General features: G+C 38.1%; 53 protein-coding genes and 3 pseudogenes (1 of these 56 cut by a window edge). 35 read left to right on the top strand and 21 right to left on the bottom strand.

What is annotated here, in order from left to right:
* Window positions 1-643, top strand: partial view of a pyrimidine-nucleoside phosphorylase gene (locus LMF32_RS02480; protein WP_230523742.1) — the final stretch only. It extends 662 nt beyond the left edge of the window; the window shows 643 of its 1,305 coding nt (coding positions 663-1,305); the start codon falls outside the window, past its left edge; the stop codon is at window positions 641-643.
* Between the two features lie 60 nt (window positions 644-703).
* On the opposite strand, the gene LMF32_RS02475 is transcribed toward LMF32_RS02480, so the two are convergent.
* The gene (locus LMF32_RS02475) at window positions 704-1,303 is read right to left on the bottom strand and encodes a TraX family protein (protein ID WP_230523741.1); all 600 of its coding nucleotides are present in this window, start codon (window positions 1,301-1,303) and stop codon (window positions 704-706) included.
* A gap of 171 nt (window positions 1,304-1,474) precedes the next feature.
* Here LMF32_RS02475 and LMF32_RS02470 point away from each other — a divergent pair, with 171 nt between their 5' ends.
* Both LMF32_RS02470 and LMF32_RS02465 read left to right on the top strand, forming a co-directional pair.
* On the top strand, window positions 1,475-2,194 hold the full coding sequence (locus LMF32_RS02470) for an AzlC family ABC transporter permease (protein ID WP_230523740.1): 720 nt from the start codon (window positions 1,475-1,477) through the stop codon (window positions 2,192-2,194).
* Window positions 2,187-2,516, top strand: coding sequence for an AzlD domain-containing protein (locus LMF32_RS02465; protein WP_188203886.1), 330 nt, complete (start codon window positions 2,187-2,189; stop codon window positions 2,514-2,516). Before LMF32_RS02470 ends, LMF32_RS02465 begins: the two co-directional genes overlap by 8 nt.
* A gap of 54 nt (window positions 2,517-2,570) precedes the next feature.
* On the opposite strand, the gene LMF32_RS02460 is transcribed toward LMF32_RS02465, so the two are convergent.
* A complete protein-coding gene (locus LMF32_RS02460) occupies window positions 2,571-2,918 on the bottom strand; it encodes a hypothetical protein (RefSeq protein ID WP_230523739.1) in 348 nt (115 codons plus the stop codon).
* A gap of 184 nt (window positions 2,919-3,102) precedes the next feature.
* Between LMF32_RS02460 and LMF32_RS02455 the strand changes: the two genes are divergently transcribed.
* Window positions 3,103-3,636, top strand: a complete 534-nt coding sequence (locus LMF32_RS02455; RefSeq protein WP_230523738.1) for an acyl-CoA thioesterase — start codon at window positions 3,103-3,105, stop codon at window positions 3,634-3,636.
* Between the two features lie 45 nt (window positions 3,637-3,681).
* Here LMF32_RS02455 and LMF32_RS02450 read toward each other — a convergent pair whose 3' ends face one another.
* From LMF32_RS02450 to LMF32_RS02420, 7 genes are all read right to left on the bottom strand, one after another.
* Complete coding sequence (locus LMF32_RS02450; RefSeq protein WP_230523737.1) at window positions 3,682-4,677, bottom strand: YhdH/YhfP family quinone oxidoreductase; 996 nt, start codon at window positions 4,675-4,677, stop codon at window positions 3,682-3,684.
* Window positions 4,678-4,996: 319 nt separating this feature from the next.
* On the bottom strand, window positions 4,997-6,067 hold the full coding sequence (gene fni, locus LMF32_RS02445) for a type 2 isopentenyl-diphosphate Delta-isomerase (RefSeq protein WP_230523736.1): 1,071 nt from the start codon (window positions 6,065-6,067) through the stop codon (window positions 4,997-4,999).
* A gap of 35 nt (window positions 6,068-6,102) precedes the next feature.
* Window positions 6,103-7,179 (bottom strand): phosphomevalonate kinase, encoded by a 1,077-nt coding sequence (locus tag LMF32_RS02440; RefSeq protein ID WP_230523735.1) that lies wholly within the window; start codon window positions 7,177-7,179, stop codon window positions 6,103-6,105.
* 56 nt (window positions 7,180-7,235) lie between these two features.
* Window positions 7,236-8,222: a diphosphomevalonate decarboxylase gene (gene mvaD, locus LMF32_RS02435; RefSeq protein WP_230523734.1), complete on the bottom strand. Its 987-nt coding sequence runs from the start codon at window positions 8,220-8,222 to the stop codon at window positions 7,236-7,238.
* Entirely contained in the window at window positions 8,206-9,159 is a 954-nt protein-coding gene (mvk, locus tag LMF32_RS02430; protein ID WP_230523733.1) for a mevalonate kinase, read from the bottom strand. The genes mvaD and mvk overlap by 17 nt, the downstream gene beginning before the upstream one ends.
* Before the next feature lie 30 nt (window positions 9,160-9,189).
* Window positions 9,190-10,548: a tripartite tricarboxylate transporter permease gene (locus tag LMF32_RS02425; RefSeq protein ID WP_230523732.1), complete on the bottom strand. Its 1,359-nt coding sequence runs from the start codon at window positions 10,546-10,548 to the stop codon at window positions 9,190-9,192.
* Window positions 10,549-10,559: 11 nt separating this feature from the next.
* Complete coding sequence (locus LMF32_RS02420; RefSeq protein ID WP_230523731.1) at window positions 10,560-10,808, bottom strand: hypothetical protein; 249 nt, start codon at window positions 10,806-10,808, stop codon at window positions 10,560-10,562.
* Window positions 10,809-11,057: 249 nt separating this feature from the next.
* On the opposite strand from LMF32_RS02420, the gene coaA reads away from it, so the two are divergent.
* Together coaA and guaA are read left to right on the top strand one after the other, a co-directional pair.
* Complete coding sequence (coaA, locus tag LMF32_RS02415; protein ID WP_188203876.1) at window positions 11,058-11,981, top strand: type I pantothenate kinase; 924 nt, start codon at window positions 11,058-11,060, stop codon at window positions 11,979-11,981.
* 172 nt (window positions 11,982-12,153) lie between these two features.
* Window positions 12,154-13,668: a glutamine-hydrolyzing GMP synthase gene (guaA, locus tag LMF32_RS02410; protein ID WP_230525062.1), complete on the top strand. Its 1,515-nt coding sequence runs from the start codon at window positions 12,154-12,156 to the stop codon at window positions 13,666-13,668.
* A gap of 75 nt (window positions 13,669-13,743) precedes the next feature.
* Here guaA and istB (LMF32_RS02405) read toward each other — a convergent pair whose 3' ends face one another.
* The 4 genes from istB (LMF32_RS02405) to LMF32_RS02390 all read right to left on the bottom strand — a co-directional run bounded on the left by istB (LMF32_RS02405) (window position 13,744) and on the right by LMF32_RS02390 (window position 18,510).
* The gene (gene istB, locus LMF32_RS02405; RefSeq protein ID WP_230523475.1) at window positions 13,744-14,493 is read right to left on the bottom strand and encodes an IS21-like element helper ATPase IstB; all 750 of its coding nucleotides are present in this window, start codon (window positions 14,491-14,493) and stop codon (window positions 13,744-13,746) included.
* Complete coding sequence (istA, locus tag LMF32_RS02400; RefSeq protein ID WP_242597301.1) at window positions 14,490-16,040, bottom strand: IS21 family transposase; 1,551 nt, start codon at window positions 16,038-16,040, stop codon at window positions 14,490-14,492. Before istA (LMF32_RS02400) ends, istB (LMF32_RS02405) begins: the two co-directional genes overlap by 4 nt.
* Window positions 16,041-16,248: 208 nt before the next feature.
* Entirely contained in the window at window positions 16,249-17,754 is a 1,506-nt protein-coding gene (locus tag LMF32_RS02395) for a GIY-YIG nuclease family protein (protein WP_230523730.1), read from the bottom strand.
* A 435-nt stretch (window positions 17,755-18,189) separates the two neighbouring features.
* A complete protein-coding gene (locus tag LMF32_RS02390) occupies window positions 18,190-18,510 on the bottom strand; it encodes a DUF898 domain-containing protein (protein WP_230523729.1) in 321 nt (106 codons plus the stop codon).
* A gap of 200 nt (window positions 18,511-18,710) precedes the next feature.
* Between LMF32_RS02390 and LMF32_RS02385 the strand changes: the two genes are divergently transcribed.
* The 3 genes from LMF32_RS02385 (at window position 18,711) to LMF32_RS02375 (ending at window position 20,475) form a co-directional block, all read left to right on the top strand.
* On the top strand, window positions 18,711-19,109 hold the full coding sequence (locus LMF32_RS02385) for a VOC family protein (protein WP_230523728.1): 399 nt from the start codon (window positions 18,711-18,713) through the stop codon (window positions 19,107-19,109).
* Window positions 19,110-19,175: 66 nt separating this feature from the next.
* Window positions 19,176-19,667 (top strand): GNAT family N-acetyltransferase, encoded by a 492-nt coding sequence (locus LMF32_RS02380; protein WP_230523727.1) that lies wholly within the window; start codon window positions 19,176-19,178, stop codon window positions 19,665-19,667.
* 43 nt (window positions 19,668-19,710) lie between these two features.
* Window positions 19,711-20,475, top strand: a complete 765-nt coding sequence (locus LMF32_RS02375; RefSeq protein ID WP_230523726.1) for an SDR family oxidoreductase — start codon at window positions 19,711-19,713, stop codon at window positions 20,473-20,475.
* 185 nt (window positions 20,476-20,660) lie between these two features.
* On the opposite strand, the gene LMF32_RS02370 is transcribed toward LMF32_RS02375, so the two are convergent.
* The 3 genes from LMF32_RS02370 to ndk (LMF32_RS02360) all read right to left on the bottom strand — a co-directional run bounded on the left by LMF32_RS02370 (window position 20,661) and on the right by ndk (LMF32_RS02360) (window position 23,241).
* Complete coding sequence (locus LMF32_RS02370; protein ID WP_230523725.1) at window positions 20,661-21,518, bottom strand: nucleotidyl transferase AbiEii/AbiGii toxin family protein; 858 nt, start codon at window positions 21,516-21,518, stop codon at window positions 20,661-20,663.
* Window positions 21,519-21,534: 16 nt separating this feature from the next.
* Complete coding sequence (locus LMF32_RS02365) at window positions 21,535-22,368, bottom strand: hypothetical protein (RefSeq protein ID WP_230523724.1); 834 nt, start codon at window positions 22,366-22,368, stop codon at window positions 21,535-21,537.
* Between the two features lie 471 nt (window positions 22,369-22,839).
* Complete coding sequence (gene ndk, locus LMF32_RS02360) at window positions 22,840-23,241, bottom strand: nucleoside-diphosphate kinase (protein WP_230523723.1); 402 nt, start codon at window positions 23,239-23,241, stop codon at window positions 22,840-22,842.
* 333 nt (window positions 23,242-23,574) lie between these two features.
* Between ndk (LMF32_RS02360) and LMF32_RS02355 the strand changes: the two genes are divergently transcribed.
* From LMF32_RS02355 to LMF32_RS02330, 6 genes are all read left to right on the top strand, one after another.
* Window positions 23,575-24,828, top strand: coding sequence for a sugar ABC transporter substrate-binding protein (locus LMF32_RS02355; RefSeq protein WP_230523722.1), 1,254 nt, complete (start codon window positions 23,575-23,577; stop codon window positions 24,826-24,828).
* A 140-nt stretch (window positions 24,829-24,968) separates the two neighbouring features.
* Window positions 24,969-25,859 carry a sugar ABC transporter permease gene (locus tag LMF32_RS02350; RefSeq protein ID WP_230523721.1) on the top strand — a complete coding sequence of 297 codons (891 nt, stop codon included), beginning with the start codon at window positions 24,969-24,971 and terminating at the stop codon, window positions 25,857-25,859.
* 20 nt (window positions 25,860-25,879) lie between these two features.
* Window positions 25,880-26,701 (top strand): carbohydrate ABC transporter permease, encoded by an 822-nt coding sequence (locus LMF32_RS02345; RefSeq protein WP_230523720.1) that lies wholly within the window; start codon window positions 25,880-25,882, stop codon window positions 26,699-26,701.
* 29 nt (window positions 26,702-26,730) lie between these two features.
* Entirely contained in the window at window positions 26,731-28,881 is a 2,151-nt protein-coding gene (locus tag LMF32_RS02340; protein WP_230523719.1) for a glycoside hydrolase family 3 N-terminal domain-containing protein, read from the top strand.
* A gap of 71 nt (window positions 28,882-28,952) precedes the next feature.
* The gene (locus LMF32_RS02335; protein WP_230523718.1) at window positions 28,953-32,309 is read left to right on the top strand and encodes a cellobiose phosphorylase; all 3,357 of its coding nucleotides are present in this window, start codon (window positions 28,953-28,955) and stop codon (window positions 32,307-32,309) included.
* A gap of 100 nt (window positions 32,310-32,409) precedes the next feature.
* Window positions 32,410-33,369, top strand: coding sequence for a LacI family DNA-binding transcriptional regulator (locus tag LMF32_RS02330; RefSeq protein ID WP_230523717.1), 960 nt, complete (start codon window positions 32,410-32,412; stop codon window positions 33,367-33,369).
* Window positions 33,370-33,489: 120 nt separating this feature from the next.
* Here the strand turns inward: LMF32_RS02330 and LMF32_RS02325 are convergent, their stop codons facing one another.
* Window positions 33,490-34,188 carry a Crp/Fnr family transcriptional regulator gene (locus tag LMF32_RS02325; protein WP_230523716.1) on the bottom strand — a complete coding sequence of 233 codons (699 nt, stop codon included), beginning with the start codon at window positions 34,186-34,188 and terminating at the stop codon, window positions 33,490-33,492.
* A 239-nt stretch (window positions 34,189-34,427) separates the two neighbouring features.
* On the opposite strand from LMF32_RS02325, the gene LMF32_RS02320 reads away from it, so the two are divergent.
* From LMF32_RS02320 to LMF32_RS02310, 3 genes are all read left to right on the top strand, one after another.
* Complete coding sequence (locus LMF32_RS02320; protein ID WP_230523715.1) at window positions 34,428-36,122, top strand: IS1182 family transposase; 1,695 nt, start codon at window positions 34,428-34,430, stop codon at window positions 36,120-36,122.
* A gap of 70 nt (window positions 36,123-36,192) precedes the next feature.
* Window positions 36,193-36,735 carry an acyl-CoA dehydrogenase family protein gene (locus LMF32_RS02315; RefSeq protein WP_230523714.1) on the top strand — a complete coding sequence of 181 codons (543 nt, stop codon included), beginning with the start codon at window positions 36,193-36,195 and terminating at the stop codon, window positions 36,733-36,735.
* Between the two features lie 3 nt (window positions 36,736-36,738).
* Complete coding sequence (locus LMF32_RS02310; RefSeq protein WP_230523713.1) at window positions 36,739-37,146, top strand: acyl-CoA dehydrogenase family protein; 408 nt, start codon at window positions 36,739-36,741, stop codon at window positions 37,144-37,146.
* 114 nt (window positions 37,147-37,260) lie between these two features.
* Here LMF32_RS02310 and LMF32_RS02305 read toward each other — a convergent pair whose 3' ends face one another.
* A complete protein-coding gene (locus LMF32_RS02305; RefSeq protein WP_230523712.1) occupies window positions 37,261-38,670 on the bottom strand; it encodes an ISLre2 family transposase in 1,410 nt (469 codons plus the stop codon).
* 122 nt (window positions 38,671-38,792) lie between these two features.
* Here LMF32_RS02305 and LMF32_RS02300 point away from each other — a divergent pair.
* The 3 genes and pseudogenes from LMF32_RS02300 to LMF32_RS02290 all read left to right on the top strand — a co-directional run.
* Window positions 38,793-39,011: pseudogene (locus LMF32_RS02300) on the top strand (acyl-CoA dehydrogenase family protein); the annotation flags it as partial.
* 5 nt (window positions 39,012-39,016) lie between these two features.
* Window positions 39,017-39,811 carry an electron transfer flavoprotein subunit beta/FixA family protein gene (locus LMF32_RS02295; protein WP_188204353.1) on the top strand — a complete coding sequence of 265 codons (795 nt, stop codon included), beginning with the start codon at window positions 39,017-39,019 and terminating at the stop codon, window positions 39,809-39,811.
* A 15-nt stretch (window positions 39,812-39,826) separates the two neighbouring features.
* Complete coding sequence (locus LMF32_RS02290) at window positions 39,827-40,636, top strand: electron transfer flavoprotein subunit alpha/FixB family protein (protein ID WP_230523711.1); 810 nt, start codon at window positions 39,827-39,829, stop codon at window positions 40,634-40,636.
* 481 nt (window positions 40,637-41,117) lie between these two features.
* Here LMF32_RS02290 and ndk (LMF32_RS02285) read toward each other — a convergent pair whose 3' ends face one another.
* Together ndk (LMF32_RS02285) and LMF32_RS02280 are read right to left on the bottom strand one after the other, a co-directional pair.
* Entirely contained in the window at window positions 41,118-41,522 is a 405-nt protein-coding gene (gene ndk, locus LMF32_RS02285; protein ID WP_230523710.1) for a nucleoside-diphosphate kinase, read from the bottom strand.
* Window positions 41,523-41,603: 81 nt separating this feature from the next.
* Window positions 41,604-42,107 carry an AAA family ATPase gene (locus LMF32_RS02280; protein WP_230523709.1) on the bottom strand — a complete coding sequence of 168 codons (504 nt, stop codon included), beginning with the start codon at window positions 42,105-42,107 and terminating at the stop codon, window positions 41,604-41,606.
* Between the two features lie 240 nt (window positions 42,108-42,347).
* Here LMF32_RS02280 and LMF32_RS02275 point away from each other — a divergent pair, with 240 nt between their 5' ends.
* Window positions 42,348-43,934, top strand: coding sequence for a Mur ligase family protein (locus LMF32_RS02275; RefSeq protein WP_230523708.1), 1,587 nt, complete (start codon window positions 42,348-42,350; stop codon window positions 43,932-43,934).
* 129 nt (window positions 43,935-44,063) lie between these two features.
* Here LMF32_RS02275 and LMF32_RS02270 read toward each other — a convergent pair.
* Window positions 44,064-45,168: pseudogene (locus LMF32_RS02270) on the bottom strand (NADH-dependent flavin oxidoreductase).
* A gap of 245 nt (window positions 45,169-45,413) precedes the next feature.
* Here LMF32_RS02270 and LMF32_RS02265 point away from each other — a divergent pair.
* The 13 genes and pseudogenes from LMF32_RS02265 to LMF32_RS02205 all read left to right on the top strand — a co-directional run bounded on the left by LMF32_RS02265 (window position 45,414) and on the right by LMF32_RS02205 (window position 57,627).
* Entirely contained in the window at window positions 45,414-46,211 is a 798-nt protein-coding gene (locus LMF32_RS02265; protein WP_092479295.1) for an SDR family oxidoreductase, read from the top strand.
* Window positions 46,212-46,250: 39 nt separating this feature from the next.
* The gene (locus LMF32_RS02260) at window positions 46,251-47,480 is read left to right on the top strand and encodes an FAD-dependent oxidoreductase (protein ID WP_230523707.1); all 1,230 of its coding nucleotides are present in this window, start codon (window positions 46,251-46,253) and stop codon (window positions 47,478-47,480) included.
* A gap of 133 nt (window positions 47,481-47,613) precedes the next feature.
* Window positions 47,614-48,654 (top strand): site-specific integrase, encoded by a 1,041-nt coding sequence (locus LMF32_RS02255; protein WP_230523706.1) that lies wholly within the window; start codon window positions 47,614-47,616, stop codon window positions 48,652-48,654.
* Window positions 48,655-48,726: 72 nt separating this feature from the next.
* Window positions 48,727-49,107 (top strand): VOC family protein, encoded by a 381-nt coding sequence (locus LMF32_RS02250; RefSeq protein WP_230523705.1) that lies wholly within the window; start codon window positions 48,727-48,729, stop codon window positions 49,105-49,107.
* A gap of 162 nt (window positions 49,108-49,269) precedes the next feature.
* A complete protein-coding gene (locus tag LMF32_RS02245; RefSeq protein ID WP_230523704.1) occupies window positions 49,270-50,787 on the top strand; it encodes a glycoside hydrolase family 43 protein in 1,518 nt (505 codons plus the stop codon).
* A 325-nt stretch (window positions 50,788-51,112) separates the two neighbouring features.
* Window positions 51,113-51,808, top strand: a complete 696-nt coding sequence (locus LMF32_RS02240; protein WP_230523703.1) for a DUF969 domain-containing protein — start codon at window positions 51,113-51,115, stop codon at window positions 51,806-51,808.
* A 3-nt stretch (window positions 51,809-51,811) separates the two neighbouring features.
* Window positions 51,812-52,735 (top strand): DUF979 domain-containing protein, encoded by a 924-nt coding sequence (locus LMF32_RS02235; protein ID WP_230523702.1) that lies wholly within the window; start codon window positions 51,812-51,814, stop codon window positions 52,733-52,735.
* A 458-nt stretch (window positions 52,736-53,193) separates the two neighbouring features.
* Window positions 53,194-53,841, top strand: coding sequence for a pyroglutamyl-peptidase I (pcp, locus tag LMF32_RS02230; protein WP_230523701.1), 648 nt, complete (start codon window positions 53,194-53,196; stop codon window positions 53,839-53,841).
* 244 nt (window positions 53,842-54,085) lie between these two features.
* Entirely contained in the window at window positions 54,086-54,292 is a 207-nt protein-coding gene (locus LMF32_RS02225) for a hypothetical protein (RefSeq protein WP_188204337.1), read from the top strand.
* A gap of 246 nt (window positions 54,293-54,538) precedes the next feature.
* Window positions 54,539-55,777, top strand: a complete 1,239-nt coding sequence (gene istA, locus LMF32_RS02220) for an IS21 family transposase (protein WP_230523700.1) — start codon at window positions 54,539-54,541, stop codon at window positions 55,775-55,777.
* Window positions 55,767-56,504: an IS21-like element helper ATPase IstB gene (gene istB / locus LMF32_RS02215; RefSeq protein ID WP_047927680.1), complete on the top strand. Its 738-nt coding sequence runs from the start codon at window positions 55,767-55,769 to the stop codon at window positions 56,502-56,504. Before istA (LMF32_RS02220) ends, istB (LMF32_RS02215) begins: the two co-directional genes overlap by 11 nt.
* Window positions 56,505-56,615: 111 nt before the next feature.
* Entirely contained in the window at window positions 56,616-56,774 is a 159-nt protein-coding gene (locus tag LMF32_RS02210) for a hypothetical protein (RefSeq protein WP_230523699.1), read from the top strand.
* Window positions 56,775-56,959: 185 nt separating this feature from the next.
* Window positions 56,960-57,627 (top strand): annotated as a pseudogene (locus LMF32_RS02205) (YetF domain-containing protein).
* Window positions 57,628-57,671: the final 44 nt, after the last annotated feature.

Below are 57,671 nucleotides of genomic sequence, written 5' to 3'. Positions count from 1 at the left end.
GGTGAAAATCGGTAACCATGTAGGTCGTAATACAATGGCTGTTATTTCTGACATGAGTCAACCTCTAGGATTTGCTATCGGAAATGCTCTAGAAGTCCAAGAAGCGATCGATACGTTGAAAGGTCATGGACCAGCTGACGTTGTGGATCTATGTTTGACATTAGGAAGCCAAATGGCTCACCTTGCAGGTGTTGGTAAAGATCTTGATGAAGCAAGAGACTTGTTAGAAGTTAATTTGCACAATGGAAAAGCTTTAGAAGTCTTCAAAACATTTGTTGCAGCACAAGGCGGAAATCCTGATGTAGCAGATGATCCAGACTTAATGCCTAAAGCTGCTTATCAAACAGAAGTTTTAGCACATAAAGACGGTTACGTAGCTGAATTAGTGGCGGATCAACTTGGTGTAGCGTCTATGATGTTAGGTGCCGGACGTGCAACAAAAGAGAGCGAGATTGATCTAGCTGTCGGATTAGTTTTACACAAAAAAGTTGGGGACAAAGTGGCTAAAGGCGAAGCATTGTTAACTATCCACAGCAACCAACAAGAAATCCCTGATGTAGAAGAAAAAATCTGGGAATGCATCACAATCGCAGATGAAGCTAAACCATTGCCGTTGATTTACGACATTTTAGCTGGCAAATAAACAATTAATTAAAAACCTTCCACAGTTTTCATGACTGTGGAAGGTTTTTAATTTTATCCTTCATAGTGAAGCGATCAAATGAATCACTGCCAAGTGAAGCGGGTAGTAGGCATAACCTAAATATTTAGGGAAACGCACTATATGAGGATAACTATTGAATAGTATCAACACTAACGATAGCAAGGCGTATATTTGAATAGATGAGAAAACAGCCAAATGTATAACAAGATAAGCGATGATTCCAAGAGTACGGTCTTTTGAAACCAGCCAATAGATTGCCCATCCTAAAAGAAAACCGTAAATTCCGTATTCCACAAAATAACTGGCGATCAAGCAAGGAATAAAGAAACGCTTATCTTTTATAGATAAAGCTAATAAAGAAAGAGCGAATAAGATATTGATCCTGCCTAAAGTGACAGGGATAGAAATAATTCCAAATACGACCAATTGAAAAAGGTACTTTTTAAAGTTCCGTGTTCTTTGGGTCCCAAGGACAGTTGTGTATAAAAATAGTGGAAAAGAAATTCTGCCGATGATTCTCAAAATACCGTATTGAGGTAAAAGATAAGCACCAATATGATCGATCGTCATCGTCAAAATCGCCAGCCATTTAATAAAATTCGTTTTCTCGTCATACGTTGTTTGTGGATAATTCTCCATTGCTTCGCTCCTTTTTGATGAAATGGGTTGTCCCCATACCTTTGTGGATAGAACCAGAAATAAGCCACTAGGGACTTTTCCTTATTATACTAGAGAAAACCATTTTCTTTAACTGAAAGAGGAGTTTGTTATGCTATAATAATTCTTAATCTTTATAAGCGGGGTGAAGGAGTGGAAAAAGAAGTTTGGTCAAAAGGTTTTAAAGTCGTTTTTCCGGTCATGTTGAGTTATGTTCCATTAGGAATGGCTTGTGGGATGCTGCTGTATGAAGCAGGAATAAGTGTTTTTGGAATTGGCTTAATGAGCACATTGGTTTTCGCTGGAGCAGGTCAATTTATGGCTGCATCCATGCTGACAGCTGGAGCAACGATACCGTCGATCATCATCATGACGTTCTTTCTAAATTTGCGTCATTTATTGATGAGTTCTAGTATAGCGCCATTTTTCAAAAAGAAATCTATGCCTTTTTTGATGTTGTACAGTCATACATTGGCAGATGAATCGTATGCATTGAACTACACTCAATTCAGAACAGACAAAGAATGGACTCCAGATAGCGCGTTGACGACGAATTTGTTAGCTTACTCCAGCTGGGTATTTAGTACGATTCTTGGCGGATACATAGGCAGTACTTTCGCCTTCAATACAACGATCATGAATTACGTATTGATCGCCATGTTTATTTGCATGTTGGTGAGTCAATTCGTATCACGCATCTTTGTTATTGTTGGATTGGTAGCAGGAGTTTTATCGGTTCTATTGATGGTATTGCTGAATCACAATATTGCTTTAGTGATCGCAGCGGTCATTGCCTCATTCGTAGGGTATCTATTAGATGAGCGAAGAGAAAAGAAAAAAGCAGCGGAAGGAGAATCGGTTCAAAATGAATAGTAGCATAGTGATGTTGATTTTAGGAATGGCTGTGGTGACTTATTTGCCGAGATTCGTACCAATGCTGGTGCTGAGCAACCGAAAAGTTCCCGAAAAGCTTGTCAAATGGATGTCTTTCATTCCAGTATCGATTTTTTCAGCGTTGGTGTTTTCAGATGTCTTTTTTTGGAACAGTGAAGTGAATGTGCATCCACTAGAAAACGTGAAGCTGCTCCCGACATTGTTGGTTTTTTACATAGCTTATAAAACACAAAATTTATTGTGGTCAATGGCATTTGGGATTTTAGGAATCAGTGTAATGGTTTTATTTACAAGTATATAGATAGCTGCAAACAAAGAGGACCTGTAATCATAGACAAGTTCTCTTTATTGATATTTATAGTTCTAAGTAGTGGTATAAGCGTTTCTTGAAGAAGAAATAAGGAAGTAACCAGAAAATGATGGATACTAAAAAATATTTTAAAAGAAAGTTATCAGAAGGCCATAGGAGGAAAGCGAAACCAATGATGTCTATAACTTCGCTAACGATAACTAACTGAGTGATTTTTAAACGAGTTGATTCCGTTACATAATCTGTATTGATGGGTTCGGCAGGGAAAAAAGACAGGTGTCGAACGAAACGAGAAGAATAGTCTCCTTTACGGACTTTTAAGATAGTTATGATTCGAAGTGAAAGAAACAGTATACACAAAATAATCGTGAAAATGATTAAATAAGTGTTCATAGATTTCTCCTATTCTTAAGCATGATGAACGTTTCTGTCGAGTCAATCATACCATAATAGATATTGAAATAAATCGGTTACAAATAAAAAATCCATAAGTTTTAATAAGAAAAAAAAGCAGAAAAAGGTATGGAACTCGAATCGTGTTATAATAAGCACAGTAATAAATATGGAGGCTTTTAGAATGACAAATCAATCTCGAGAAGTAAAAAAATGCTGGGAATCAAAAGTGGTACAGACGCACCGTGTCTTTCCTGGTGACGTAAATTCCCATCGGACATTATTCGGAGGGAGATTAATGAGTTATATTGATGATACAGCATCGATTTCTGCTTCTCGTCACAGTCGCAGCGATGTGGTTACGGCATCAATGGACACATTGGATTTTTTACATCCCATACATGAAAACCATTCTGTTTGTATCGAGAGCTATGTAACAGGTGCAGGAAATACTTCCATGGAAGTGTTCTGCAAGATAATGGGAGAAGAACTGTCTTCTGGTGAGCGGTATTTGGCAGCGACAAGTTTCATTACTTTCGTGGCCGTATCGAAAGTTCCAGGCGAAAAACGAATGGTTCCTTTGGTCGAGCCTACGAGTAAAGAAGAACAATTTATCTGCAGCGGCTATGAAAGCAGAAAAGCCAGACGCATGTCCAGCCGCTCATTTCACGAAGAATTTGCCAAGACGATTGAAAATAAGATGCCATGGTCAGAGTAAAGTGAACAAAGCCCTCTGCGGATGATTCCGTAGAGGGCTTTACCTTTATTTTACTTTAACCAATGTGCGTCCAGTCATTTTTCCAGCAAGAATCTTCTCAAATGCACTCGGCAGTTCTAGAAGAGTCACTTCTTGGTCAATCAGTTGTTCTAGGTCACCAGGTTTCCATTCAGAACTCAACAACTCCCATAAACGACGTCGAAGGTCTAATGGACAGTTAACAGAATCTACTCCGATCAAACGAATGCCGCGTAAAATAAACGGCAAAACGGTAGAGTCGAATTTGATACCGCCAGCGTTCCCGCTCAATGCGATAGCCCCAAAGCTCTTGATTTGAGCAAATAAGTGCGGCAGTTGTTCTCCGCCTACAGGATCCACCACACCTGACCAACGTTGTTTAGCCAACGGTTTTAAAGGGTCTAAGCGAACTTCATCAGGATGCAAAATGGTATCTGCTCCTAGACCAGTTAAATAAGCTGTGGAAGTTTCTTTCTTGCGGCTCACGGCCTCGATGGTGTAGTTCAAATTTCTCAAAATCGCTATCGCAAAACTTCCTACGCCGCCCGTTGCGCCTTGAACCAAGACAGGTCCTTTTTCTGGAAACATTCCCGATTCTTCCAAATAATACACCGATTGAGCCGCAGTAAAACCAGCTGTTCCTATGATCATTGCTTCCTTCAACGATAAACCTTCCGGTAAAGGCACTACCCATTCGCTGGGGACACGTGCATATTCGCTAAAGCCGCCAGAATGGTTGACACCCAAGTTGTAACCTGTCACCAAAACCTCGTCTCCGGGATTGAAATCAGATGACTCTGAAGAAACCACCACTCCGCTCAAATCGATTCCTAAAACCATAGGGTAGTTGCGAATAACGCCAGTACCCGCTTTAGAAGCTAGAGCATCTTTGTAGTTCACGCAAGAATAATGCACTTCGATAACGACATCACCTTGAGACAAGTCGTCTATTCCAATAGAACGTAATTCTGTGTAAACTTCTGAATCTTTTGAATCCACAATTAAACTCTTAAAGTTTTGCATACATTTTCCTCTTTTCGATTTAGTGATAAATGATTAATATATAGTGTAAAACCAGTTTGTAAGCGGTACAATTATATACTATATCATAGAGGAGTCAATTTGATAAGAAAAGAGTATAATTATTAAAGATATGCAAAAAGTTGGTTGTGAGAAGATAGGGGGAGAGAGTGTAGATTGACGGATGAACATCTCCTATTAGTCAAGTGAACGTCCAAATCGTGCTCACTTGATTAATAGCACCTAACTCTTATCCCCTCAGATAAACAAAAAAGGTGAGACCACTCATAATAATCGAGTAGTCTCACCTTTTTAACCAAAATTACAATCTCAGTTGATTTCTACGTGCATAAGAGCGGTAATCGATGCCTCTAGCCTCGCACCATTCTTTTACAGGTCCAGAAATGATCACGTCAGCATATTGCAAATCAGCAATCGTTTCGGCTCCTAGTAAAGTCATGATTGCAACGATGTGTTCTTTCAATTGTTCAATCTCAACAATCGTTTCTTCTACGCCGTTTTTCAATACAGAATGCAAGAAGTGTCCGGACACACCCACTGCTCGAGCGCCAAGTGACAGGCTTTTCACGATATCCATTGACGTACGGATACCTCCAGAAGCCAAGATTTCTGACGAGTGGATAAAAGATTGAGCTTCCAGAAGAGAAATCGCAGTAGACTGACCCCAACCTTCTAAAAAGTCCAACTTGTTTTCTTTGCGTCGGTAGTTCTCGATTTGAGCAAAATTTGTTCCGCCCATACCGCTGACATCTATGGTTTTGACACCGATGGAAGTCAGTTGCTGAATCGTTTCATGACTCATTCCGAAGCCGACTTCTTTCACGATGACAGGTACATCAACGCCATTAACGATGCGTTCCAATTCAGACATCCAAGTTGAAAAATCCCGGTCACCTTCTGGCATGACGATTTCTTGAGGGGTATTCAAATGGATCTGCAATCCGTCTGCTTGGATCAGATCGATTGCTTTTTTAGCATTTTCCAGCGTTTGTCCGCCGCCTAAGTTGGCTAAGACAAGACCATTCGGATTCGTTTCACGAATGATGGTAAAGCTGTCGGCTACAGAAGGATCTTTCAATCCAGCACTCAATGAACCGGATGCCATCAACATGCCTGTTTCTCTAGCAACTGTGGCCAGCTTTTCGTTCACTTTTTTAGTCCACGTGCTGCCGCCAGTGATGGCATTGATATAAATCGGCTGATTCATAGATAGTCCAGCAAAAGAAGTAGAAATGTCGATTTTTTGCGTACCCGTTTCAGGCAATGAATGATGAACGAAACGAAGGTGGTCAAAGTCTGTTTGGTGCGTATCTTGATAAAAATGTTCGGCCAACGAAACATGTTCGTTCTTCCTATTGTTTTTTTTCTCCATAATAATCCTCCTGCTGGATAAGTGTAACCCGGTAATTACTTATTTTTTACGTAAACATGCAAGGGCAAGTTGGTGATGCTTTGTTCTTCCCATGCTGTGATCAAAGATAATACGCCGTCTTTGCGGTCAAATATCACGATACCGCAATCGCCGCCGCCAGCTCCTGATGATTTAGCAGCGCCATTGAAGTCCTCTGCCAATTTGCACAAATGAGTTAATGCGGGCGTTTCAATCACGACTCCGGTTGTTTGACTCATTTTTTTCAGCAGCATTCGGTTGTGACGTATTTCTTCTTGAATTTTTTTGATATCGCCTTGTTCAAATCCGCGAATCATCTCTTGTACACATGCTGAACTAGCAGCTAAGAATTCATCATACGCCAAAGCGTCTTGTGTTCGTTTGCTGGTCACTTCATCAACTAAATGAGAAGTAGAAGCGGGAGAACCCGTCCAACCAATCAATAAACGCATTTCAGCTGGGGGAGTGAGCTGTTTGAAAGACAAGTGAGGCCACTCCAGCTCGATGACTTCTCGTACAGATAAGGCTTGCTGTTGTTGCAGTACCCATTTGCGATCAAATGTCGTAAATGCCAACCAGCCGCCGAATACACTCGCCGCTACATCGCCGCAAGAACCGTTGCTCTTAACGGACAAATGAGCTAAAGCCGCCAATTTGAAAATCGTTTCATTGGATTCATTTTGCAGACCGTAAAAGCGCAGAACGCCTTTAACAGTAGCTACAGTTACAGCAGCACTGGATCCTAAACCATATTTTCGTCCATTGGAGCTGTCTAATTCGCTGTCGACAGATAAGTGGTAGAAAGAGAGTTCTTTCCCAAAAGATTTTACATAGCTTTCAGTCACTTCGATAGCCGCTAGAATGTAATGGAAAGGATTTTCTCGTTTATCCAGAACTAAACGGTCGTTTTCGCGTTTCCAAGTGACCGGCAAGTTTCCGTATTGTGTAGACTGAATGGTCCCCATATCCGTCGTTCGCTCAAGGGAAACCGTGATGAATTGATCAACAGCCACTAAAATAGCTGGATGACCAGGTTCCACCACAGCGTATTCCCCTGCGATATATAATTTTCCGGGTGCAGAAGCACTAATCATGTATGACACTCCTTAAAAATGTTTTCAGAAATAAGAAACAACGCTGCTTTAATGTTTTAAATGCTGATTTCTTCTAAATCTTTTCCAGGTCCAGAAATCACGATTTGTTCTGGGTTGAACGTTTGTACTAAGTAGCCTTTGATTTTTTGACTATCAGACAAGCGGCACAGAACTTTGACGTTCGGACCCGCATCCATCGTAAAGTAACATGGAATACCCGATTGACGCAAATTTCTGACAGCTTGCATGGCGCGAACGCTGTCCGGTTCCCAGTAAGATAGGGGAGGATTAGCTCCCAGCATAGTCGCATGCATTTTCATACCATTGCTCTCAGTGATCATACCGACTTGTTCAAAATCTTTTGCTAAGATAGCCTCTTTGATATTCGCTAAATCGACCGCTGTAGATTCCAACCAGCTCGGGTAGAAAGGAGAAGTAGCAACAGTATTTTTCATGCCTTCACGACTGGAAATCGATTTTTGTTTGTCATTGACGATGATCGTTACCATACCGATGTCCCAAGAAGCATCATCGATCTTGATGGCACGAGAATCTTCATTGTTTGTCCCTTTTTCCCACTCTACGAATCCGCCGAACATACTGCGCGTAGCAGATCCTGAACCGCGTCTAGCATAAGTAGACAAAGTCGTTTTGTCCAAATTCAATCCGCTCGCTAAGTTAGCCGCTCCAGCTAAAGCAGCCATCCCGGAAGCAGAAGAAGCTAGTCCTGCAGCAGTCGGAACAAAGTTGGTGCTTTTAACGACAGCTGCTGAAGTGATCCCAGCTTCTTGTCGGAATAAATCAAGAAAACGGCTCACTTTTTGTGTAGCTTTAGCGTCTTGCAATGCATCATTTAAATAGAAAACATCGCCTTCAGTAGAGTCTTCAAAGACCACAGACGTTTCAGTGTAGAAAGAATCTAGGGTCAGAGAAAGGCTGCTGTTCATCGGCAAGAAGAGTTTTTCATCTCGTTTGCCCCAATATTTGATCAAAGCGATATTTGTATATGCGCGTACTTTTTTTTCATTACTCAAAAGAGTCATCCCCCAATTGATAGATCCACGTGTTAGAAGTGCCCGTTTCACGTAAGGCATCTGAAATTTGTTGTGCAGTCGTTTCGCTGTCTGCTAAAGCGATCATACAGCCGCCTCTGCCGCCGCCAGTCAACTTGGCGCCTAAAGCCCCATTTGCTAGAGCCGCATCCACTAATTGGTTCAACTGCTCATTGCTGACACCTAGTTTATCCAGAAGAAGGTGAGCTTGATGCATGTAAGAACCTAAATCAATCGGACTGTTTTCTTCGATCGCTGTTTTTGCTTTGTCAGCTAACTCTCCCAATTGGTGAATGTCATTCATTGTTTCTTCAGGATGTTCTTTCATTAAAGCAGCGATACTGCCGACTGCTTCTCTGGTTTGTCCTTTGATCCCAGTATCCGCGACAACTAAGTAAGCATCTACAGACATCTCGAAAGGAACAAACGGCTTTCCTTTGGTGTAATACAACGGCTGCTCGCCGCTTGTCATTGCTGCGTCTAAGCCGCTTGGGTTTCCATGAGCGATGACTTCAGATACATTGACTAATTCGAGCAATTGCTCATGAGTTAGTTCTTGCTCAAAGTAATTGAACAGTGCACGCACAGTCGCTACAGCTACAGCTGCACTAGAACCCATGCCTCTTTCAGCAGGAATGGAACTGTCGATTTTTAAACTAAAATCTTTCAACTCTTTTTTTAAAGCCTTCAAACTGATTTCCACCACAGTCAGTAAATTGGATAAACGTTCAGGAACGTCTGTCAATAAACCTTTGTGATAAATGCAATCTACCGTAATCGGACCTGTTGATGGTGTAACAGTCGTTTGGATAGTCGCTTTTGGGAAGGGGATTGCTAGAGAAGGTTCTCCGTAAACAACTGCGTGTTCTCCCATTAAAATGATTTTTCCTCTTGCTCTCCCAATAGCTTGGTTGTTTACTGTCTGCATTGGTACGTACTCCTTAAAGGTTGATTTGTATTAGATGAGCGCCAAATATTGAACGATAAACGGCGCCGCGTATAAGGTCATGAACTGTATACCATAGTTCACTCCCATTTTATTTAACGTTCCACTAGTGATCCCAATCAATAACACTCCAAAGATATTGATCAAGCCTGCATCCATATAGGAAAGCAGAAGGATGAAAGAAATAAATAATCCTAAAATGGCTTCGTGGGGAATTTTTTCCAGAACAAATGTCGATATTTTTCCTGCATACTTGTTAATAATAACATAACTTAAAGCGGAAGCTATAGCTGCACCTAAAACGATAGCGATCGCTTTTTCTCCTGTAGATAAAATATGAAATAAGTTATTTTCTACTGTGTAAACAGGAGGGGCATTAAACAACGCGCTTCCCGGACCAATAGCAGTAGGAGACAAAGGAATACCCAGAGCCACTAAAGGAATAATAATTCCTGATATGTAAGTCGACTGGGATAATGCACTCATGGTAGTAATTGTAGTCGTCGCTTTTTCTTCAGGATCTTTGATCTTGTTGGATACTGTTTCTCCAAATAACAAAATCAATCCTACTGGACTTAAAACAAAGAATATATTAGAAAGAAGGGCTGAAAAGGATGCAGCTTTTAATTCTTTTTTAGATAAGATCTTGAAAGGATTCAATCTTTTTTCTTTATCCAAATCACTCGGGATAATGATTTTTTTGTAACTGTCAGTCAGCATTGTTTTGCGTGTTTCTTTATTCAATAATTGCATCAATGATACGATCAATGGGCCAATCGTAATTCCTAAGAAAAATGAAGTCGTGATATTTGCGTCTTTTGGAACAACTCCAGTGCTCCAATACAAGTGGCGTAAACTTTGGAACAAGATAGCTAAAGGAATAATGCTTAATAAAGAAAGCATCTTTTGCTTACTGATCAAAGACAGAAAGACAGCTCCTATGACGAACAGCAATGATGCATACGGCTGGATAGCTTCTGCAAATGGAATCAATAAGTTCGCCAATAAAAATGAGACGGGAATCGAAATCATCGTTCCGATCAAAGCTCCAGCAGCCATTTTTTTAACAACGACACTGGACTTACCCTCATTCTTTAAGTAAATAGCGTGATCGATCATTGGCGCAGATAAAACACCCCCGGGCAATCCCACTAAAGCTGTTGGCATCAAGTTGGTTAAATTCAGTGTAATAAAAGAGGCTACAAAGAATGTTAAAATGATCATCGGGTCAGCTCCTGATAGAATTAATGCCAATGATACCGGCATTAAAACAGAGGTTTCATCTGTCCCTGGAATAAATCCGATAAACGTGTATAAAACAACCGCACTTAATGCAGCGAAAAACATTTGAACAAGCAATAAAACATCCATTTCTTAATCTCCTAACTAATGTGTTGGTCTTCTTCTTGGGACGAGCTGATGATGCGTTTTGGTTTTGTCAGTAATCCTGAAATAATAAAACCAAGAACAGCTCCTCCTAGACCGAAAAATAATTGTAATGTTCTGTTTCCATCTGGTGCTAAAAAATACAAGCCCATAGTGGAGACGGCAGAGATGAAGATGGAACGCACAAGATCACGTACTTCCACTACGTCGCCCCATATTTCAATATAGTTTTTTTCTTCTTTCATTGTCGAACTCCTTCCTATACAAATTTCTTATAGTTCCTTTAATGATTCGATAACTCTATTAAAACGCATTCTCACTTACAATAGTACAGTAGATGAATAACTTGCGGTAGTTAAGCTTCGCTAAAACTCATTAAATTTTTTTAAAGATTTAGCCCGATTTTCATCTTGCACAAAAGGAAAAACTATAATTAAGACTGAATATCTGTTACAATTATGCGAAACTTTCAAAATCAGGAGGGACAAATACCCATGAATGAAACGGAAACTCATCACATTATTTCTCGTGATGACTGGAAAGAATTAGGTCATGATACATCCATCAAAATGACATTTGAAGAATTGGAAAATATTAGAGGACTGAACGATCCGATTTCTTTAGCAGACGTAAAAGAAATCTATGTACCTCTAGTTCAATTAATCAATTTATTTATCCAACAATACGAAAAACTGCAAAAAGAAAAGACCTTTTTCTTAGAGCACCAAACTGAAACAAAACCGTTCGTGATTGGGATCGCAGGAAGTGTTGCTGTTGGGAAAAGTACGACAGCACGTTTATTGACTCAAATGCTGGCCAGCTACTTCACTGATCTGAGTGTAGAAATGATCACCACAGACGGGTTTTTGTATCCAAATAAGGTCTTAAAAGAAAAAGGCATCATGAATCGAAAAGGGTTTCCTGAAAGTTACGATATGAAAAAATTGATCACATTTTTGAGCAAAGTAAAAATCGGTGAAACCAATATTACTTCTCCAGTCTATTCTCATGAAGTGTATGACATTATAGAGGGGAAAACAAACGTTTTGCACCGACCGGATATTTTGGTTGTGGAAGGCATCAACGTGCTGCAATCTCCAGCAAACGAACAGATTTACATAAGCGATTTTTTCGATTTTTCAATCTACGTGGATGCAGAACCGGAACAAATCGAAAAATGGTACATCGAACGATTCGGAGTATTGCTGGAAACAGCGTTTACGGATCCGAACAACTATTATTATGAGTTAGCGCAAAAAGGTCCAGATGCAGCATTTGCGCATGCTCATGACGTATGGAGAACAATCAACTTAGAAAACTTGAAAAACTTCATTCTTCCGACGCGTAAACGGGCGGATTTAATTTTGCACAAAAGTGAAAGGCATTACATCGATAAAATTATGCTGAAAAAATACTAAGCTGACGGATGCTCAGATAGACAAAATAAAGAAAATAAACTTTTCATTAGAAAAAGCGCTATCATTTTTTTTGAGCTAACAAATCTATATCATTCGTGATACTATGGTAAGAAAAATATAGAAGAGGTGTAAAGTTTTGACAACTATAACAGATACAAAAGAATTGGAAAAAATGATCGTACTTGATTTTGGTAGTCAATATAACCAATTGATCACGCGTCGTATTAGAGAATTTGGAGTTTATTCAGAGTTGATGCCTCATACAACAACAGCTGAAGAGTTGAAAGAATTAAACGTTAAAGGAATCATCTTTTCAGGTGGACCGATGAGTGTTTACGATGAAGGATCATTTTCAGTGGATCCTGAAATTTTTAATTTAGGTATTCCAATTTTTGGTATTTGTTATGGAATGCAATTGATGACGAAAATGATGGGTGGAGAAGTCAGCCCAAGTACAAACCGCGAATACGGGAAAGCTGAGATTCATATTGAAGACCGTACAGCACCACTTTTCACTACTTTAGATGAAGAAGAAACGGTTTGGATGAGTCATGGTGACTTGGTTACTCAAGCTCCAGAAGGTTTCGTTGTCAGTGCGACAAGCGCACACTGCCCAATCGCTTCTATGTTTAATGAACAAAAGAACTTCCATGCCGTTCAATTCCATCCAGAGGTTCGTCACTCTGTACATGGAAACGACATGTTAAGAAACTTTACGTTTAATGTCTGTGGTTTTGAAGGAAACTGGAGCATCAGCAACTTTATCGATTTAGAGATTGCTAAAATCCGCGAAACTGTAGGAGACAAAAAAGTCTTATTAGGTTTATCAGGCGGGGTAGACTCAAGTGTAGTAGGAGTTCTATTGCAAAAAGCGATCGGCGACCAATTGACATGTATCTTTGTGGATCACGGTTTATTGCGTAAAGGCGAGAGCGAACAAGTTATGGAAAGTTTAGTCGGCAAATTCGGCTTGAACATTATCCGTGTGGACGCTAAAGAACGTTTCATGGCCAAATTAAAAGGTGTCAGCGATCCAGAACAAAAACGTAAAATCATTGGAAACGAGTTTGTGTATTTATTTGATGATGAAGCGACAAAACTTGATGGTGTTGAGTTTTTAGCTCAAGGAACACTTTATACTGACATCATCGAAAGTGGAACAGCTACTGCTCAAACAATCAAATCTCACCACAACGTAGGTGGACTTCCTGAAGACATGCAATTCAAATTGATTGAACCATTGAATGCTTTATTCAAAGACGAGGTTCGTGAATTAGGAATGGAATTAGGCATGCCAGAAAGCTTAGTTTGGCGCCAACCGTTCCCAGGCCCTGGTCTAGGAATTCGTGTCATCGGTGAATTAACAGAAGAAAAATTAGAGATCGTTCGCGACAGCGACTACATCTTAAGAGAAGAAATTGCTAAAGCCGGTCTTGACCGCGATATCTGGCAATACTTCACAGTTCTTCCAGGTTTCCGCAGTGTCGGAGTCATGGGAGACGGCCGTACGTATGACTACACAGTCGGAATTCGTGCTGTAACATCTATCGACGGAATGACAGCTGACTTTGCGCGTATCCCTTGGGATGTCTTGCAAAAAATCTCAGTGCGTATCGTAAACGAAGTGAAACACGTCAACCGTATTGTGTATGACGTAACTAGTAAGCCGCCAGCTACTGTTTGTTGACGTCAAGTAGAAATCGGCAATTTATGCTAATTAATTTTCCACACATTCTGCTTGATAAGTTTCGGCACTTTTTTGTTACGTAAACATGCTTTGACGGTTCTTCATTCGATAACTCTCATCATTCATTTGAACAACCTCTACGCGATGAAGGAGACGGTCTAGTATAGCCGTCGCAATCCCCTCATCTCCCAGTAGTTCTCCCCACTGATCTGGACTTTTGTTGGAAGTGAGAATAATTGAACTTCGTTCATATAAGTGATTGATTAAGTGAAAAAATTGGTTCGCTTCTCGTTGATCCATAGCCATATACATCAAATCGTCAATAATAATTAAATCAGCTTTCTTAATTCGACCTAATGCCAATTGAGATTTTCGAGTATACTCGCTTGTTTTCAGTATTGTCATCAGTTCTCCCATTGGGAGAAACATCACTTGATATCCTTTTTCAATAGCTTCTAATCCCATTCCTATTGCCAAATGCGTTTTTCCTACACCAGGGGGACCAAGCAGGATAAGGTTATATTGCTGTTCAAGCCAATTCATTTCTTTTAGCTGTTTCATTTGGCGCTCTGTGAGGCTTGTTTGTTCACTTAATTCATAAGCCTCAAGTGTTTTATGATAAGGGAATTTAGCCCATTTTAATCGCTTTACTTTGTTTTTCTCTTCGCGTTTAGTCAATTCAAAAGTAAGTAGATGATCTAAAAATTCATGGTACGTCCAAGACTGTTGTTCTGCTTCTCGCATAAGAGTGGGAAGCTCTAGCGATACTTCAGCTAAACGAAGTTGCTTAAAGGCTAGCTGAAGAGGTTCGAGACCTGTGCTCATCTTGTTTCACCTCCTAAAAGTTTTGTGTACTCGTTAATGGAGCGAGTCGAAACTGTGATAGGTGGAGTAGAGGGATTCAGAGAAGTCAGAGGCTCTTCTAGTGTCGTTTGGCGAATAGTAGGCGGTTTTTGACTAGCTATGTATGCCGCGACATCTCGGAAGTCATTCGCACTCCATAATTTTTCTACAATACATTTTTCTAAAGTGGTTTCTCGTACTTCAGGAAAGTCTTGAATGGCTTTTTCCAAGACAAGAAACTGGTCTCGAGCGTATCTCTTATGACTGGCAATGACTTTGTCAATAAAAAAAGCGGCTCTTTGCTCATCCTCAAATAAATGAATCATAGCTTCTCGATACTTTTTGATGGTCTTTGAACGATCTCTTCCATGGTTCCTTTTCTTAATCAATTTCCCTTTCTCCAACGAAATCGAGTGTCTAGTAATTTCTTCTCCACTAAGGTCATTTAAAATCACTAATTCTTGGTCATGAACACTCAAGATAACTTCATTAGAACCAACGGTTTGATAGGTTCCTAGAGGAACTGAATAACGATTTCCTTTGAAGCGAATCGTATTGTCTTTCCCGATTTTTGCTGTTATACTGGCATCAAAAGAAATTTCTTTGCTTTTAAGAGGAGAGACTGGTTTCAAGTGTGCTTTTTCCAGAAGGAACACTGAATCGGGTCTCTTTTTTGTCGTTCCATGCACTTTGTGATTTCCTGTTCGGTCTAACCATGCCCGACATTTCTCGTTCCAATCATCCAGTCCGTTGTACCGTCTATTTTTTGCGAAGTTCGTTTTTACATAACCGACTACACGCTCAATTTTTCCTTTTGTTTCAGGATCCGCTGCTCGGCATAAGTAAACTTCAAACCCACGGGTTTGTTGGTATGACTTAAATTCATGCGTTAATAACAGATCGCCAGCATTTTCATGGACGGCAATGATGTTGTCTTGATCATACATAATTTCTTTTGTTATACCGCCAAAAAAACGAAAAGCTTGTTCATGACAACGGATCGCATCGGTTGTTTTAAATGGACGATCTAACCACTCTACATATTTGTAGCGGCTATGACCCAACACAAAACAGATAAAGTATAACTTTACTTTTTCATTAGTCACTGTTTCTTGCCATATCTCGCCCCAATCCACTTGGATTTGCTCTCCCATCTCTACTTCAGGAATAGCCTCATATTGACGGACTTGTTTCTGTTTCGGTAAAGAGTACCGGTCTCTCAAGTCGGTTACGAAGGACCGTACGGTACTGGATCCAATATTCAGTTTGGGATACTCTTCTAATAACCAGTCTTCCACTTGTGCTGCAGATAAGTCGGGGTGTTCTTTTAACCAATCCACAATAGTCGTTTCATAGTGGTCCAACTTTTTTTTCCTATTTTGAAGAGAGTGGGTCCACTGGACCATGTCTTCAAAATCCATAGTTAAGTATTTCCTGACAGTATCTCTATGAACCCCAACCTTTCTTTCAATCTGGCTTTTATTGAATCCTAATCGATTCAATCGGTGTATCTCATAGTATAAGTTCATTTTTGTTTTGTTCACCTTTCATCCTCCAATTCAAGTTATACCATTCTAGTATAATCGAACTGGGTGTTTTTCTGAATAAAAAGTGCCGAAACTAATCAAGCAATAATTGTTGATTCTAGTTTAGCATTCACACTGTTGAGTGGGAGTAATAAAAATGAAGCCTGTAAATGTATTTTTAATAATACTTACAGGCTTCTTTATTTATATTTTAAACAAGAGATTCAGTTTTTAAATTTTCTTCTAATGCCAGCGTTTGATTATATTCTTCAGCAAACATAGTAGTATTAAACTCTGCAGTTGGATCAATCTCTTCGACTAATAATTCTAGAGAAGCAATGTCTGTCTTAAAAAACTCTTTTCTTCTATAGTTAACTTTATTTACTCTATGGTTGGAAAGCTTTTTGTGCAGTTCACTTTCTAAACCTACTGCATCATCACTAAATATAAGAGCGTGCACATCAAATCTAAATGGAACAGAAGCGCTACCGAGTTCATCTACTCGTTGTTGAGGTTCCATTCTTCTGGTCATACCAATTTTAAAAGTATTATCTCCGAAAGATCCCATGTTTGAAATTATATATACGTAACCAGCTTTACCAAGAGCTAAACTAGCTATCTCTTCTTTCTTGTTTTCGACACTGTCTAGTTGCAACTCTAGTTCAAGTAAACGACTTCTTAATTGTTGTATTTTTATTTCATCCGTTTCTGATTCTAAAATTTCTCTATTTCGTTCAATCTCGGTTTTAAACTTATTTTCTTCCTGTTCTAATTTTTTACGTTCTGCTTCAAGAGCTTTCCTTTCCTCAGCCTCTTGCTTCATTTGTTCTTTAATAGCTTTCTGTTCTTCTTTTTCTCTCTGTCTATAAATGTAGTATCGATATTCAATATCAACTAATTCTAAGTACAGTGGTTCAATTTCAGAAATAAACTTTGTAATAGTTGGAAGAATAGCTTTGTTTCCCTCAGCAGCAATCACTAAGTATTTCGTCATTATATCTTTAACTAACTGTTTTGTGACCTCTAATTTTTCATATGTAAGCTTATATAAAAGAATCTGCATCTCAGACTGAAGACCAATAATCATCAAATTATATATTGTTTTATTCGCTTTAGTTGTATATCTATTTTCATATGCTGTTAACAGATTAGTTATTTCTTTTTTTGTAGCATTAGATAGTTTTTTTAATTCTTTAGAATTATCAGAATGCAAATGAAGTCTTATTATAGTACCGACCAGACTCTCGTCATCCAACTCGGAGCGTAGTTCATCTAGGATAGAATCTACTCCATTCAAATCAATAGTGTGAGGGAACCTTTCCTCAAAATTTTTCAAACCTACCAACTGTGATTTAAATTTTCGAGCTTGATTCATATAACGGTTTATTTCTTTTTGCAACTTAGTATTTTCAATATTTAATTCTTCATTTTCTATTTTACGTTGATTAACTGTCATCAATAAAGACGACAATTCTTCGTTCGCTTCATTTTTAATATTTTCAGCTTCAGCTTCAGCAGCACGGATAATAACTTCTCTTTTATCATTATTTTCAGCTTCGACTATACTTTTGAAGTCTTGTATAAGTTTTTCTTTGTTCTCTAATAATTTACTTTTAGTATTGATTTCTGATTGAAGAGAGGACTCTTCAGAAATTAAATTTTCTAGTTCTAATTTTTTTATATCGATACTTTTCTTAAGTTGTGCATACTCTTTCAATCGTTGAAAAATCCCAATTAATATTTTCCTCTTTTCTATATTATAGTATAGCTTGAAAAATATTTATAAAAAGTCTGTAATTCTTCTTTAGCATGTAATAACAACATCGTATCAAAAACAAGATTTAAGATCTATTTCATTCTAAGCGTTCAAGGTCCTATTGTTAGCTGCTTATACTAGCGTGAATGTATTAGTCAAGGTTGTATTTAAAGACCGTAAATTCCTAGATAACAGTTAACTTTACTAGTAATGAGTAACCCAAGTGTAATGTGAAGATTCTCGCAAAATTGATAGACTGCTGAAAAATCAAGAACTCTAAATAAAAGACCAATATAATTTTTAAACTGGTTTGATATTTTTTTAATTTAAGCAAATACTTATCTAAAACAATTATATCTATGAATATTGCTTGATTGGCAAAAAATTATATGTGTTCTAATTTACAAAAATAGTGTTACGTGCTTTCCAATCTTCTAGTTTGATAGAAACCCAGAAACCGTAGATGCCGAAAGTGACCAATGTTAACAAGAACCATTTAATCCAGTGACCAAATAAGCTCATAGCTGAACCTTGAAATCTCATTCGTCTACCTTCAATTACTGTATGATTGATTTTCCATCCATAAACCATACACAATGCCCAAGGGTAAGCAATACCCAGCGTAAAGAATGTGATAATTGCTCCTAAAATACTCCAACCGATTAAACTCAAAAGACTTCCATCAAAAAAAGAATTTCTACCTTTATGTAGTTCCACTTTTATTCCCCTCCTTAAACTTGTGATAAGAATAGTTTGCCATGTAAAAAATCTAATGTTATTAAAATTAGGGAGAAGTTGTAATATTGTCACTTTTTGTAGCAGCCAATTAGGTTTTACTTACTAATTAATTAGGATTTCCTTTGCTATAGAGAAAGTATATTCGGTAAAATATCCTTATTGATAAAGGAGGATGCAAAATGTCAAAAGGGCTGATTCATCATATCGAGATATATGTTTCGAATTTAAAAGACTCTATTGATTTCTGGGGTTGGTTATTAGAAGAGCTGGGTTATGAAATTTTCCAAACTTGGGAACAAGGACAAAGTTGGAAATTAGGAGAGTCCTACATTGTTTTAGTGCAAGCTGAAGAAAGATTTTTGGATGTGCCTTACCATCGATGTCGAGTAGGGTTGAATCATTTAGCTTTCCATGCAGAATCTAGAGAACAAGTAGATAAAATGACAAAAGAGTTAAAGCAGAGAGGTGTCAACATTCTTTATTCGGATAAGCATCCTTTTGCAGGCGGAGAAGGGTATTACGCCGTTTATTTTGAAGACCCAGATAGAATAAAAGTTGAATTAGTTGCGCCAGAGTAAGTGAGTTATATACTATGATTGCTAACTATTTTTTCATACATAAATCGCTAAAAGAAAGGAAATGTCATGAATTATTCCATCAAGCCATTTGAAATGAAAGATCTACCGTTCTTGTGGGAAATGTTGTATCAGTCCATTTACGTTCCTGAAGGACAAAAAGTACCTAGTCTAGATATTTTGAAAGAACCAGCAATAGAAAAATATTTAAGCCATTGGGGTAAAGAACATGACCATGCTTTAGTAGCGGTGAATGAGAACAATTATCCTATAGGCGCCGTGTGGATAAGATTATTGGATCAAGAAAATGCTGGTTATGGTTTTGTGGATAACAATACACCGGAACTTGGAATGGCGATTGAAAGTTCCTATAGAGGTTTAGGAGTAGGGAAAAATTTGTTGTCTAAAATGATAGATTTAGCTGAAGATTTAAGATATTCCGCTATATCATTTAATGTGGATCCACGGAACAAAAACGCCTTACGACTATACGAAAATAGTGGATTTAAAAAAGAATACGAAGACGACGGCGGTTCTTGGACAATGAAAAAAGATTTGTAGCATACAAAAAGAGAAAAGCACTGAATAAATTGGGGGGATAATCATGAAAAAAATCGTACTTACCGGCGGAGCGAATGGAATCGGACGAGCGATAGTGGAAAGTTTGGCAGGGAAAGCGGAGTTGTATGTAATCGATCGTGATCAAGAAGCAGGGGAGGCTTTAGAGAAAAAGCTGCCTTCTTCTCATACTCATTTCTTTTACGGAGATTTGGCAAGTCAGACTGTTTTAAAAGAGTTCGCTCGTTTCGTAACGGAACGAACAAACCAGATTGATGGATTTATCCACAATGCGGCTATCAATAATGGTGGATTAGTTTCCGGAGCAACGTACGACGACTTTATGGAAGTATTGAAAGTCAATGTGGGAACGGCTTACTATTTAACGCAGCAATTTGAGGAAGACTTTTCGGATTCTGCCAGCATTATTTTGATGTCTTCTACTCGTAATCGCCAAAGTATGGAAAACAACGAAAGTTACAGCAGCTCGAAAGGAGCCTTGCTTTCGCTATCTCATGCTATGGCGAACAGTCTTCGCAGCAAAGCCAGAGTAAACGTCATCAGTCCAGGATGGATCGAAACCAGTGATTTCCAATTCGAAAAACAAGAAATGGAATTGTCTACAAGCGACCACTCCCAACACTTAGTAGGTAGAGTAGGTTATCCAGTAGATATTTTCCATATGGTGGAATTCCTATTGGATGAAAACAAATCAGGCTTCATCACAGGACAAGAATTTGTAGTAGACGGCGGGATGTCGAAACAAATGATTTACCATGAAGAACATGGGTGGGAATACAATAATGAGTAAGGGAATGCAGATTTTTAATTGTTTTTGAGAATAGTCATGATACAGCGCAAATGTAATTCAAAATAGCTTCGATAACACCCGATGTCAGCGAAGATTAGATTATTAAAATAGTTAGCTGATTATTTGAAATGTAATGAAGCACCAGCCCCTGCTAAAAAATTGCAGGGGCTGGTGCTATAACCGTTTTACTTTGAACTATGAACTTCAAGTTCTTCTACATATCTTATAACTTCATAAATAATATCCGATAATTTTAGATTCATAGCATAATTCCTATTCTTTACATAATTAGGCCAATAGATTTCATTAATTTGTCTATTCTCGATAATATCTTCTAAAACAAACTTCCAATCATCAAAAATTTCAACATCAAATTCATTATTTTGTCTAAACTCCCAAGTATTTCTGAATGCTTCATAGCATTCTTCTATAGAAGGCAAGTTAGGATCTGTTAATAGTAAATGAATATCATAAAAATCTTTCATACGTGAATTAGTTGTACCTAACGTAAGAACTGTTTCTAGTTTTTCAGCGAGTATCGTTTGTAAAGGATAAGAAAGGATTTCGATTACTTCTTTTTCGCCGTTTTTCTCTTTAAAAAGAAGCGGCAATCTAGTTTTGATTGCTTTAGGAGTGATAATGTCTCCTACTCCTATATCCAAGTCGAAGTTGATTCTTGTGGGCTCTCCTAGAAATTGTAGAAATATCTTAGCACGGAAACCAGTATAGTTTCTTTGTTCTTGAGTTGTGATTAGAGAAGTTAAAGTAAACTTTGTATCATCATTTAAATCGATACTACAAATGTCTTTCAATACATTTTCAATTGTACCTTTATCAGCAGATATATCTCTTAACAAAGTATCTACATCTTTTGTGGTGCGTTGATCAATATTATAAATGGCTTCCATTAAAAAACCACCTTTAAGAATGAATTGTTCTGTATAAGATGAATTTTCTAAGCGCAATAGAAAACGTTCGGCTGCATATTTTAAACGATATTCTTCCACACTAGCGTTTGAAATTCCCTTTTTCGCTTTAATCAATGCAACTAATCGATTATTATTCGTTAGGAACAGCCCCTTTTATCCGGAGAGTATCTATCATTTTATCTAATTCTACAAGAGTATTTTGTTCTTTAGAAACTCTACGAAGTCTTATCAGTCGCGAATTCGCATTATTTAAATATCTGATGATTGCTTGTTCGATGATTTCAATTTCAGTACGATGACCTCTTTTCAAGACATCTGCAATTGTTCTTTCTGCAGAGGTAACAATAATAGGGTTGTTGTTCATTGAGAGCATTTCCGTTTTGTCTTTCTTCATAATTGGATTATTGTTGCTAAATTCAATCCCCTCTAATAAACTAGAATCAGAATGGTGTGTTTTATATATCTGTGATAAATTGTAGTTTTTAGGAAGACTGATATAAATTTTTTTAGGAATAACATCTGTTAAATCATGGTGGTATAACGCCGTTTCGTGAGAAATAACAGCTTTTGAGAACTTATTTTGTAAGATGAATTCTTGATCAAGTGAACTGTCTGGAAAGATGTATATTCCATTATCAACTTCGTCCAGCTGATACATCTTGGATAGCTTTTTAATCAAATAATCACTAAAACCTTCTGCGCGAAAAATTTTACGAATGACGACACCATTGTATTTATGAAGCAGGATTAAAAATTGAAACTCTTTTGAATCATATTCAGGTAGGGCACGATTTGGTATATATTTACTTAATTGGATTAAATGATATTTTTTACGAATGTTTTGGAGGTAATCATCAACTTCGGATGAGTCCATCATATCTAGTATACTCACAATAGTATCTATTTTTTCTTTTTTACTCATGGTTTCTTCGAAATGATAAAAATTTAGGAATTGTTCTTTCATAGGAAAAACCTCCTTTTATACAATTAACTTATGTATATCAGTTTACATTAGTTTATTGTATAAAACAAATCGGATAAATTATTTAAAATTAAGTTTTTAACTTCATAATAATAAAATAAGTCGTTAATTGTTGAAAAAACATCTAAGGAAAATTAAAACTCCTTTTGAGGTCATCTCTTGAGTCTATAAGGTACTGTTCGCCAATCGCACAATAGTAAATATAAAATGAAGGACTCAATTCAGTAGCTAGCAAACATTTTGAAACTATTATTATTTTGAACAAAAGGCTTAGACAAAGATTGTTTGAGGTTGAATATTTTTGGTGGAGAGGTTGTTTGCATAATACTGATGTTGGTTATAAATAGTCTGATAAATGACATTAGTTAAAAAGACAAGAAGCAGAGACAAACGCTCATATATAATCCACACATGAGTATTTGACTCTGCTTCTTTTGAATTTTAAGTAGTTTATTAACCAAACCAAATAGCTCTTTCTCGATCGGCGCTTTCTTTTGAATCAGAGGCATGAACAGTATTTTCAGACATACTTAGTCCATAAAGTGCACGGATTGTATTGTCCGGTGAATTTTCCGGATCAGTTGTCCCGTTCAATGCCCGAACTCGACTAATGGCATTTTCACCCTCTAAAATAAGCGCAACTAAAGGACTTCTTGTAAGGTAAGTAACCAGCCGGTTAAAAAAGGATTTTCCAGTATGCTCGGCGTAATGTTTTTCTGCTAAATTGGTAGAGGCTTTCATTAATTTCATTTCCACGACTTTTAAACCATTTCTTTCATACTCGACTAATATACTCCCAATCAGATTTCGTTCGACCGCGTCTGGTTTGAGCAATACAAGTGTTTTTTCTGTCATTCAAATCATCCTCCTTAGAAGTATACTTACTATGAGTTTAACATGTTCACATTTTTTAAGGTAGCAAGAGGCTAATCTAAAAAATGACTCTTCATTAACCACTGCATTAAATGCTACTAGATGCTTTCGAAAATCTATAGAAAACTAGCCTTATGAAACAGGTTGTATAGGTCTAAAAAAAATTTTAAAAATGATATGAAAACGCTTGCTAAAAAATAAAAGATAGTTTATATTGTTTATAGAAACGTTTCTATAAAACGTTTACATTATGGATTTTTATATTTTTTTGCTCTTTATAGAAACGTTTCGATAATACTATTAGGAGGGTTTAAGATGAAGAATTGGAGAAAAAAAGCTTTATTGGGTACGGCAAGTTTACTAACTGTAGGGGTTTTAGCGGCTTGTGGCAATAGTGACACAGACGAAGGGGCAACTAGTTCGAGTGACGAAGTTTCTTTTTGGTTCATGGGAGATGGAAACGAACAGATCCAACCTATTTTAGATGACTTTACCGAAGAAACGGGTATTACGGTAAATGTACAAAGCATTCCGTGGTCTGCAGCGCATGACCGATTATTAACAGCCGTTGCTTCAGGAGAAGGCCCAGATGTTGTTCAAATGGGAACCACTTGGATGGCGCAGTTTTCTGATGCAGGTGCTTTAATGGATATTTCGGATTACATTGAATCAGAAGAAGAATTGAATACGGAGAATTTCTTTGAAGGAAACGTTGCAACAAATGAATTTGATGGCGCTACTTATGGTGTGCCTTGGTATACAGAAACACGTGCCTTGTATTACCGGACAGATTTATTAGAAGAAGTTGGCTACACTGAAGCACCTCAAACTTGGGATGAATTGAAAGATGCTGCTTTAAAATTATCTGAACGTGGAGACAACATGTATGGCTTTAACGTAGACAGTGCAGACCAAACATTTGGTTTTATGTTTGCACGACAAAACGGATCAGAACTCTTGGATAGTGAAGGTAACCCATTATTTAACGAACCAGAATTTGTGGAAGCTGCTGAATACTTGAACAGCATCGTTCAAGAAGGTGGAGCACCAATGCAAGATTTAGGATTGGATATTTCGCAAACATTTGGTGGAGAAGGAATCGTGCCCATGTTTATTAGTGGACCATGGATGATCACAGCCATCAATGAAAACGCTCCTGATATTGAAGGAAACTGGGCTACTGCCGTTCTTCCAGCAGGTCCGGAAAATAATCTGTCGAATACAGGTGGGGCGAACTTATCTGTTTGGAGTGAAACCGAAAATACAGATAACGCCATTGAACTCATTAAATTCTTATCTCTCCCTGAAAACCAATTAGCATTTATGGAAACGTCCAGCTCATTGCCAGCAGTTCAAGCCGCATGGGAGGATGAATCCTTGCAAGGAGAGTTGATTGTTCCATTTGGTGAACAGTTAGAAAACTCAGAACATATGCCATTGATACCTGAATGGGAAGAAATTGCACAAAACTATATCAGTTATTGGGAACAAATTACAGTTGGTGGAGCAGATGTACAAGAAACGTTAGAGGCTTTTAATCAAGATGCTGCGAATATTTTAGGCAAATAACTTCTCTGATGTTCAACGATAAACTTCAGAAAAATGAACAAATATGCAATAGTGTTCATTTTTCTGTTTTTCATTCGTTCCATAAAATATTAGCCAGTAGCAAGATTCAGTTTCTGAATGAGTGAGGAAGGATGAGTAAAATGAAAAGTAAAAAAGCGCCTTATTTTTTTGTAGCACCTGCTTTGATCCTATTGATTATGTTCTCCATAGTCCCTATTTTTATTGCTTTGTTTATTAGTTTTACGGACATGAGTCTAGCAGGATTAGCAGATTATTCAAGAATTGAATTTTTAGGTTTAGAAAATTATAGTCGCATTGTTGCAGATCCGACATTCCTTAAAGCCATTTATAACACCATATTTTACGTTATTTTAGGTGTACCGTTAGTTGTTCTTTTTTCAATGGGAATAGCTATTTTGATCAATATGGGAAATGGAAAATTCTTTTCATTTATGAGACTCGTTTTTTATTCGCCGTCCATTACAAATATCGTGGCTGTTGCCATCGTTTGGTCCTTCCTTTTTAATCCAAGTGACAGCATTGGGCTGTTTAATCGGATGCTGGGAACAATTGGAATTGGGCCTATCGGTTGGTTGCAAGATGTTGCGGTTTCAAAAATTTCGTTGATCATTCTAGCGGTGTGGCGTGGATTAGGAATCAACATGTTGATTTTTTCCGCGGCGTTACAAAATATTCCAAGAACGATGTATGAAGCATCTGAATTAGATGGAGCTTCAAGATGGCAACAAATTCGTTTCATCACTATACCGCAATTAAAATTCTCCACATTCTTTGTTATTGTAACGACTTTGATTGGTTGGCTGCAATTCTTCGAAGAACCGTTTGTTATGACAGAAGGTGGACCATTGAACAGTACATTAAGTGTATCTTTGTTTATTTACCGAAACGGTTTCCAATTAAATAACTTCGGATACGCAGCAGCTGGTTCGTTGATTTTATTTGTGATCATCATTCTGGCAACCATAGTTCAATTAAAAATTCAACGGAAACAAGATGAAAATCAAGCTTAAGACTGAAAGGAGTAAGAGATATGATTTCTGTCAACAGAAGTACAAAAATAATCATCGGGATCATTTTAGGGATCTGGGGAATTATTACCATTATTCCCTTTGTGTGGATGATTTTGTCTGCTTTTAAAACGAATCCAGAGATTGTTGCGATCAATCCTAAAATACTTCCTGAAGAATGGACTTTCGATAATTTCAGAGAACTATTTCAACGGCTAAATTTTGGAGTCTATTTGAAAAATACCGTCATAATTACTTTGATGAGTTTTGTCGGATTATTGATCAATGCAGCAGCCGGATTTGGTTTTGCGCATTATGAATTTAAAGGGAAAAATTTCTTGTTCATTTTGGTATTGGCTACTATGATGATTCCTGGTCAAGTAACCATGATACCCGTTTACTTGATGTTAAACCAAATGGGCTTGACCAATACCTATCTAGGAATTGTATTACCAGGATTGACAGGAGCTTTTGGAATCTTCTTATTCCGACAATTCTTCTCCAATATATCAGAAGAATTCTTTGAAGCGGCTCGTTTAGACGGTGCCGGCGAATTTTATGTTTTTTTCCGGGTCGCATTACCATTATCTAGACCTATCTTAGCTGTTCAAGGGATTTTATCCTTTATTGGCGGTTGGAACTCATTCTTATGGCCATTGATTATCGCAAATGATCAACGATTCTATACACTGTCGGTTGGATTGCAATTACTGCAAGGACAACACGGAGCGAATTATGCTTTACAAATGGCAGGGGCCGCATTTATGGTCGTCCCCATTTTAATTGTCTTTATGGTCTTCCAAAAATACATCTTAAGTGGATTTAATATATCAGGTGAAAAATAGCGGCAACACAACTCTAGGAGGAATATTTGGTGAATAAAGAAAAATTGAAAGATTTAATGGGTCAAATGACGACAGAAGAAAAAATTGCCCAAACGATTCAGCTGGCTGCACCATTCTATGAATCAGGTGAACAAGAAATTACCGGTCCGATGAATGAGATGGGGCTAACAGAAGAAAAATTATGGCAAGCAGGTTCCGTTCTGGGATTATCTGGAGCTGAAAAAATACGAAAAGTACAAGAAGAATACTTGAAGAATAACCGATTAGGAATACCATTGTTGCTGATGGCTGATGTCATCCATGGGTACCAAACGATTTTCCCAATCCCATTAGGACTAGGAGCAACTTGGAATCCTGAATTGGTTGAAAAGAGTGCCAGTATTGCTGCTGAAGAAGCTGCAATTTCCGGTCTTCATGTTACTTTTTCCCCCATGGTCGATTTAGTTCGTGATGCCAGATGGGGTCGTGTTTTGGAATCAACTGGTGAAGATAAATTCTTGAATCAACAGTATGCTCGTGCCTTTGTAGAAGGGTATCAAGGAACCAATTTAAAAGAAGATTTTTCTAAGGTAGCTGCATGTATCAAGCATTTTGCAGGCTATGGAGCTCCGATTGCCGGTCGCGATTACAATACAGTCGACATGTCAGAACGTACTTTACGTGAACACTACCTGCCTGCTTATAGAGAAGGCATTGAGGCTGGAGCAAAATTGGTGATGACTTCATTTAATACGATTGAAGGAATTCCAGCAACTGGAAACAAAAAATTGATGCGAGAATTATTGAGGAAAGAACTGGGATTTGACGGCATTTTGATTTCAGATTGGGGAGCAATCGGAGAGCTGGTTCCTCATGGTGTGGCAAAAGACCTATCCCAAGCAGCGAAATTGGCTTTAGAAGCGGGTGTAGACATTGAAATGATGACACCAGCTTACAGTAAATACCTCCAAGACCAAGTCGAACAGGATTCTACACTTTCAGATTTATTGGATGAAGCCGTTTGGCGTATCCTTACCTTGAAAAATGATCTAGGATTATTTGAAAATCCTTTTCGTGGAGCAGATGAAAAACAAGAGAAAACGGCTATTTTCAATACAGAAAAACGAGATACGGCTAGAAAAATTGCTGAAAAGTCATTAGTTCTATTAGAAAATGATGGCGTATTGCCACTTAAAAAAGATCAAAAAATCGTATTAGTAGGTCCTAAAAAAAGTAGCCAAGATCTTTTAGGAGCCTGGTCATGGCAAGGGAAATTTGAGGAAACATCCAGCTTAGAAGAAGCTCTTAGAGAAAAAGTTTCTTCAGATAACATTGTTTTATTGGATGAAGAAGAATTGTTCAACGGCATCAATAGTTTCCATTTGTCAGCAGTTCATGAAGCAGATGTTATTGTGGCGGCATTAGGAGAATCTTCCGAAATGAGTGGGGAAGCTGCCAGCCGAACTTCTATCACATTACCGGAAAACCAATTGAGATTGTTGAAAGAATTGAAACCATTCAATAAAAAAATTGTCGTGACACTCTTTAATGGCCGTCCACTTGACTTAAGTGAAGTGAAACTTTCTTCAAATGCCATTTTAGAAGCTTGGTTCCCAGGAACAGAAGGAGCTAGAGCAGTTGCCAATGTTTTATATGGAGACGTTTCACCTTCTGGGAAATTAAGTATGTCTTTCCCTAGAAATGTTGGGCAAGTACCAATCTACTACAATCAAGACAGTACAGGCAGACCTATGCCAAAAGAAAACTATGAAGAAAAATATGTTTCAAGATATTTAGACACAGAAAATTCGCCACTGTATCCATTTGGTTATGGTCTAAGCTACACGACTTTCGACTATTCAAAACTTACGTTGTCTGCTGAACAGGTGAAAAAAGATCAAACCTTGACCGTATCGATTACGTTGAGCAATATAGGCGAGGTAAAAGGGACAGAAACAGTGCAGTTGTATATTCGCGATAAAGTTGCCATCGTTTCTCGTCCGGTGAAAGAGCTCGCTGATTTTAAACAAGTGACACTAGAAGCTCATGAGAGCAAAGTAGTTCAATTTGAATTGACGGAAGAACAGTTGCGCTATGTACATCCTGATTATAGTTTTACAAGTGACAGTGGAGATTTTGAAGTTATGATAGGGACAGATAGCCAGAACGTACAGGTCGCTCAATTTACATTAGTGGACTGAGTCAAAAATGGAGGCAATGGAGCAACAATCCATCATTTTTATCAATAAAGTTTTTTAAAGGAGTAGTGGTTATGCACGAAATCAAACGCGACAAGCAGCAATTGTTAACGATCCAATCGGAAGGATTAGTCTTTCGTTTTTTGAAAACAGGAGACATTTATGACATCCAAAAAGATTCAGTGATGATAAACCAATTAACTGGTAATCCGCTTGATGGGTCACTGAACAATCTCTATCTTCGGATTTATCAAGATAGTGGAGAAATCACTTATCATCCACTGTTGGGGATTGAGTCAGTTAGTGAATTTTTAATCGGTGAAAAGCAGGCACGCTGGACTGGTAACGTTGAAGGGGTGACTTATCAAGTTCTCTTTACCTTGGCTGACAAAAATAGTTGGTTCTGGAAAGTTCATTTAAGTGGAAATCAGCAAAAAATAGATGTGGTGTATGGCCAAGATGTCGGTTTGGCGAGTAAAGGGGCTTTACAATCCAATGAAGCTTATGTGGCCCAATATGTGGATCATCAAGTCTTTGAAGATGCAGAGCGAGGATTTGTGATTTGTTCGCGTCAAAATCAACCGCAAGCAGATCAATTTCCCTATCTGCAACAAGGTTCGCTGACTGGAACAGTGGGCTATTCCACGGACGGTTTTCAGTTCTTTGGGGAAACGTATAAAGAAACCAATCAACCCGCTGTACTGACGCAAGAGCGATTAGCAAATGAGGTTTATCAATTTGAATTTGATTATACTGGTCTACAGTCTACATCGATTCAACTAGATGGTGAAGCAGACTTCATTTTTTACGGTATCTACAAAGATTCACACCCTGAAGCTGTCACCAATTTGGAATACCAAGAAGAGATCACAACTCTCTGGGAGAAACAGCAAGAAGAACAGGATTTTAAAGCGATAAAAAAATTGCATAAAAACAAGAACATAGGAGAGCCACTGGAAACCGTTTATCTAGAGAAAAAGGCTGTCAAAGAGTTATACCCGAACCGTTTACAAGAAGAGTATGACGGGACAGAGTTGCTGTCGTTTTTTACAGATACCTATGAACACGTTGTTTTAAAAGAAAAAGAACTTCAAATGGAGCGTCCTCATGGGCAATTGTTATTTACTGAAAACTCCATGATTCCTAAAGATTCTATCATTAGTACCACTTCTTGGATGTATGGTATTTTTAACGCTCAATTGGTAATGGGGAATACGAATATGAATAAATGGAATACGAATGCAAGAAATCCATTGAACATTCTGAAAACTTCTGGTCAACGGATCTATGTGGAAGTAGCTGGAAAATATCGATTGTTAGCTATGCCTTCTTTATTTGAGATTGGGATCAATAGTGTGAAGTGGCTATACAAAACAGCCGAAGAGACTTTTATAGTGACGAATTACTCTTCAGCTGATAATCCTGAAATTCGACTGACTGTAACTGTTCAAAGTGGCAAAAAATACCGCTTTTTAGTGACTCAGCAAGTTGTTTTAGGAGAAACAGAATATGAAACTTCGGTTTTGATGAATGCGCAAGGTCAACAACTGTCGTTTACAGCTGGGGACTCTTCACCGATGTCAAATTATTATCCGCAGTTGGTTTATCATTTGAAAGTAAATGGGCCAGAAATAAAAGTGTTGGATGAATCTTTTTTTATTGAAGGAATTGATGCGGGGAGTGCTTCGTTAGCGGTTCTTCAGTTGGAAGATACCGATCAATTTGAACTGGTCATGCAAGGAAGCCTTGAAGGGGATTCTTACCAAGAACATGAAACAACACTAGAAAAAGAGCAAGCAACATTTCATGCTTTTTTTAAACAGGTTACCAATGGATTTCACTTAAGTAACCCAAATAGTTCATCCTTACTACTGGAAAAATTGAATGTAACGGTTTGGTGGTACACACACAATATGTTTGTTCATTATTTAGTGCCGCATGGTTTGGAACAATATGGTGGTGCTGCGTGGGGGACACGTGACGTTTCACAAGGGCCGGCTGAATACTTTATGGCGATGCAGCAATACGATAGTGTCAAAGAAATCCTCACTATTTTATATGCTCACCAACATGAAGAAGACGGTAATTGGCCTCAATGGTTTATGTTTGACCGTTACCGCGAACAACAGGCGGACGAAAGTCATGGTGATATCATTGTCTGGCCGCTGAAAATTTTGAGTGACTATTTGGTAACGACTGGAGATGTACAACTCTTAGACGTTGAACTTCCTTATATGGAAGCGACAGGGAAATTTACGGAGGAAACTTTTTCATTATTCGACCATGTCAAAAAAGAAATTCAGTACATTCAAAATCATTTCTTGTGGGACACCCATTTGTCCAGTTATGGTGATGGAGACTGGGATGATACTTTGCAACCTCATGACCAGACGTTGAAGAAACAAATGGCGAGCAGTTGGACTGTTGCTTTGACCTATCAAACATTGAAGCAATTCGAGAAGGCAATCAAAGAAAGGTATCCAGTTGAAGCAGAAGAATTAGACACATTAGCAGCTGCAATCAAAAAAGATTATCAAGAGTACATCTTAACAGACGAAGTGATACCTGGGTTTGTTTATATGCCGGATAAAGAGCAGGTAGAGTTTATGATCCATCCCCAAGATCAAAAAACAGGCATACAATACCGTTTATTACCGATGATTCAAAGCATGACTAGCGAAATTTTCACTCCAGAACAAGCACAAAGTCATTATCAATTGATCAAATCAGAGTTGCAGCACCCGGATGGTGTACGATTGATGAATCGACCAGCTTCTTATAAAGGAGGCATCAGTACACACTTTAAGCGGGCTGAGCAAGCGGCTAATTTTGGACGAGAAATTGGCTTACAATATGTCCATGCACACATTCGCTTTGTCGAAGCTATGGCGAAAATTGGACAAGCTGAAGAAGTGTGGAATGGGTTGGAAGTTGTGAATCCAATCAACATTCAAGAGGTTGTTTTGAATGCTAAAAGACGTCAAAGCAATGCCTATTTCAGTAGTTCAGATGGAGCATTTAATACGCGCTACGAAGCTCAGAAAAATTTTGATTTGCTGAAAACGGGTGACGTACAGGTTAAAGGTGGCTGGCGTATTTATTCAAGTGGCCCAGGAATTTATTTGAATCAACTGATTTCAAACAGTCTGGGAATCAGAGTAGAGAAAAATCGGTTGTTGATCGATCCTATCTTGACAGAAGACTTGGATGGGTTAATTCTTGATTTTGCGTATGCAGGCGTACCTGTTCAATTTATGTTCCAATTCGTTGGAAAAGAAACGGACGATATACTATGGAACAATCAGAAAATCAAAGGCAGTAGAGAACAAAATCCATACCGTAAAGGTGGATTAGTGTTCCAGAAAGAAGAAATTGAGCAGGTCATCCAAAAAGAAGAAAATAAAGTGACAATCTTTTTAACAAAAAGATAATTCAAGGTTTTCTATATGGGAAATGCAGAAGTTTCGGGGATTTTTGTGTTAAAATGAAGTCAGAAATCAAAAAATATGCGTAATAATTGTAGGTGCAATCATGGTTGGAATTAAAGATATTGCTAAAAAAGCTGGTGTATCTATCTCAACGGTTTCCTATGCTCTGAATGGAAGTTCAAAAGTTACTGAAGACACGCGAGAAAAGATTCTGCTAATAGCCAAAGACTTAAACTATATTCCTAATATGGCTGGAAGAAACTTGAGGAGAAACAAGTCCAATATCATCGGAGTTTATTTATCCAGTTATAGTGGAACCTTTTATGGAGACCTACTAGATGGTATTATGAAAGAAGCCAAAAATCAAGGTTATGAGATGGTAGCTTGTTCTGGAGATCGTTCTCGGTTATTTTTACCCCAGGGAATGATTGATGGTGCGATTATCATTGATCCGGCTTTTCCTGATGAAAAAATAAAGGAATATGCAGACCGGGGCAGCAAAATTGTGGTCTTAGATCGAAAACTGAAACATGAAAATGTTCGACAAGTATTGTTAGATAATCGTCATGGGGGTAAGTTGGCCATTGATGCCTTAACAAAAACTTCGGCAGACTTTTTCTATCTTGTTTCGGGTCCAATGGAAACCTTTGACAGCAATGAACGGCTTGAAGGAGCTGAAGAAGTTCTTTCGCAAAAAAAATTGGAGTACCAAGTTCTGCATGGAGATTTCACGGAAACCTCTGGGAGAATCTTAGCGGAAAAAATCCATCGAGAATGGACCAAACCTGTAGGGATTTTTTCATTGAACGATGAAATGGCTTTTGGGATGTATGACTATTTTCAAGAGACAGATATTGAAATAGGCAAAGATGTTTTTATTGCCGGATTTGATCACACTTTAATCAGCAAGTATGCTGTCCCTTCTTTAGCTACTATTTCTTATTCAAAACAAGAATGGGCCTTCTTATCTGCAAAAACATTGTTCGCCTTGTTAGATAATAAGCCAGTAAAAGACAAGATACTTCCAACTTCATTTATTTTGGGAGATTCATTAGGGTTCTAGAATTGAGTTAGTGCGTTACCTGTTTAAATAGAAAAATGCTGCTCTAGAAAGTCTGTTCTAAATCGGACTCTCTAGAGCAGTTTTTGATAGTTTTCTTAATAAAACGAAGAGGATCGCCTATCAAGTGAAATCCAACAATTTGAATTTCCCATAAGCAATTTCTTCCATTCGTTGTTCTTTTTCTAAATGCGCTAATTCTCGACTCAATGATTCGGAAGTGGTGCCTAAATAAGAAGCCAAATCTTTTTTAGCCATCTTTAATTCGACAATAGGCTCTCTTTCATCAGTGTCAATGGAGCTTACTAAAAAATGCCATAACCTTTCCTTGACTGTTTCGGTGGTTGCCCAAGCGGTCTGCTGTTCAGAAGTCCCTAATCTGTTGGCAATTGTAGCTAACATTTCAATTGCGGTAGTGGGGTATTGCATTAATAGGTCCCGGAAATCACTATGCTTGATAGCGCAAATCGTGCAGTCTGTCAGCGCTTCCGCAAAAGCCTCATAAAACCCTTTTCTAAACAAAGCTAATTCTCCCGAAAATTCCCCAGGTGTCACAATTCGTATCAACTGCTCTTTTCCTGATTCTGATAAACGATAGATGCGTATCTTGCCGCTTCTTAATACATAAAGGGAATCAGCGGTTTCTCCTGGCCGATAGATAGTCTCTCCACGAGAATAATGTTTGTGATGAATTAAGGAATGAATTTGATCTTTTTGTTCAGCCGTTAAAGATTGAAATAACGGGACAGCGCATATGCACTGATCTCCAGATTGTTCACAATGATAAGTATGGTGATGAGAAGCTGAATAACTTTTTTTCATCCTGAAATCTCCTCTGTAATTCCTAACAATCTTATTTTATTTTAGTCCTTTTTTGGTGCTAAAAAAGTAGTCTCTATTTATATACACTTAGGGGTTGGGAAAAATCTCAGTTCCTGAATAAAGAAAATCCCCAACTCTTTCAAACTTGAAAGAGTTGGGGATTTTATCGTTTTAAAAGACACAGTGAGCCAAATACCTTATAATTTAAGTACGACCAAAAACAAAAGGAGTGACTCACTATGTATCAAAATTATAACACAATGGAAACGGCCTTAGCACTACAATTAGATTTTACAATTCCAAATGATCATGAAGCACGCCTCATTAGCCGTTTTGTCGATTCGATTCCTTCGGAATTTCTTCTAGAAGATACGTCCCATACTGGACGCCCTGCTTTTCATCCTGCCATGCTTTTAAAGATGTGTTTGTTTGCCTATAGTCGCACAACGTTTTCCGGACGTAAAATGGAACGAATGAATGAAGAATCCATTCCTATGAAGTGGTTAACAGGCGATACGCCTGTTAGCTACAAGACAATCAACACCTTCCGTTCAAGCGAGCACGCATCTAAACTCATCAAGTATGCCTTTATTCTTTTTACAACACTCTTGAGTGACAATGGCTTGATTCACGAAGACGCGTTATATATCGATGGTACAAAGATACAAGCCGATGCAAATATCTATAGTTTTACTTGGAAGAAAGCAATCGAACGTTATGAAGCAAACCTCAATGATAACGTTTCGGAATTATATGAAGAACTAATCCAAGCCAAAGTAAATCTCGCTTTATCGGAAGAAGTATTAAAAACGTCAGAAGGTATTGAAGAAATAATCGTTTCTCTAGACGAAGAACTTGTGGCCGTTGAAGCTGCGATTACAGAAGAAAAAATGATTCCTAAAGGTGGTTCGGAACATAAGCGACGTCGTCGCATACTGAAGAAACATCGGAATAAATGTAAAAAAGATTTCTTACCGCGTAAACAACGCTATGAAGAAGCAAACGCAACCTTCGATGGCCGAAATAGTTTCTCAAAAACAGATACAGACGCAACGTTCATGTGTATGAAAGAAGATCCGATGAAGAATCGGGAGTTAAAACCAGGTTATAATCTTCAAGTCGCATCGAGTAATCAGTTTGTCATTGCCTATGATATTTTTTCAAATCCAACGGATACACGAACGTTTATACCTTTTTTAGAAACCATTCAAACATTAGATTTATTTAAGTATATCGCCGCAGATGCTGGTTATGGCAGTGAAGAAAATTATGAGGCGGTTATGGATACCTTTAATAAAGTCCCTTTAATTCCATATGGCATGTATCATAAAGAGAAGGGGAAAGCCTATCGCTCTAATCCAAAGCATCGCGATAATTGGGATTATAATGAGATCGAAGACTACTATACTGATTTAGATGGTGTGCGCTTCAGCTTCTCACACTACAGTACGCGAAAAGATAAAAACGGTTTCCAAAGAGAATTTAAAGTATACAAGGCTGATATGGAGCAACAGGATGACACTCGTAATCTGTTAGCTAAAACACCTAAAGGTGCCCAACGCCAGACATCGGTCAATTATAATTGGGAATACTTTAAGCATCATGTAAAAGAAAACCTTGAAAGCGATCATGGAAAAGAAATCTACGCCCAACGAAAGATTGACGTAGAAACTGTTTTTGGTCGAATGAAAGGTGTATTTGGCATGCGAAGAACCCATGTCAGGGGCAAGCAAGCCGTTCATAATGACATCGGGATCATGCTTATGAGCATGAATCTGACAAAACTAGCCCTTGAGGCTAGAAGAAAAGCGGAAGCTTTTCAACAAAATCCAGTCAAAAATAAAAATCGCAATGAAACAATCAAGTTTTTGATTATTTCATTACGGTTTTTTTATTTGAGGCTAGTTTTTTCCCAGCCCCGATTGAAAAAATAATGCGCTATATTTAGTTCGTTAAATATATTGATTCAATTCTTGTGCACATTTGAACAAAGGAGTGTAAAAAATGAGTATAAAATTAACTCAACCGCAAGTCATGTTACACCAAATGGTGACAGATTTTGCTGATAAAGAAGTAAAACCTTTAGATATGTGGATCGACAAACACAGAGAGTATCCTGCAGAACTATGGAGCAGTATTGTGAATACAGGCTTTTTAGGGTTGACCATACCAGAAGAATATGGCGGTGCCGGATTTGATGTCGTTGCCAGTTCTCAAACCATCTATGATTTTGCTCAACGGAATGCTAGTATTGCATTTACACTAGAAGGGCATTACAAAACGGTTGATCAAGTATTGAAATATGCTACACCTGCGTTAAAAGAAAAGTATCTGCCTCAAGCCACCCATCGTGTTTTTGGCTTTTCATCAACAGAACCGCAAGGGGGTTCTAATGTGATGGGATTTACAGCCAAGGCTGTTAAAGAAGGAGATAAATGGATTTTAAATGGAAATAAGAGCATGATCACAAATGGCGGATTGGCCGAAGTATACTGTGTGCTCTTGAAAACATCTCCAACGGAATTATCTTGCTTCCTTGTAGACTAAGATATGCCTGGGTTTAAACATGGTAAACGAGAAGAATTTATTGGAATGAACGGGACACCTGTAGCAGAAATTTTCTTGGAAAATGTTGTGGTCACTGAAGATCATTTGCTCGGGAAAATAGGTCAAGGTGTAGAAATTGGGGATAATGCCCACTATGATGCTCGTATTTCGATGGGAGCGATCGCTGCTGGTATCACTGAACATGCATTATCGATCGCGGTAGATTATGCAAAACAACGTGAAGCGATCAATACACCGATCATTCAATTGCATTCTATCCAAACAAAAATCACCGAAATTGCTATTGCGAAAGAGAACACACAATTATTGTATCAAGAAGCAGCTAGATTGAAAGTAGCAGGCAAATCCGTTTGTGTCAAGTTTTTCTCGAGCGTCCTATTACTCCGCTAGTTTAGGCACTCTATTTTTGTACACTTGTCAGCTACCGCACGGCTCCGCCGCTTGCTGGCCCATCTTTTGGAAGAACGTTCCTAAAACCAGGAACCTTCTCCCAAAAGACAGGAATTAACGAAAACTTTTGATTAATTGTCCTATTGCCGATGAATGAGAGGCATATAATGGAATCGTCCCATTCTTTGCACCAACTGATTGCCGTGTTTTCTCATGCAATAACGACGATAAACGAACCGTTTGTTTCAACTTGCGTTGTTGCCGAGTACTTCTATTTTGCTGATGAAGATAGGCTTCGCGTAAGGTGTGATTGAACATGCCTTGTTTTACTTTTACCATAGCTTCACAGCCTTCTGCGCTCCAATGCATCCCACGTTTTTTCATTCGAAAAGAAATATGCCGTTGATTCGACTCCATTGCGCCTAAACCTCTTGCGTCCTTCGGCACTTGTTCTGCTTTTTCACGCCAGTCGAAAATCCGATCCCAATTCCGTAATACGTATGTTCTGAACGTATTCAATTTTTCCACTGCCGGTGTCTCGTCTAATGTACTTTCATACGTATCCAACCAAATAGTTAATTCATCTAAATCATGCGTTTTTAATGCTTGACGGACATGCTGTTTAAAAACGTTAGTTTGCGATCCAAACGCGCGGTTTAAGCCTTGGAAGACATGATAAGAGTCTAGTTGATTTAAAACAGGATAGTTCGATTGAGAAAAAGCTTCTTGGAATTTGTCTGCGGTATACCCTTGTCCACCGTCACTATTGGTAATGATTTGAGCTTGCTGCAACGAATAACGGCTCGCTGTAAAGGCTTGAACTTCTGCCCAAAAACCAGCGGTTTTTTTAGTCGTCATGATGGCTTTAGGTTCTTTTAAAGAAACGCGCTTTCCGTTTTTCTCCCAGCCTTCGTAAAGGATGGCATGACGAACTTCTAAGCTTTTTTTCTTTTCTGTCCCACGTACAAAAACCCCATCCGCTTCGGCGTAAAAATAGTCCACCTTTTTTCCTTCGGGCAACTCCGTGGCTTCTTCTAGTTCCAATACATTTTCTTCATCCTCACGTGATTGTGCTGCTCCAACGCGTTTAAGAAGACTGCCGACTGTTTGATGACTCAGCGTAATGGCCGTCCATTCGTTTAGAATAGCTGCGGTATCTCGATAAGTAGCTTTACTCACCAACTCTGCCACTTTTACTTCTACTAGTGGGCTATGGCGTTGATATTTTCGAATGCCTAACCATTCATCTAGTGGATAATGGTTCTGATTATTAGTATCCACCATTAGCGTACGCCGGTACCGAACGGGACCGAAAATAAATTGAACCGTTTTCCAATCTGCTCGTTTTACTTTCCAACCTTCACGTTGTTTTTCCTCTTTGATCACTTCGTTGAAGTTCGACAAAATCTGACCCATTAACTGAGCGAACACATCATACATATAGCCTTGAATCGCTTCTTCTGTTTCTATTAAGTTGCTTGAATCCTTTATTATTTGATAAACCTTTGATATAATCTTATCCATAAGAAGGCCTCTTTCATTTATGTATTTGCCCTGCAAAGCATACATTTATGATAAAGTGCCTTCTTTCTTTTTTCCAGTAAAATTATTGGCTCTCGAGAACTATTTTACACATACGCAAATCCTATGCGAAAGTAGCCACTATGGCAAAATCATATGGTAGTCGGGCTTCAGTTACTGCAGCTGATCATGCCTTACAAGTACTAGGCGGATATGGTTACAGCAGAGAATACCCAGTTGAACATCTGATTCGTGATGCACGAGCTTTACAACTTGCAGAAGGATCGTTAGAAAAAATGATGATCGAGATCAGCAAAGAAGTTGTAAACGAGAGAGAGGATTGAGATAAATGAGCTTAAAAATCGTCGTGTGTATTAAACAAGTACCGGTTTCCAATAATTTGAAAATTGATCCAAATACAAAAAATTTGATTCGTTCCGGAGAAGCAGGAGTGATGAATCCTTACGATAAAAACGCCATTGAAGCAGCATTGCGCCTAAAAGACGAATGGGGTGGAGAAATCATACTATTGTCTATGGGACCTCCAGATTTTGAAATGACATTGCGTCAAGGTTTAGCTATGGGGTGTGATGATGCTATATTGCTAAGCTCCCGACAATTTGGCGGAGCGGATACTTTGGCAACAGGATATGTTTTAGCACAAGCCATCAAAGAATTAGGAGATGTAGACTTGGTATTATTTGGTCGTCAGTCTGTAGATGCTGATACTAGCCAGGTCGGTCCGATTGTCTCTGAACTTTTAGAGTGGCCGCAGATTACCTTTGTCAGTGAATTGCACAGCCAATCTAATCAAGCCATGACTGCAACTCGCTTGTTAGAGAATATGCAACAAAAAATCGAGTTCCAATTACCAGCAGTAGTAACCGTACGCAGTGAAATGAACGTACCGCGTTACCCAACGCCTCGCAATATTCAACAAAGTTATCAAAAAACGATTCGTGTGTGGGATGAAAACAGTTTGACTGTTGATCCTAATAAAATCGGCTTGAAAGGTTCCCCAACTGTTGTACGCAGTGTATGGGCACCCGAAAAAGAAGCGAAAGCTACAACAGTGCTAAAAGGTACAGCTGATGAAGCTATTCGTGAACTGTTGATTCAGTTGAGAGCCAATAATTTACTCTAAGAGAGGTGGAAAAAAATGTCTAGTCAAGAAGTTTGGGTATACGCAGAAAAACATGTGGGTATCATCCAGCCGGTTACGTATCAATTAATTACAAAAGCAAAAGAAATTGCCGGCGATAAAAAAGTAGTGGTCATTTTATTTGAAGCAACAGTTGTTGGCCGCTCAATAGCACCACGCTTACAAGCTAAATTAAATACAGGTTTGACTTCTGATTGTTTGAATTTAGCTTTTGATGGGGATTTATTGGTCCAAACTAAACCCTCTTATGGCGATAATATCATGTGTGAAATCATCTGTCCGGATCATCGTCCGCAAATGGCTTCCGTACGACCAAATACATTTGAAGCCAAGAAAGTTACTGATTCATCAGTTGTGGTAACAGAAGTGACAAATCTGACCTTTAAGGAAGCAGTGCGTATAAAGATCATAGAAGAAACTCCTTTGCTGTCTAAAAGTGACAGCATTGCTAATGCGGATCGAGTAATCGCATTGGGACGCGGTGCAGTAGATGATAAAGTGCTTGCTCTAGCAGAGGAACTTGCTCGAAAACTAGGAGCAAAAATCGGAGTAACTCGTCCTTTAACAGACCATCCTAAATTCAGCGGAGATGATCAAATCGGACAATCGGGTAATACCATATCTCCTAAAGTATTGATTAATCTGGGTATCCATGGAGCTGTACAGTACACAACAGGGATTGGAAATGCAGAGTTGGTTATTTCTGTGAACAAAGATTCCGAAGCACCTATTTTTAACTATTCTGATTACAGTTATATTGGAGATTCAGCTGAATTTTTAGAAGGTTTTTTAAAAGTTGTTCAGTGATTATGGAACGGTACCTATTTCAGTGAAAAAAAGTCTAAACAAGTAAGCAATTTATCTATATGAGTAAAAGAGCTGGAAACTTTGAGGTATCAAAGGAATTCCAGCTCTTTTTGAGATCTATACTAATGAATATTGGTAAGTATATGAGATTGTTTTGTTCAGAAGTCTATTGTTGGTAGGGCATTATAATGGAATTATAAATCGGCTCTATTGTCCTATTTTATTCATTGAATGTGCTATCAACTATTGCTATTGTACCCAACAAACTGAAAAGTTGTGCCTAATTGTACACTATCTAAACAAATCGTAATTGAAGAAGAAATAGTTTCTGTCATCAGGCAAGTTTCTTTGCAACATTTTTTTAGATAGATCATGTAAACAACTTTGAATCGAGAATGTTATTCCTTCTATATGTGCATATTTATTCTACCTGTTTAACTGAAACTACCGACCGTTTGCAGAAACTTGCTGGCGGTCATTTTTATTCACCAAACCAAATCGCTCTTTCACGTTCAGCACTTTTTATTGAATCAGAAGCATGAACGGTATTTTCAGACATGCTTTTTCCATAAAGAGCGCGGATCGTATTATCTGGAGAATTTGCTGGGTCAGTGGGACCGTTCAATGCTCGTACGCGACTAATAGCATTTTCTCCCTCTAATACTAAGGCAACTAAAGGGCTTCTTGTCAGATAAGCAACCAAGCGGTCAAAAAATGGTTTTCCTTCATGTTCTGCGTAATGTTGTTCTGCTAATGTTGGAGAGGCTTTCATTAGTTTCATTTCTAAAACGGTTAGCCCGTTTCTTTCATATTCAACTAAAATACGGCCGATTAGATTGCGTTCTACCGCATCAGGTTTAATTAGTACCAATGTTTTCTCTATCATTTTTTATCCCCCTTAGAAAGTTTCTTACTCTGAGTTTAACATAGCTGCTTTTTAAAAGCTGAAAGAAGTGAGAACATTCAGCTAATCTTTCGTTAAATCATCCAGAATCAATTTCAATACCTCTTGTTGGCTGAACGACTCATCAATGATTGTCTCATTCATAGTATTTAAGTAGTCCTTTTCCAACCACCATTTCTTCATTCTGTCAGGACCAAAATCATTCACTTTATCTCTCGTTTGGTGACGTATAACAGTCTCTTCAAATGGGATCTCATAATAGTACACATAGGCATGCGGAGCAAACAAATCCATCAACTCATCAAACAGTTCTTTATATCGTACAGAAGCGAAAATCCCTTCAATAATCACATATTGATACTTGTCTTTGCCGAATTCAGCCAGCAGTTTTACAAGGTCTACCGTAGGATTTCCTGGTCGGTCTTTAGCATTTAAAATATCGATTCGAACAGTGTCTTGTGAGATCAACATAGCTTGTTCGTAATCAAATTGTTTTTGGAGCAATTGAGCAGTGGTTGTTTTCCCGCTTCCAGAGTTCCCTCTGATGATAATGAGTTTAGAATCCATTTTTACCTCCGTTTGTATTTGATGAATTTATTATATCAATAGAGATCAGATTGGTATACGGATTACTGTATGCCAATGTAACTAAAGTTGATCCGTTTTTTAGCGTTTACTTATTTTCTGTGAGCAGATTATATGACATTCAGTGGGGAAGATTGTAAACTAAAATTTAACAATAGACGTAATCTGTCTAAAATTAGTTTAGAGATTACGCATACTTTCACTGAAGGAGTCACGATCATTATGAAACTAAAGGACTTATTGAAATCGGTAAAGATCGACTCTAGCTGTCCTGAACAGCTTAAAGCGAAATTAAATGAAATCGATATCAAAAAAATTGCGTACCACACGAAAGAAGTTGGCGCAGATACGCTATTTGTCTGTATCAACGGACACAAGACAGATGGACATAAGTATGCCAATCAAGCAGTGATCAATGGAGCGTCCGTTATTGTTGTTGAAAAATTTATTGAAGGGATAGACATTCTCCAATTGAAGGTCTCTGATAGCCGAGAAGCATTAGCTCAATTATCAAGTAATTTTTTTGGTCATCCTTCTCAGTCAATGAGCCTATTCGGAGTGACGGCGACCAATGGTAAAACGACGATTACCTACATGATGGAAGAGATATTTAAAGCCTATCAATTGAAAACTGGTTTGATAGGAACAATCTTGGTCAAGTGTGATAATGAGATTGAAATGAGCCAGTTAACGACTCCAGAGTCTTATGACTTGCAGCAGTATTTAGCGAAGATGAGAGAGCACGAAATCACGCATGTCTCTATGGAAGTTTCTTCTTCGGCATTAGAATTGAAACGAGTCCACAATACGGAATTTGATGTTGTAGCCTTTATGAATATCAGTCCCGAACACATCCGATTGCACGAATCGTTTGAAGCTTACTTTGATGCTAAAGCTTCTTTGATAAGAAATGCTCCTAAAACAAGTACCGCTATTTTAAATATTGATGAACTGCTGCTCATTCCTCTAGAGGATCAGACAAAAGCTCAAGTGGTTACATTTGGAATTGAAAACAGTTCCGGCACTATAAGCGTTTCAGACATCCAATTCTCGTCTGGGATGCCGTCCTTCACCGTTCATATTCAAAAACCTTTTAAAACATTGAGGGGAAACCTCATTGAACCGGTAAGTTTTGGGTTGGAAATGTCGGTTCCAGGGTACCATTCGATTTACAACGCACTTACAACCGTGGTTACAGGATTGGTCAACGACATTCCAATTGAAGTAGTTCAACAAGGGATCAAAAACTTTTGCGGAGTCGAGAGACGATTCCAGATTCTTTATGACAATGAATTTAAAGTGATCGACGACTTATTACTCAACCAAAACAACATCCACTCTTGTATGGAAACCATCAGTCATTTAGCTTACGACAAATTGCATCTTGTACACGCCCTCAGAGGAAGCAACGGACCCGAACACAGTATAGAAATCGCAGAAACATTAGCAGCCTGTTTCGATCAAATGAATGTCGCAAAAATCATTTTGACAACAGCTTCTTCACATGTAGAGAAAAAAGATGAAGTTACTCCGGAAGAACTAACGGCTTTCTTGAAAGTCATGGAACAAAACAACATTGAAGTTGCTATGTTTGAGGAATTAGACGATGCATTGGAGTTCGGAGTTGCCCAGTTGGAACAAGAAGATATTCTTTTACTGTCAGGAGCGCATTCGATGGATCAAGGTGCTCGAAAGACATTGGAATTGATAAAAGAACTTTACCCTACAGTGGATCATGAAAAAATCAATCAAGTGTTAGAGTCTAAACTGATTGGAATGGACACTTACAAATTGGCTGAAAATTTTTAATCCAATAAGTAAAATAAAACCAAAAAACAACTCAGCGGTTGGGATCTTGACCCAACCGCTGAGTTGTTTTTGTCAGCCTATAGACATTTTAAACCACACAAATTGGTGCAGCTAACTGGTAGAAGTGGGTTACTTGATTCTGTCAGGCATCATGGCTTCCATGAAGCCCCAAACACCCGTGTTTAATCGCAATGCGTCACGCTCTTCTACACTGACAGACTCTCGAACTATATCTTCTCTGCCGCTTAATACTTTACTTGCCCAGTGAGGATCAGCAAGCAATACTCGTCCTAATGCGACCATTTCACTGTTTTGTAGAGCTTCTTCAGCATCAGCACTAGTTCTGATATCTCCAACACTGATCAAAGGAACTCTTCCATTGATCTTGTCGTTGATGTATTCAATCATTGATTTGTCTTGATAATTTTCTGATCTGGAAACTTGCTTGTAGTTTCCAATAGAAATGTGTAAATAATCCAGGTCTTTATCGGCAAGCTTATCCACAAGGTATAACGTATCCTCAAAACGAATTCCTGGATTTTCATATTCCTCTGGTGAAAAACGATACCCGATAATGAATGGCTCACTGGTTTCTTTCTCTACGACTTCAATGATCTCATTCACTAAGCGGTCAACAAAAGAATATCTCTTTTCTAAGCTTCCGCCCCATTGATCTTCTCTGCGATTAGAGTGTGGAGAAAAGAATTGTTGAATCAAATAGGTATTTGCCCCATGGATTTCAATACCGTCGAATCCAGCTTTTACAGCACGTACTGCTGCAGATTTAAAATCTTCGATAACTTCTAAAACTTCTGCTTCAGTCAATGCTCTTGGTTCTTCTGCATCTGGACGCTCAGCTTTTATTGCGCTGGCAGACACAGGTTGTTTCCCTTTTAGACATAGAAGAATGTGTCATTCTGCCGCCATGAAAAATTTGTAAGATTGACTTTGTACCAGATTTTTTTATTGCAGCGGAAAGTTTGGCGAGACCTTCTATATGTCGGTCATCAAAAACGCCAATTTCGCCGTCCCAACCTTTTCCAATCTCTTGAACGTTAGCAGCAGCCGTTATAACAGCGCCTACTTCGCCACTTCTTAGTGCATAATATTCGATTTCATCTTTTGTAACAGTCCCATCGAAAAAACTCATCATATTTGTCATAGGTGCCATTACTGCACGGTTTTTAAGTGTTGCTCCACGTTTTAACTCTATCGATTTGCCTAATTTAGTCAATTTTAACCATCCTTTCAAATTGAACGACGGCTTACAATAAGTAAGTTGTCATTCATATATTGTAACTGCTGTTTCTAAATTATGCAAACTTTTCTACTTGACCGGTACAGTAGAGAGAAAAAACACAAAAGCGTAAAAATTGTCTTTCTTTCTAGAGAATAGTACCATTTTAGATAGTAAGCGACTGAGAGTATTGAGTCAGTACAATAAAATCAAATGGATACTTCATTGAGGAGGCAATCACGATGGATTTAGGGATTACAGGAAAAGCAGCACTGATTACAGGGTCGAGTTCAGGAATCGGACTAGCAACAGCAAAAGTTCTTTTGGAAGAAGGAGCTACCGTTATTTTGACTGGAAAAGAAGATGATGAAGTGAAAGAAGCGGTCAATGAACTGGGAGAAAATGAAAGACTTTTTGCTTATGCCGCAGACATTACTGATGAAGAAGAAATCAAGCAGCTCCGCGATAAGATTGCAAAAGATGTCGGCAAAATCGATATTCTTGTTCACTCTGCTGGAATAACAGGCAATCAAGGATTGTTCCACGAATTGTCTGTTGAGGATTGGCAACATACTCTGGACGTGAATTTGATCGGACCAGTTCGTGTAACAAAAGAATTCTTACCTGATTTAAGAGACGGCGGTTGGGGTAGAATTGTCTTTATCTCATCTGAAAATGGAGTTCAACCTTATGACGATGAATTACCGTATGATAGTGCTAAAGCTGGAATTATTGCATTTTCAAAAGGGTTGTCACGGACTTATGCGCGTGAAGGGTTGCTGGTCAATACTGTGTCGCCAGCCTTTATTGAGACTCCGATGACAGATACCATGATGGAAAATCGTGCTAAAGAGTTAAATGTATCTATAGAAGAAGCGGTAGAATCTTTCCTAGATGTGAAGAGACCATTTATGGAATTAAAACGCCGAGGTCGAGTAGAAGAAGTGGCCAGCGTCATTGCTTTTCTATGTTCAGATAAAGCTTCCTTTGTGAATGGATCAAATTACCGTGTAGATTCCGGTTCAGTAGCAACGATATAAAAAGATGAAATAGTTGATAACAGAGAGGAGAATAGATACATGAAAAACGAAGAAAGAAATGAAATTCAAAACTTGCAGCAAGTAAACCAGCCGTATGATTATTTGATCGTCGGAGGGGGAATGGTGGCAGCTTATGCCGTTCAGGGTATTCGCGAATACGATAAGATGGGCAGCATAGGAGTCGTTTCTACCGACATGGACGTTCCTTATACACGTCCGGCATTGACAAAAAAATTGTGGACAGATGATGAGTTTACTCAAGACCAGGTTCCTCTGGATACAGAAGAAAATGGGGTAGAATTAAAATTAGAAACAGCTGTCACTGAGATCAATCGAGACCAAAAAACGGTTCGATTGGATGATGGTTCCATTTTAAGTTACGATAAATTGCTTTTAGCTACGGGTAGCGAGCCTATCGAAATCGAAGGACCAGATGATGATCGTGCGATTTTCTTCAGAAGTTGGGAAGATTACCGCAAACTCCGCGCATACTCAGGTAACAATAATCACATTATCGTAGTCGGCGGCGGTTATATTGGAACGGAACTGGCAGCTGGATTGATTCAAAATGATACAAAAGTTACGCTTGTTTATTCCGATGAAGTATTAGGGGAAAAACAATTTCCTGAAGAGATCATTCGAGAATATGAAGGAGCTTTTAGAGAAGCCGGCGTTCAAATGATGAATGGCAAACGCGCCGATTCTTACCGAAAAGACGGCGACAAGATCATCGTAACTCTGGATGATGGACAGGAAATCGAAGGAGACGCTCTTGTGAGTGGTTTAGGAGTTTCACCGCGAACGGATCTTGCTGAAGAAAGTGGTTTGAAAGTAGACGATGGAGTCATTGTAAATCAATATTTGCGCACCAGTGATCCGAATATCTATGCGGCAGGAGATATTGCTACTTATCCAGATGAGATTTTAGGCAGCAACCGCATCGAGCATGTGGATCATGCCCGAAATTCTGGAGAGACAGTAGGTAAAGTGATGGCTGGATCAGACGAGCCATATACGTATACGCCATACTTTTATTCCGTGGTGTTTGACATTTCATGGAAAGCGATCGGTACATTGGATTCAGAGCTGGAAACAATGATCGACGAAGTGGGCGAAGGAAAAGTGGTTTATTACTTGAAAGACAATAAACCGGCAGGCATCTTGTTATGGAATGTAGAAGCCGACTTAGACAAGGTCAGAAGTATTTTAGACAACCCACCTTCTGATCCCTCTCAATTGAAAGGCGCTATTCAAGAAAAAGAAGACTAAGTAGAAAACAACCTTTGCTTTTGAGGCAAAGGTTGTTTATTTACGATTATTATGGAAAGAATTCTTAAGTAAATCAGTTCTTTTCTTCCTTAATGCACATAAGTTATAATAAAAATAAAAAAGGGGATCAAAGATGATTATTGGGGCAACAAAAAAAGCGCAGCCTTTATTTTCAGTTGTGCCGACTGTAGAGGATGTCGAACACGAAAAGCGGTTTGTAAAGGCGAATCCATTATTTTCATGGCATGCGAATTATATTAATATTAATCGGAAAAAAGTTCTTATTTTTCTTAATGACCAAACTTACACGCCTATTATTCTACAGGACGTCAATGCGAAAACTAAAAAAAAGTTGCCTGAATTATTTCAGGAAGCTATGCGTATTGCATTTGAGCTCGCGGAAATTTCATCAGAAAAAACAGAAGAATATTTAAAACTTGCTGGAAATATGCAAGTAACTACTACATCTAACCGCTCTATAATAGGAAGCATCAATTTGATGGCGGATGAATTGAGCAGCACTAAATTAGATCTCTCCCAAACAATAAATATAAACGAAATGGTTTTTTATAGTAATTATATTCATACAAAGTTGTATAAGCAAGGATACAATAGTAGCGCAGCAGCGTTACAAGACGCTCTAAAAAAACCGTTAAAATTAGAAGAGGTTGTTGAAAAAGAACCATATATTGTTAAAAAAAATTGGAATTATAGTGAGTTTTCTCAATTAGATACTTTAAATTCAGCCGAACAACAATGGGAGAAATATAGGGAAGCATTAGTTGGAAATAACGAAAAATTATTAACAGCTTTCAAAAAGCATTTGATAGTTGTAAAAGGGCTAAGTGAAAAAACGGTCAAACGCCATATTGAACATCTATATTTTTATCTCAATATTTATTTAGCTGAGTATGAAAGAGTGACTCCCATAGATTCTGGAGATTCAGCAGGAGCTTTTTTAGGTGACTTTTTTGTACGGAAAGACCTGTCCAGTTCTCTAACCTCTCTCAAACAAAATGGATCAGCATTGAAAAAGTTTTATCAATTTTTATATGAAGCTAATGAAATTTCTGAAAATGAGTTGAATGATATCAATGAATACATTAGAGCTGGACTTGAAGAAGGTGTAGAATACTTAGACTTTACTATGGAGGATGAGGCTAGTTGGTTCTAGGTTTGATAAAATGATTACGATTGTTATAATAAGAAATCGTTATTAATAGAACATCCAAATAGGAGGAATAATATGTATATTGAACATATCGCATTATGGGTAAAAGATTTAGAAGTAGCAAGAGATTTTTACTGCAATTATTTTGGAGCCGTTTCAAATGACGTTTACCACAATCCTGCTAAAGGCTTCAAATCTTACTTCTTAACATTTGAAAAAGGAGCTCGACTGGAATTGATGTCGCGGATAGATGTCACAGAGGTGCATGAACCAGCTATGCTAGGATGGGCGCATTTGGCTATTTCTGTAGGCAGTCAAGAAAAAGTAGACCAATTAACAGAGCAGCTGATTCAAGATGGTTACACTTGCCAGGGGAAACCACGTACAACAGGAGACGGCTATTACGAAAGTGTGGTAGAAGATCCTGAAGGAAATTGGATAGAGATTACGGTATAAATAGAAACTAATGCATCAAATGGTGCACAATTAAATTGATTGAATAGCTTGCTGGCTTGAGTCAGCAAGCTATTTTATACTGTAAAAGAGCTTATTTTAACAGTATAAATAGAAAGCGTTTTCTTTGATAATCAAGGTACAAAATCATAAAGGAGTTATGAAATGAAATTCAAAAACCCGATTATCAGCGGCTTTTATCCAGATCCTAGTATTTGCAGAGTTGAAGACGACTTTTATTTAGTTACCAGCAGTTTTAAATATTTTCCAGGTGTGCCCATTTTTCACAGTACTGATCTTGTGCACTGGGAACAAATAGGTCACTGCTTAACAACTCCAAAGCAGCTGCCTTTGAACGAGAAGCCGAGTTCTTGTGGTATTTACGCGCCTACGATACGTTATCATGAAGGGGTATTTTATATGGTAACTACCAATGTCTTAGAAGGTGGGAACTTCTATGTTACGGCTACTGATCCAGCTGGACCTTGGTCAGAACCGATTTGGTTTGAAGACAGCCAAGGAATCGATCCTTCATTCTTTTTTGATGAGGACGGGAAATGCTACTTGACTGGAACTGGCGGCGATCATGAGAAGCCGGGTATCTATCAAGTAGAAATTGATGTGCAGACAGGGAAATATCTTTCTGAACGTAAATTTATTTGGGGAGGAACTGGTGGAGCATATCCAGAGGGGCCTCATCTTTATAAAATAGGAGAGTACTATTACTTAATGATTTCAGAAGGCGGAACAGAATATGGTCACATGCTGACGATTTCCAGAAGCAAACATCCGTATGGTCCATTTGAAAGTTACGAAAGAAATCCACTTTTGACACATCGGAGTTTAAATCATCCTATACAAGCAACTGGTCATGCTGATTTAGTGCAGCACACAGATGGTTCTTGGTGGGCTGTATTCTTGGCTTTTAGGCCAATTGGATATCCAAAGAAACATCATTTAGGACGAGAGACATTTTTAGCACCTGTTACTTGGACAGAAGACGGTTGGCCGATAGTAGGAGACAACGGTGTGATTGGGGAAGAAATCGAACACGAATCGATTATGTCGGAGCAATGTTTCGATTGGAAAGAAAGAGAAAACTTTGATCAATCTGTATTAGATTACAAGTGGATTTATAGAAGAAATCCGATAGAAGAAAATTTTGTCTTGAATGAACAAGAAGGTTCCTTGAGTCTGCTCGGCTCATCAGCAAATTTGCGGGATACTGCAACACATACTTTTATTGGACGTCGCCAAGAACATTTTAATTGTGAAGTATCCACATTGATGCGTTTTGATCCACAGAATGCAGAAGAGGCTGGATTGACGATATTCGCTAACGAAAATTATCATTATGAAATTGGTCTAAGACATGTGAATGGGAAAACAGAAGTTTTCTTCAGAAAGAATGTCGGGTCAATAAGCGTAGTGGAAAAAAGTTTTGATTATGAAGAAGGCACTATTGAGTTGCGTATCTTAGCTGACCCAGAATGGTATAAATTCGAAATTGTTTCTCCTAACGGTGAAGTGGTTTATTTAGGCAGCGGAGAATGCGGATTGTTGGCTACAGAAGTCTCAGGCGGCTTCACTGGAAATGTGTTTGGATTGTATGCAACTGGTAATGGAGAAAAGAGCCAGAATGAAGCCCGTTTTGACTGGTTCAACTATAAAGTAAACAAATAAAACAATCTACTCTTTAAATACTCATCTACAGGTATGGCAAAGATTCGTTTAATGTTGAAAGACCAATTATTAGAATCGAGAACTCAATCCTGAATTTCAAAAAAGAAATCCTAAATGAAAAGTATATTTTTCATTCAGGGTTCCTTTTTTGCATAATATTTCACCTATACCAAAATTTGAAATGGAAAGAATATGTAACTGAAGACGTTTTCAGTCGAAAAAAGAGTTGCAATGCTTCTAAGATAGCTTTAATCTATTTGTTAACACTTATTCATAAAGATGAATAAAGCGTACATAATAATAAAGAGGAAAGAAGTGAGAAGCAGTGGAAATTATTAAGTTAATTGGAATCGCCATTATCGTTGTCGGTTTTATATTTAAATTCGATACTATTGCGGTTGTTTTAATAGCAGCTCTAGCAACAGCTTTGGTTTCGGGAATATCTTTTACAGAATTTTTATCTTTACTTGGAGAAGCTTTCGTAGCTAATCGTTTAGTTACATTATTCTTATTGACTCTGCCGATGATTGGGATATCTGAGCGCTTTGGGTTGCGTCAACAAGCTGTAAAGCTGATTGAAAGGATCAAAGGACTGACTCCTGGACGTATGTTGTCTCTTTATATGGTTATTCGTGAAATGGCTGGATTATTCTCTATCCGCATGCAAGGACATACTCAATTTATTCGTCCACTTATCGAGCCGATGACTCAAGCATCTGCAGAAGCTAAATATGGAGAGATGGATGAACAGGATGTTGAGCGTATCAAAGCTCGTTCAGCTGCCACAGAAAATTTTGGGAATTTCTTTGCTCAAAACACATTTATTGCAGCTTCAGGAGTTTTATTGATTGCAGGAACGATGAAATCACTGGGCTATGATATCTCCGCTGTAGCAGTTGCGCAAGCTTCTATCCCGGTAGCTTTGATTGCATTGGCTTTTGTAGCCATTTCGAATATATTGTTTGATAGAAAATTAAAAAATAAATATGGTAAAAAGCCGACTGAAAAAGGAGCTGAGTAGTCTATGGAATCAACGATCAATAATTTATTGGAATTTTTCTTTATTTTAACAGGATTTTTATTGATCTACACTGCTGGTTCAGTATTTGTAGACAAAACTCATCCAACTAGATTAGGCACTACTTTATTTTGGTTGTTGCTAGGTGTGATATTTGCTATAGGAAATTTCATTCCTTATACTTTAAGCGGCATTATGCTGTTAGTGATTGGTGCATTGACTTTACTGAAGCAAGTTAAACTGGGACATGTTCGTCCAGTTGAAGAAGCTGAAGCTGAAAAAGCTAGTGACCGTATCGGAAATTGGGTCTTTTTACCGGTTGTCGTGTTAGCTGCAGTTGCGGTAGGTGTGGCACAATTTACTGAACTTGGCGGACAAGTCGGAATCGGTATTGGAGCGGTTGTTTCTTTAATGACTGGAATATTAGTTACTAGAGCAACTCCGAAAACCGTTATGGATGACAGTAATCGAATGATCCAGCAAGTTGGAACAACAGGTATTCTGCCTCAATTGTTAGCAGCTTTAGGAGTGATTTTCACAGCGGCTGGTGTTGGAGAAGTCATCGCAGGAGGAATCTCAACAGTACTTCCTGAAGGGAATCGCTTCTTAGGAGTCGTGGCTTATTGTTTAGGAATGGTCATTTTTACTATGATCATGGGAAATGCATTTGCAGCATTCACGGTCATTACTGCAGGTATTGGTGTTCCATTTGTCATCTCCCAAGGAGGAGATCCTGTTATTGCAGGAGCTCTAGCTATGACAGTAGGATTCTGTGGCACGCTATTGACTCCAATGGCAGCAAACTTCAACGCACTGCCAGCAGCATTATTGGAGATGAAGAGCGAAACAGGCGTCATCAAAGAACAAACCCCGCTAGCCTTAATCATGATCGTCGTACACATAGCCCTAATGTACTTCTGGGCATTCTAAAAGGAGGATGCGGAGATCGCTGCTTTGGCTTGAAGGGAAAATCCAGAAAAATTAGTTGGGATGTTTTTCAATCCCAATAATTTTTCTGATTTTACCCAAGAGCCAAGCGACTGCAGCTCAACTGATAAGGATGCGAAGAGGCCTTGCCAGCAATGAAGCAAAAATAGGAAGTTTCGAATGGGATGCTTTTTATCCCAATCGAAATTTATCTTTTTTGCAAAATTGCTAGGCCTCGCAGCTCAACTAAAGGATGTGTAGTGCCTCGTCTAGCTCCGACAGAAAAATCTATTTCATTTTTAGAGGATGCTTTTTATCCTCAAAAAATGAAATGATTTTCTCCGAGGAGCTGAGGCACGCAACTCAACTCAGGATGTGAAGATTGCTGTTCTGGCTAGAATGTAAGATTAATGGTATAATTTCAACCAATATTAAACGATTTGAAGAAAGGGATTTTAAACATGAAAATTTTAGTTACTGGGTTCGATCCGTTTGGCGGAGAAAAAATCAATCCTGCTTTAGAAGCTGTAAAAGGATTGGCTGATACTATTAAAGGTGCCGAAATTAAAAAGTTAGAGATTCCAACAGTTTTCAATAAATCAGCAGAGGTAGTTCAAAAAGCTATCGAAGAATTTCAACCAGATTATGTATTGAATATTGGACAAGCTGGAGGAAGGTACGAGATTTCTCCTGAGCGTGTAGCCATAAACGTTGATGACGCACGTATTGCGGATAATGAAGGAAACCAGCCAATTGATGCTCCTATCAAAGAAGACGGAGATGCAGCTTACTTCACTCAATTGCCTGTTAAAGCTATGGTAACAGCGATTAAGAATGCTGGGATTCCTGGAGCAGTTTCAAATACAGCTGGAACGTTTGTATGCAATCATATTATGTACCAAGTACAATACATGATTCACACCAACTTCCCTAAAATAAAAGGTGGATTTATCCATGTTCCTTACATTCCAGAACAAGTTGTTAATAAACCTGGTCAACCCGCTATGAGTCTGTCAGACATGACAAAAGGCTTAACAGCTGCTATTGAAGCTGTTGTAGAATTTGATGGCAAGGAAGACTTGAAACAAGTTGGAGGAGCTATTCACTAGGTTTCAGGAATAGAATCAAATGTAGGTAGTAAGGTCGATGATGCAGAATTCACTTTATGTGGTTTCTGTGACATCGGCTTTATTTTTTTGTTTTTTTTATCCTAATTCCCTATCTTTCCACTAGGAAATAACGTAAGCTATAAGAGTAAAGTCCCTTATTATTGAATTTGTTCATCAAGAACTACTATTGAAATCCTTGAGGCAATTTATTGAATCGGTGGATGGAAACAAAGGAGAAGTGAATATGGGAATCAAAGACTTTGAACTAAATTTTGAAATGATCCAAGGCTCTAAAAAAATCAGCTGTGAAAGAAAAAGAGAGTTGTTTCAAAACTTCCTGAATGAGATAGAAATGATATTTTTCCATTCGTCTGAATATAACAATTCACCAGAAAAAGAATCTGCTGAGAATTTGTACGGTCAAATAAAAAATTACTTAAATGAAGCGTAAACCTCAAGGGAAAATCTTGAGGTTTTTTTGTGCTTTTTTCAATCATTAAGTACAGATTTAAGCAGGTGAAATTTAAGATAACTTTAGACACTGTTTTATATTATGAATTGTACAATTACAATAGACTTTTTAATCTATTGTAAAGAACAGTTATAAAATGTAGGAAAATGACAATGTAAAATTGTTGGTTTTCCTACATTTTTTATATACTCTTCTTATCCCCTATAGAATTGGAGTGGAATAGGAATGAGAAGAGATATCAGAGAAGGAGTGAAAAAACATATGATTGATGGCATAAAGCCCAATTATACTGCGTTAGCGGAACAATACGGATGTGACTATCGTACGGTTAAAGCAGCGTATGAAGAAGCGTTACAAGGTAATAAACCTAAAACAAGGAGGACATATCCGAGTAAATTAGATTCATTCAAACAAATCATAGATATTAAGTTAGAAGATCAATGTACCGCTAAAAGTATCTTCAAATTCATACAAAAGAAAGGGTTCGATGGGAGTTACAGTCTTGTTAGAGACTATTGCCGAGAAGTGAAAAAAGAACGGATACAGAAAGCAACGGTACGCGTCGAATATACGCCTGGTCTTTCAGCACAAATCGATTGGAAAGAAGAAATGCGACTGATAAGCAGTCAGGGAGAAGTCTTCCGCTTTAATATTTTCCTTTATATATTGCCCTACTCAAAGAAGAAATTTATTACGCTTACCTTTGATCGTAAACAAGATACATTGTTTGAGTGCATGAATGATGCCTTTTATCACACCGGTGGTGTTCCAGAAGAAATATGGTTCGATAATATGAAAACTGTCGTCGACCGGTCACGAACTCAATTCTCTCAGGTTCATTTAAACGATCGCTTCTATTCTTTTAGTAAAGATGCAGGGTTCAGAACAATGGTCTGTCGTCCTTTTCGCCCCCAAACAAAAGGCAGCGTAGAAGCTCTCGCCAGAACAATGGACCGGTTACGGGTTTACAATCATGAATTTTATGATTCGACAGACCTCATTCGAATCGTTGACGAACTTTGTGATGAATTAAATTCGGAAGTGTCTCAAGCAACGGACGAGATTCCTGATATACTTTGGAAAATTAATGAAAAAGAGCACCTCCATAAGCTAAAAGATGACTTGTTAAATCCTTATTTTGAAGACTCTATTCGCCGTAAAGTCACAAAGGAAGCAATGGTCATTTTCCGCAAATGTAGGTACTCTGTAGACCCTCGTTATATCGGAAAAGAAGTTGACTTGGATCTTTCCGAAAACGAAGAGTACGTGCACATTTATTATAACGGAGAACAGATTCGTTCGCACCCACTTACCACAAAAAGATTGAACTATAACCAAGAAGATTTGGTTCAGATACTTAAATCAGATGTCATGAGCCACAAAGAAGAAGATGACATCCAAGAACATATTAAACGAAGTTTAAAGCAATATGATTTACTGGAGGTGCCTTCGAATGAGCAGTAACTATCAAAAGCTATTAAATAATCTAGAGGCCTTGAATTTAAAACATATGAGAGAATATGTGCCAAACTATATTGAAATTGCCAATCGGGATGAGCTTTCTTTAACAGAAGCTCTTCTAGAATTAACTAATCAAGAATTAGACTTTCAAACGAATCAGACTGTGGAACGTGTCATCCAGCGCGCACACTTTCCCAAACGGACATCACTTGAAGAATTTGATTTCAACTTTCAACCAAGCGTTAACAAAAAAGAGATTCTAGACTTGAAACATATGGCTTTTATGGAGAAAAAAGAAAACTTAGTTTTCATTGGAAACCCTGGTGTAGGGAAAACACACCTTGTCATTGCATTAGGCATTGAAGCATGTCATCAAGGCTACCGTACGCTGTTTATCAGTTGTCATGAATTACTTTTACGTCTTCGTTCTGCCTTTGAAAAAGGGACCGTCGATCGTGTTCTGAAACGATATGCCAAATATGATCTTTTGATCATTGATGAAATAGGTTATTTACCAATTCAAAAAGTTGAAGCTAACCTCTTCTTTCAACTATTAACGATGCGTTACGAAAAAAAATCAACAATGATTACGACAAATATTATCTTATCTCGATGGGGGGAGCTATTTCAGAATTCTGAAATAGCCGCCGCCATTCTTGATCGTCTGGTTCACCATGTTAAAGTCTTCAAGATTACTGGAAAATCATATCGTATGAAAGGGAAAATATAAATGGACTTCTAAATTAGACTGTCAAAAACCTACATTTTTATTCTGTCATAAACCTACAATTTTATACTGTCCTTGACATCTATATCAAATACTGAAATTAGGAGATGCAAAATGCAGGGGAAAATCAAAGAAATTTCAGGGCTTACGGGTATTGTGATAATAACAATGATGGTTGTGCAATATGTAAAAGATCAACATATGGATTGGACCCAAATCTTTATGGTAACAGTCATATTCTTAGTGAGTACAACTCTAGGAAATTTCTATTGATATAAACGCTACGCCAAAAAAGATATGAAATAAGTAGACTATTCCTATAAGAAACTATCTTCAAGTTGTGAGCAAAAAAGAAGGCTCATCAAGAGAAACGTGATATAAATAGGATAAGGCGGATAGGTTGTTGCTTCTTTAATTCTTTATGAAAGAATGAAGTGTTTATTAAGGTGGTGAAGAGCATGCTCATATCAATCTCTTTAAAACTAATATTTGGACTGTTAGGTCTCTTAATCGTTGTTCGACTGATAGGAAAAAATCATTATCCAATATAACGCCATTCGATTTGGTGTATACGCTGGTATTAGGCGGTATTTTAGAGGAATCTATTTACGATGACAAAGTAAATATAGGTCATTTACTATTTGCTTTAACTTTATGGGCTTCAATGATTTATTTCATAGAAAGAGTTGTTCAAAAAAATGATCGAATCAATCAATTATTGAAAGGAGAGCCTTCAATATTGATTAAAAATGGAACCTTAAACCTAAAAGAATTGTCTAGAAATCATATTGAAATGGAACAATTAAGAACAATGTTGAGACAACAACAATGTTTCTCAGTAGAAAATGCCAGACATGTAGTATTGGAAAATGCCGGACAAATCAGCTTGGTCAAGGAATCAGATGAGGATAAAGTTATGTCCATTATGGTTGTAGACGAAGGCATGGTACAAGATAGAGTTCTTCAAACGCATGATTTAGAGCGAGCTTGGTTGATGGAACAATTGGAAAGAAAAGGATACCATTCCTTAGAAGATATTCTTTACGCTGAATGGTCAGAAGAAAAAGGCTTTTATATCATAACGAATGATGATGTTTTAAATAGAGCTTATCGAATAGATGGTTAAATCATGTTAATAAAGTATCGCTCATTCATCAAATGGGCGGTACT

Origin of the sequence: Desemzia sp. C1, from assembly GCF_020882875.1 — a bacterium.
In the GTDB taxonomy this organism is placed as follows: Bacteria; Bacillota; Bacilli; order Lactobacillales; family Carnobacteriaceae; genus Desemzia; species Desemzia incerta.
Note: the sequence above shows the minus strand (reverse complement) of the source record. Positions and strands in the feature narration are given on the sequence as shown.

Coding starts and splice junctions, on each gene's coding strand:
- LMF32_RS02420 (WP_230523731.1), bottom strand. CDS start 10,808: ATGAAAGAAGAAAAAAACTATATTGAAATATGGGGCGACGTAGTGGAA.
- mvaD (WP_230523734.1), bottom strand. CDS start 8,222: ATGACTCTTTTGAGTAATGAAAAAAAAGTACGCGCATATACAAATATC.
- LMF32_RS02290 (WP_230523711.1), top strand. CDS start 39,827: ATGTCTAGTCAAGAAGTTTGGGTATACGCAGAAAAACATGTGGGTATC.
- LMF32_RS02325 (WP_230523716.1), bottom strand. CDS start 34,188: ATGAAAAAAAGTTATTCAGCTTCTCATCACCATACTTATCATTGTGAA.
- LMF32_RS02365 (WP_230523724.1), bottom strand. CDS start 22,368: ATGAAAGAACAATTCCTAAATTTTTATCATTTCGAAGAAACCATGAGT.
- LMF32_RS02460 (WP_230523739.1), bottom strand. CDS start 2,918: ATGAACACTTATTTAATCATTTTCACGATTATTTTGTGTATACTGTTT.
- fni (WP_230523736.1), bottom strand. CDS start 6,067: ATGGAGAAAAAAAACAATAGGAAGAACGAACATGTTTCGTTGGCCGAA.
- LMF32_RS02355 (WP_230523722.1), top strand. CDS start 23,575: ATGAAGAATTGGAGAAAAAAAGCTTTATTGGGTACGGCAAGTTTACTA.
- LMF32_RS02350 (WP_230523721.1), top strand. CDS start 24,969: ATGAAAAGTAAAAAAGCGCCTTATTTTTTTGTAGCACCTGCTTTGATC.
- LMF32_RS02295 (WP_188204353.1), top strand. CDS start 39,017: ATGAGCTTAAAAATCGTCGTGTGTATTAAACAAGTACCGGTTTCCAAT.
- LMF32_RS02310 (WP_230523713.1), top strand. CDS start 36,739: ATGCCTGGGTTTAAACATGGTAAACGAGAAGAATTTATTGGAATGAAC.
- LMF32_RS02450 (WP_230523737.1), bottom strand. CDS start 4,677: ATGCAAAACTTTAAGAGTTTAATTGTGGATTCAAAAGATTCAGAAGTT.
- LMF32_RS02330 (WP_230523717.1), top strand. CDS start 32,410: ATGGTTGGAATTAAAGATATTGCTAAAAAAGCTGGTGTATCTATCTCA.
- coaA (WP_188203876.1), top strand. CDS start 11,058: ATGAATGAAACGGAAACTCATCACATTATTTCTCGTGATGACTGGAAA.
- LMF32_RS02380 (WP_230523727.1), top strand. CDS start 19,176: ATGAATTATTCCATCAAGCCATTTGAAATGAAAGATCTACCGTTCTTG.
- LMF32_RS02385 (WP_230523728.1), top strand. CDS start 18,711: ATGTCAAAAGGGCTGATTCATCATATCGAGATATATGTTTCGAATTTA.
- LMF32_RS02245 (WP_230523704.1), top strand. CDS start 49,270: ATGAAATTCAAAAACCCGATTATCAGCGGCTTTTATCCAGATCCTAGT.
- istB (WP_230523475.1), bottom strand. CDS start 14,493: ATGAGCACAGGTCTCGAACCTCTTCAGCTAGCCTTTAAGCAACTTCGT.
- LMF32_RS02440 (WP_230523735.1), bottom strand. CDS start 7,179: ATGATTAGTGCTTCTGCACCCGGAAAATTATATATCGCAGGGGAATAC.
- istA (WP_242597301.1), bottom strand. CDS start 16,040: ATGAACTTATACTATGAGATACACCGATTGAATCGATTAGGATTCAAT.
- LMF32_RS02235 (WP_230523702.1), top strand. CDS start 51,812: ATGGAATCAACGATCAATAATTTATTGGAATTTTTCTTTATTTTAACA.
- guaA (WP_230525062.1), top strand. CDS start 12,154: ATGATCGTACTTGATTTTGGTAGTCAATATAACCAATTGATCACGCGT.
- LMF32_RS02255 (WP_230523706.1), top strand. CDS start 47,614: ATGATTATTGGGGCAACAAAAAAAGCGCAGCCTTTATTTTCAGTTGTG.
- LMF32_RS02320 (WP_230523715.1), top strand. CDS start 34,428: ATGTATCAAAATTATAACACAATGGAAACGGCCTTAGCACTACAATTA.
- LMF32_RS02425 (WP_230523732.1), bottom strand. CDS start 10,548: ATGGATGTTTTATTGCTTGTTCAAATGTTTTTCGCTGCATTAAGTGCG.
- LMF32_RS02475 (WP_230523741.1), bottom strand. CDS start 1,303: ATGGAGAATTATCCACAAACAACGTATGACGAGAAAACGAATTTTATT.
- LMF32_RS02375 (WP_230523726.1), top strand. CDS start 19,711: ATGAAAAAAATCGTACTTACCGGCGGAGCGAATGGAATCGGACGAGCG.
- LMF32_RS02315 (WP_230523714.1), top strand. CDS start 36,193: ATGAGTATAAAATTAACTCAACCGCAAGTCATGTTACACCAAATGGTG.
- istA (WP_230523700.1), top strand. CDS start 54,539: ATGAGAAGAGATATCAGAGAAGGAGTGAAAAAACATATGATTGATGGC.
- pcp (WP_230523701.1), top strand. CDS start 53,194: ATGAAAATTTTAGTTACTGGGTTCGATCCGTTTGGCGGAGAAAAAATC.
- LMF32_RS02210 (WP_230523699.1), top strand. CDS start 56,616: ATGCAGGGGAAAATCAAAGAAATTTCAGGGCTTACGGGTATTGTGATA.
- ndk (WP_230523710.1), bottom strand. CDS start 41,522: ATGATAGAGAAAACATTGGTACTAATTAAACCTGATGCGGTAGAACGC.
- LMF32_RS02260 (WP_230523707.1), top strand. CDS start 46,251: ATGAAAAACGAAGAAAGAAATGAAATTCAAAACTTGCAGCAAGTAAAC.
- istB (WP_047927680.1), top strand. CDS start 55,767: ATGAGCAGTAACTATCAAAAGCTATTAAATAATCTAGAGGCCTTGAAT.
- LMF32_RS02465 (WP_188203886.1), top strand. CDS start 2,187: ATGAATAGTAGCATAGTGATGTTGATTTTAGGAATGGCTGTGGTGACT.
- LMF32_RS02455 (WP_230523738.1), top strand. CDS start 3,103: ATGACAAATCAATCTCGAGAAGTAAAAAAATGCTGGGAATCAAAAGTG.
- LMF32_RS02305 (WP_230523712.1), bottom strand. CDS start 38,670: ATGGATAAGATTATATCAAAGGTTTATCAAATAATAAAGGATTCAAGC.
- LMF32_RS02275 (WP_230523708.1), top strand. CDS start 42,348: ATGAAACTAAAGGACTTATTGAAATCGGTAAAGATCGACTCTAGCTGT.
- LMF32_RS02265 (WP_092479295.1), top strand. CDS start 45,414: ATGGATTTAGGGATTACAGGAAAAGCAGCACTGATTACAGGGTCGAGT.
- LMF32_RS02250 (WP_230523705.1), top strand. CDS start 48,727: ATGTATATTGAACATATCGCATTATGGGTAAAAGATTTAGAAGTAGCA.
- LMF32_RS02280 (WP_230523709.1), bottom strand. CDS start 42,107: ATGGATTCTAAACTCATTATCATCAGAGGGAACTCTGGAAGCGGGAAA.
- ndk (WP_230523723.1), bottom strand. CDS start 23,241: ATGACAGAAAAAACACTTGTATTGCTCAAACCAGACGCGGTCGAACGA.
- LMF32_RS02345 (WP_230523720.1), top strand. CDS start 25,880: ATGATTTCTGTCAACAGAAGTACAAAAATAATCATCGGGATCATTTTA.
- LMF32_RS02335 (WP_230523718.1), top strand. CDS start 28,953: ATGCACGAAATCAAACGCGACAAGCAGCAATTGTTAACGATCCAATCG.
- LMF32_RS02225 (WP_188204337.1), top strand. CDS start 54,086: ATGGGAATCAAAGACTTTGAACTAAATTTTGAAATGATCCAAGGCTCT.
- mvk (WP_230523733.1), bottom strand. CDS start 9,159: ATGCAGACAGTAAACAACCAAGCTATTGGGAGAGCAAGAGGAAAAATC.